At 44.9% G+C, this 57,671-nt stretch carries 62 protein-coding genes and 1 pseudogene (2 of these 63 cut by a window edge); 26 read left to right on the top strand and 37 right to left on the bottom strand.

Annotated features, from left to right (window positions below):
* Positions 1–429 carry the 3' portion of a bifunctional phosphoserine phosphatase/homoserine phosphotransferase ThrH gene (gene thrH / locus DXB70_RS08270; protein WP_022359071.1) on the top strand. It extends 174 nt beyond the left edge of the window, so the window shows 429 of its 603 coding nt (coding positions 175–603); the start codon falls outside the window, past its left edge; the stop codon is at positions 427–429.
* A gap of 105 nt (positions 430–534) precedes the next feature.
* Here the strand turns inward: thrH and DXB70_RS08265 are convergent, their stop codons facing one another.
* From DXB70_RS08265 to DXB70_RS08245, 5 genes are all read right to left on the bottom strand, one after another.
* A complete protein-coding gene (locus DXB70_RS08265; RefSeq protein WP_333489837.1) occupies positions 535–1,560 on the bottom strand; it encodes an NrtA/SsuA/CpmA family ABC transporter substrate-binding protein in 1,026 nt (341 codons plus the stop codon).
* Between the two features lie 13 nt (positions 1,561–1,573).
* Positions 1,574–2,287, bottom strand: a complete 714-nt coding sequence (locus DXB70_RS08260) for an ATP-binding cassette domain-containing protein (RefSeq protein WP_118673120.1) — start codon at positions 2,285–2,287, stop codon at positions 1,574–1,576.
* Positions 2,274–3,062 carry an ABC transporter permease gene (locus DXB70_RS08255; protein WP_118673152.1) on the bottom strand — a complete coding sequence of 263 codons (789 nt, stop codon included), beginning with the start codon at positions 3,060–3,062 and terminating at the stop codon, positions 2,274–2,276. The genes DXB70_RS08260 and DXB70_RS08255 overlap by 14 nt, the downstream gene beginning before the upstream one ends.
* Before the next feature lie 73 nt (positions 3,063–3,135).
* Complete coding sequence (locus DXB70_RS08250; protein ID WP_118673119.1) at positions 3,136–3,780, bottom strand: hypothetical protein; 645 nt, start codon at positions 3,778–3,780, stop codon at positions 3,136–3,138.
* A 445-nt stretch (positions 3,781–4,225) separates the two neighbouring features.
* Positions 4,226–5,623: a sodium-dependent transporter gene (locus DXB70_RS08245; RefSeq protein ID WP_118673118.1), complete on the bottom strand. Its 1,398-nt coding sequence runs from the start codon at positions 5,621–5,623 to the stop codon at positions 4,226–4,228.
* Positions 5,624–5,939: 316 nt separating this feature from the next.
* Here DXB70_RS08245 and DXB70_RS08240 point away from each other — a divergent pair, with 316 nt between their 5' ends.
* Together DXB70_RS08240 and DXB70_RS08235 are read left to right on the top strand one after the other, a co-directional pair.
* Entirely contained in the window at positions 5,940–6,209 is a 270-nt protein-coding gene (locus DXB70_RS08240) for a hypothetical protein (RefSeq protein WP_118673117.1), read from the top strand.
* 29 nt (positions 6,210–6,238) lie between these two features.
* Positions 6,239–7,288: a transglutaminase domain-containing protein gene (locus tag DXB70_RS08235; protein ID WP_118673116.1), complete on the top strand. Its 1,050-nt coding sequence runs from the start codon at positions 6,239–6,241 to the stop codon at positions 7,286–7,288.
* 234 nt (positions 7,289–7,522) lie between these two features.
* Here DXB70_RS08235 and yqeB read toward each other — a convergent pair whose 3' ends face one another.
* From yqeB to DXB70_RS08200, 7 genes are all read right to left on the bottom strand, one after another.
* Entirely contained in the window at positions 7,523–8,338 is an 816-nt protein-coding gene (gene yqeB / locus DXB70_RS08230) for a selenium-dependent molybdenum cofactor biosynthesis protein YqeB (protein WP_118673115.1), read from the bottom strand.
* Between the two features lie 114 nt (positions 8,339–8,452).
* Complete coding sequence (locus DXB70_RS08225; protein WP_118491640.1) at positions 8,453–8,683, bottom strand: DUF3343 domain-containing protein; 231 nt, start codon at positions 8,681–8,683, stop codon at positions 8,453–8,455.
* 16 nt (positions 8,684–8,699) lie between these two features.
* Entirely contained in the window at positions 8,700–9,839 is a 1,140-nt protein-coding gene (locus tag DXB70_RS08220; protein WP_118468193.1) for an aminotransferase class V-fold PLP-dependent enzyme, read from the bottom strand.
* A complete protein-coding gene (yedF, locus tag DXB70_RS08215; RefSeq protein ID WP_022359082.1) occupies positions 9,836–10,453 on the bottom strand; it encodes a sulfurtransferase-like selenium metabolism protein YedF in 618 nt (205 codons plus the stop codon). The genes DXB70_RS08220 and yedF overlap by 4 nt, the downstream gene beginning before the upstream one ends.
* 12 nt (positions 10,454–10,465) lie before the next feature.
* Positions 10,466–11,500 (bottom strand): selenide, water dikinase SelD, encoded by a 1,035-nt coding sequence (selD, locus tag DXB70_RS08210; protein WP_118673114.1) that lies wholly within the window; start codon positions 11,498–11,500, stop codon positions 10,466–10,468.
* Positions 11,501–11,505: 5 nt separating this feature from the next.
* On the bottom strand, positions 11,506–12,342 hold the full coding sequence (gene yqeC / locus DXB70_RS08205) for a selenium cofactor biosynthesis protein YqeC (RefSeq protein ID WP_243099933.1): 837 nt from the start codon (positions 12,340–12,342) through the stop codon (positions 11,506–11,508).
* Positions 12,321–12,671: an arsenate reductase family protein gene (locus DXB70_RS08200; RefSeq protein WP_118673113.1), complete on the bottom strand. Its 351-nt coding sequence runs from the start codon at positions 12,669–12,671 to the stop codon at positions 12,321–12,323. The genes yqeC and DXB70_RS08200 overlap by 22 nt, the downstream gene beginning before the upstream one ends.
* A 417-nt stretch (positions 12,672–13,088) precedes the next feature.
* Between DXB70_RS08200 and DXB70_RS08195 the strand changes: the two genes are divergently transcribed.
* Positions 13,089–14,030 (top strand): ion transporter, encoded by a 942-nt coding sequence (locus DXB70_RS08195; RefSeq protein ID WP_022359086.1) that lies wholly within the window; start codon positions 13,089–13,091, stop codon positions 14,028–14,030.
* A 231-nt stretch (positions 14,031–14,261) separates the two neighbouring features.
* Here DXB70_RS08195 and pheT read toward each other — a convergent pair whose 3' ends face one another.
* From pheT to DXB70_RS08090, 17 genes are all read right to left on the bottom strand, one after another.
* Positions 14,262–16,682, bottom strand: coding sequence for a phenylalanine--tRNA ligase subunit beta (pheT, locus tag DXB70_RS08190; protein ID WP_118673112.1), 2,421 nt, complete (start codon positions 16,680–16,682; stop codon positions 14,262–14,264).
* Between the two features lie 20 nt (positions 16,683–16,702).
* Positions 16,703–17,746 (bottom strand): phenylalanine--tRNA ligase subunit alpha, encoded by a 1,044-nt coding sequence (pheS, locus tag DXB70_RS08185; protein WP_022359088.1) that lies wholly within the window; start codon positions 17,744–17,746, stop codon positions 16,703–16,705.
* 1,154 nt (positions 17,747–18,900) lie between these two features.
* The gene (gene iadA, locus DXB70_RS08170) at positions 18,901–20,049 is read right to left on the bottom strand and encodes a beta-aspartyl-peptidase (protein WP_107000542.1); all 1,149 of its coding nucleotides are present in this window, start codon (positions 20,047–20,049) and stop codon (positions 18,901–18,903) included.
* An 86-nt stretch (positions 20,050–20,135) separates the two neighbouring features.
* Positions 20,136–21,656, bottom strand: a complete 1,521-nt coding sequence (gene yfcC, locus DXB70_RS08165) for a putative basic amino acid antiporter YfcC (protein ID WP_118468203.1) — start codon at positions 21,654–21,656, stop codon at positions 20,136–20,138.
* Positions 21,657–21,822: 166 nt separating this feature from the next.
* Complete coding sequence (locus DXB70_RS14555; RefSeq protein WP_267895299.1) at positions 21,823–21,945, bottom strand: hypothetical protein; 123 nt, start codon at positions 21,943–21,945, stop codon at positions 21,823–21,825.
* 25 nt (positions 21,946–21,970) lie between these two features.
* A complete protein-coding gene (locus DXB70_RS08160) occupies positions 21,971–22,234 on the bottom strand; it encodes an acylphosphatase (RefSeq protein WP_182432158.1) in 264 nt (87 codons plus the stop codon).
* Positions 22,235–22,237: 3 nt separating this feature from the next.
* Positions 22,238–23,212 (bottom strand): Gfo/Idh/MocA family oxidoreductase, encoded by a 975-nt coding sequence (locus tag DXB70_RS08155; RefSeq protein WP_118673110.1) that lies wholly within the window; start codon positions 23,210–23,212, stop codon positions 22,238–22,240.
* A gap of 25 nt (positions 23,213–23,237) precedes the next feature.
* Positions 23,238–24,272: an alcohol dehydrogenase gene (locus DXB70_RS08150; RefSeq protein ID WP_118673109.1), complete on the bottom strand. Its 1,035-nt coding sequence runs from the start codon at positions 24,270–24,272 to the stop codon at positions 23,238–23,240.
* A gap of 21 nt (positions 24,273–24,293) precedes the next feature.
* A complete protein-coding gene (locus DXB70_RS08145) occupies positions 24,294–24,650 on the bottom strand; it encodes a hypothetical protein (protein WP_118673108.1) in 357 nt (118 codons plus the stop codon).
* A gap of 1,319 nt (positions 24,651–25,969) precedes the next feature.
* Positions 25,970–27,016, bottom strand: a complete 1,047-nt coding sequence (locus DXB70_RS08135) for a DNA adenine methylase (RefSeq protein ID WP_118673107.1) — start codon at positions 27,014–27,016, stop codon at positions 25,970–25,972.
* Complete coding sequence (locus DXB70_RS08130; RefSeq protein WP_118673106.1) at positions 27,001–28,662, bottom strand: N-6 DNA methylase; 1,662 nt, start codon at positions 28,660–28,662, stop codon at positions 27,001–27,003. Before DXB70_RS08130 ends, DXB70_RS08135 begins: the two co-directional genes overlap by 16 nt.
* Positions 28,652–29,017 (bottom strand): helix-turn-helix transcriptional regulator, encoded by a 366-nt coding sequence (locus tag DXB70_RS08125; protein WP_118673105.1) that lies wholly within the window; start codon positions 29,015–29,017, stop codon positions 28,652–28,654. Before DXB70_RS08125 ends, DXB70_RS08130 begins: the two co-directional genes overlap by 11 nt.
* 94 nt (positions 29,018–29,111) lie before the next feature.
* On the bottom strand, positions 29,112–30,623 hold the full coding sequence (locus DXB70_RS08115; protein ID WP_118673104.1) for a recombinase family protein: 1,512 nt from the start codon (positions 30,621–30,623) through the stop codon (positions 29,112–29,114).
* Between the two features lie 94 nt (positions 30,624–30,717).
* A complete protein-coding gene (locus DXB70_RS08110; protein WP_002566025.1) occupies positions 30,718–30,909 on the bottom strand; it encodes a hypothetical protein in 192 nt (63 codons plus the stop codon).
* 70 nt (positions 30,910–30,979) lie between these two features.
* Positions 30,980–31,921, bottom strand: a complete 942-nt coding sequence (gene mobV, locus DXB70_RS08105; protein ID WP_118673103.1) for a MobV family relaxase — start codon at positions 31,919–31,921, stop codon at positions 30,980–30,982.
* A gap of 185 nt (positions 31,922–32,106) precedes the next feature.
* Positions 32,107–32,502 carry a replication initiator protein A gene (locus DXB70_RS08095; protein WP_007889413.1) on the bottom strand — a complete coding sequence of 132 codons (396 nt, stop codon included), beginning with the start codon at positions 32,500–32,502 and terminating at the stop codon, positions 32,107–32,109.
* 111 nt (positions 32,503–32,613) lie between these two features.
* On the bottom strand, positions 32,614–33,027 hold the full coding sequence (locus DXB70_RS08090; RefSeq protein WP_118673101.1) for a cysteine-rich VLP domain-containing protein: 414 nt from the start codon (positions 33,025–33,027) through the stop codon (positions 32,614–32,616).
* Between the two features lie 345 nt (positions 33,028–33,372).
* Here DXB70_RS08090 and DXB70_RS08085 point away from each other — a divergent pair, with 345 nt between their 5' ends.
* The 7 genes from DXB70_RS08085 to DXB70_RS08045 all read left to right on the top strand — a co-directional run bounded on the left by DXB70_RS08085 (position 33,373) and on the right by DXB70_RS08045 (position 39,317).
* Positions 33,373–33,621: a hypothetical protein gene (locus DXB70_RS08085; protein ID WP_118673149.1), complete on the top strand. Its 249-nt coding sequence runs from the start codon at positions 33,373–33,375 to the stop codon at positions 33,619–33,621.
* Between the two features lie 36 nt (positions 33,622–33,657).
* Complete coding sequence (locus DXB70_RS08080; RefSeq protein WP_118673100.1) at positions 33,658–34,458, top strand: helix-turn-helix transcriptional regulator; 801 nt, start codon at positions 33,658–33,660, stop codon at positions 34,456–34,458.
* 26 nt (positions 34,459–34,484) lie between these two features.
* Positions 34,485–35,552, top strand: coding sequence for a DUF3592 domain-containing protein (locus DXB70_RS08075; protein WP_118673099.1), 1,068 nt, complete (start codon positions 34,485–34,487; stop codon positions 35,550–35,552).
* A gap of 212 nt (positions 35,553–35,764) precedes the next feature.
* Positions 35,765–36,568 carry a helix-turn-helix transcriptional regulator gene (locus DXB70_RS08065; RefSeq protein ID WP_118673098.1) on the top strand — a complete coding sequence of 268 codons (804 nt, stop codon included), beginning with the start codon at positions 35,765–35,767 and terminating at the stop codon, positions 36,566–36,568.
* Positions 36,569–36,602: 34 nt separating this feature from the next.
* Entirely contained in the window at positions 36,603–37,016 is a 414-nt protein-coding gene (locus DXB70_RS08060) for a hypothetical protein (RefSeq protein ID WP_118673097.1), read from the top strand.
* A gap of 772 nt (positions 37,017–37,788) precedes the next feature.
* A complete protein-coding gene (locus tag DXB70_RS08050) occupies positions 37,789–38,040 on the top strand; it encodes a helix-turn-helix transcriptional regulator (protein ID WP_118673096.1) in 252 nt (83 codons plus the stop codon).
* Positions 38,041–38,042: 2 nt separating this feature from the next.
* Complete coding sequence (locus DXB70_RS08045; protein WP_118673094.1) at positions 38,043–39,317, top strand: DUF3883 domain-containing protein; 1,275 nt, start codon at positions 38,043–38,045, stop codon at positions 39,315–39,317.
* 41 nt (positions 39,318–39,358) lie between these two features.
* On the opposite strand, the gene DXB70_RS14390 is transcribed toward DXB70_RS08045, so the two are convergent.
* From DXB70_RS14390 to DXB70_RS08020, 7 genes and pseudogenes are all read right to left on the bottom strand, one after another.
* Positions 39,359–39,739: a hypothetical protein gene (locus DXB70_RS14390; RefSeq protein ID WP_243099932.1), complete on the bottom strand. Its 381-nt coding sequence runs from the start codon at positions 39,737–39,739 to the stop codon at positions 39,359–39,361.
* A 42-nt stretch (positions 39,740–39,781) separates the two neighbouring features.
* Positions 39,782–40,489, bottom strand: a complete 708-nt coding sequence (locus DXB70_RS14385; RefSeq protein ID WP_243099931.1) for a plasmid recombination protein — start codon at positions 40,487–40,489, stop codon at positions 39,782–39,784.
* A gap of 12 nt (positions 40,490–40,501) precedes the next feature.
* Positions 40,502–40,633 carry a plasmid recombination protein gene (locus DXB70_RS14380; RefSeq protein WP_243099930.1) on the bottom strand — a complete coding sequence of 44 codons (132 nt, stop codon included), beginning with the start codon at positions 40,631–40,633 and terminating at the stop codon, positions 40,502–40,504.
* Between the two features lie 308 nt (positions 40,634–40,941).
* Positions 40,942–41,319, bottom strand: coding sequence for a TnpV protein (locus DXB70_RS08035; protein ID WP_118673092.1), 378 nt, complete (start codon positions 41,317–41,319; stop codon positions 40,942–40,944).
* A gap of 30 nt (positions 41,320–41,349) precedes the next feature.
* The gene (locus DXB70_RS08030) at positions 41,350–41,721 is read right to left on the bottom strand and encodes a hypothetical protein (protein ID WP_118673090.1); all 372 of its coding nucleotides are present in this window, start codon (positions 41,719–41,721) and stop codon (positions 41,350–41,352) included.
* Positions 41,705–42,799 (bottom strand): annotated as a pseudogene (locus tag DXB70_RS08025) (site-specific integrase). Before DXB70_RS08025 ends, DXB70_RS08030 begins: the two are co-directional and overlap by 17 nt.
* Positions 42,800–42,997, bottom strand: a complete 198-nt coding sequence (locus tag DXB70_RS08020) for a hypothetical protein (protein ID WP_022431210.1) — start codon at positions 42,995–42,997, stop codon at positions 42,800–42,802.
* A 219-nt stretch (positions 42,998–43,216) separates the two neighbouring features.
* Between DXB70_RS08020 and DXB70_RS08015 the strand changes: the two genes are divergently transcribed.
* The 5 genes from DXB70_RS08015 to DXB70_RS07995 all read left to right on the top strand — a co-directional run bounded on the left by DXB70_RS08015 (position 43,217) and on the right by DXB70_RS07995 (position 46,960).
* On the top strand, positions 43,217–43,858 hold the full coding sequence (locus DXB70_RS08015; protein ID WP_118673089.1) for a helix-turn-helix transcriptional regulator: 642 nt from the start codon (positions 43,217–43,219) through the stop codon (positions 43,856–43,858).
* A 33-nt stretch (positions 43,859–43,891) separates the two neighbouring features.
* Positions 43,892–44,779, top strand: a complete 888-nt coding sequence (locus tag DXB70_RS08010; protein ID WP_118673087.1) for a hypothetical protein — start codon at positions 43,892–43,894, stop codon at positions 44,777–44,779.
* 15 nt (positions 44,780–44,794) lie between these two features.
* Complete coding sequence (locus DXB70_RS08005) at positions 44,795–45,481, top strand: hypothetical protein (protein ID WP_118673085.1); 687 nt, start codon at positions 44,795–44,797, stop codon at positions 45,479–45,481.
* A 765-nt stretch (positions 45,482–46,246) separates the two neighbouring features.
* A complete protein-coding gene (locus DXB70_RS08000; RefSeq protein WP_002578441.1) occupies positions 46,247–46,561 on the top strand; it encodes a YdcP family protein in 315 nt (104 codons plus the stop codon).
* A gap of 21 nt (positions 46,562–46,582) precedes the next feature.
* Positions 46,583–46,960: a YdcP family protein gene (locus DXB70_RS07995; RefSeq protein WP_117845359.1), complete on the top strand. Its 378-nt coding sequence runs from the start codon at positions 46,583–46,585 to the stop codon at positions 46,958–46,960.
* A gap of 120 nt (positions 46,961–47,080) precedes the next feature.
* On the opposite strand, the gene DXB70_RS07990 is transcribed toward DXB70_RS07995, so the two are convergent.
* Positions 47,081–47,347 (bottom strand): hypothetical protein, encoded by a 267-nt coding sequence (locus DXB70_RS07990; RefSeq protein WP_117845358.1) that lies wholly within the window; start codon positions 47,345–47,347, stop codon positions 47,081–47,083.
* Between the two features lie 141 nt (positions 47,348–47,488).
* On the opposite strand from DXB70_RS07990, the gene DXB70_RS07985 reads away from it, so the two are divergent.
* From DXB70_RS07985 to DXB70_RS07935, 10 genes are all read left to right on the top strand, one after another.
* Complete coding sequence (locus DXB70_RS07985; RefSeq protein ID WP_118673083.1) at positions 47,489–48,886, top strand: FtsK/SpoIIIE domain-containing protein; 1,398 nt, start codon at positions 47,489–47,491, stop codon at positions 48,884–48,886.
* Positions 48,887–49,049: 163 nt separating this feature from the next.
* Complete coding sequence (mobT, locus tag DXB70_RS07975; RefSeq protein ID WP_244353836.1) at positions 49,050–50,261, top strand: MobT family relaxase; 1,212 nt, start codon at positions 49,050–49,052, stop codon at positions 50,259–50,261.
* A gap of 51 nt (positions 50,262–50,312) precedes the next feature.
* Positions 50,313–50,534, top strand: coding sequence for a hypothetical protein (locus DXB70_RS07970; RefSeq protein WP_002570387.1), 222 nt, complete (start codon positions 50,313–50,315; stop codon positions 50,532–50,534).
* A 187-nt stretch (positions 50,535–50,721) separates the two neighbouring features.
* The gene (locus DXB70_RS07965) at positions 50,722–51,228 is read left to right on the top strand and encodes a superinfection exclusion B family protein (RefSeq protein ID WP_011861920.1); all 507 of its coding nucleotides are present in this window, start codon (positions 50,722–50,724) and stop codon (positions 51,226–51,228) included.
* Positions 51,229–51,283: 55 nt separating this feature from the next.
* On the top strand, positions 51,284–51,796 hold the full coding sequence (locus DXB70_RS07960; protein WP_243099929.1) for an antirestriction protein ArdA: 513 nt from the start codon (positions 51,284–51,286) through the stop codon (positions 51,794–51,796).
* A gap of 16 nt (positions 51,797–51,812) precedes the next feature.
* Positions 51,813–52,310, top strand: a complete 498-nt coding sequence (locus tag DXB70_RS07955; RefSeq protein ID WP_109258194.1) for an antirestriction protein ArdA — start codon at positions 51,813–51,815, stop codon at positions 52,308–52,310.
* 92 nt (positions 52,311–52,402) lie between these two features.
* On the top strand, positions 52,403–52,795 hold the full coding sequence (locus tag DXB70_RS07950; RefSeq protein ID WP_005427021.1) for a conjugal transfer protein: 393 nt from the start codon (positions 52,403–52,405) through the stop codon (positions 52,793–52,795).
* Positions 52,779–55,232 carry an ATP-binding protein gene (locus DXB70_RS07945; protein ID WP_118673081.1) on the top strand — a complete coding sequence of 818 codons (2,454 nt, stop codon included), beginning with the start codon at positions 52,779–52,781 and terminating at the stop codon, positions 55,230–55,232. Before DXB70_RS07950 ends, DXB70_RS07945 begins: the two co-directional genes overlap by 17 nt.
* Complete coding sequence (locus DXB70_RS07940) at positions 55,229–57,595, top strand: YtxH domain-containing protein (RefSeq protein WP_118568541.1); 2,367 nt, start codon at positions 55,229–55,231, stop codon at positions 57,593–57,595. Before DXB70_RS07945 ends, DXB70_RS07940 begins: the two co-directional genes overlap by 4 nt.
* Positions 57,592–57,671, top strand: partial view of a bifunctional lysozyme/C40 family peptidase gene (locus DXB70_RS07935; protein WP_118529862.1) — the 5' portion only. Its footprint extends 925 nt past the window's final position; 80 of the gene's 1,005 nt are visible here — the first part of the coding sequence; it begins with the start codon at positions 57,592–57,594; its stop codon lies off the right edge, out of view. Before DXB70_RS07940 ends, DXB70_RS07935 begins: the two co-directional genes overlap by 4 nt.

Raw genomic sequence — 57,671 nt, 5'->3', positions numbered from 1 at the left:
GAAATTCAGGAAACGATCTCTAAAATTGATCCGCTTCCGGGCGCAAGGGAGTTTTTAGACAAATTAAAAGAAATTACTCAGGTAATCATCATCAGCGATACCTTCTCCCAGTTTGCCGGACCTCTGATGAAGAAACTTGGCTATCCGACCATCTTCTGCAACTCTCTGGTTGTCAGCGAAAATGGTGAGATTACCGATTTTAAGATGCGCTGTGAGAAATCCAAATATACAACCGTCAAAGCACTCCAGTCCTGCGGCTTCGAGACGATCGCCAGCGGCGACAGCCACAACGACCTCGCCATGATTGAGGCAAGCAAGGCGGGCTTCCTCTTCCGCACGACGGAGGAGATCAAGGCAGAATATCCGCAGATTCCGGCTTATGAGACGTATGATGAGCTGTTAGAAGCGATTAAAAAGGTATTAGCGTAAACATTCCGTATTTTCATAATTGCATATGCAATCGTAAAAGCAGCCCCCGGAATCCACACTCCGGGAGCTGCTTTTCAATCGTTTATCCTCTCAAATGTTCACTGATTATTTTTCAATAAATAACTGTTTTACATCAAATGCCTCGTCGATCATGCCGGATTCATACATGAAATCAGCGGTCTTCTGGAAGCCTTCTTTGTCATCATCTGTGATCTCGGTAGAGAAATCATAGAGATCGTACATGCTTTTGACTGCATCGGTGTCCAGATCCAGCTCATCGGCTACGATCTGCATCGTCTCATCCGGTTTTTCTTCCATGAAATCAGCAATCTCGGTCTGTGCTTCTTCCAGCTTCTCGATGATCTCCGGGTGCTCGTCATAGAATTTCTGTGTCACTGCCACTGCAATGATCGCCTTAATCAGGCCTTCGCCGTCAGCTACCAGGTGGTAACCCTGCTTCCCTGCATTGTAAGCAGTTGCGCCAGCAACCAGAGCCACGTCTACACTGCCGCCGTCCAGACCTGCTTTTGCATCCGGGATCGACATATTGACATAGTTGACATCGTCGATCGTCATGCCAGCCGTTGCCAGATAGGAAACGAGAAGCTCATGCAGGTTGGTTCCGGTCGGTCCTGCGATTGTCTTTCCTCTCAGGCTTTCCGGCGTCGTCAGGGACTCATCCTTAGAATACATACAGAATGCCTTCGGAGAACGGCTGTACATATTTAATACCTTGATATCCGCTCCATTTGCTGCAGACAGAATCACCGAAGTTCCGCCAACCGCATACAAAACCTGCACATCGCCGGAAGCCAGCGCCTGTGTCTGATCTGCCCCGGAGGTCAGCTCCGCATAATCAACCTCAATCCCCATATCGCCAAATGTTTTTTCAAAAATACCCTGATTTTTCTCGATGATCGTCGGCACATTGAGCGGAGAAGTTACATACGTAAAGGTCAGCTTATCCAGATCAGATTCTTTCGCTGTCTCCTCCTCGGCTGCCGCCTCCTCTGCGCTGGTTTCTGCCTCTGCCTGCGTGCTCTCAGCCGCATCTTTTGTACCGGAGCAGCCTGCCAGGGAAGCTGCGGTAAGGCAGAGTGCCATTCCCATTGCCATCCATCGTTTCATCATAATCGTTCCTCCTCTAAATAAAATGTAAATTATTTATAATATCCCTTTTCAGGGTTATCATCTCCTCCTCCAAAAGATTCCTCTCTTCCTGCGGCGCCTTGACCTCATAGAGCGCCTTGACCATGCCCTTTTCAATGACCGCAATCTGGCTTCCCAGAATCAGTGCCTCATCGATGCTGTGCGTCACAAACAGAATGCTCGCACTGCGCTCCTGCTGGACGCGCAGAAGCTCTTTCTGCATCTGTTCCCTTGTAAAATAGTCTAGTGCGGCAAACGGCTCATCCATCATGATAAAGGTCGGCTCATACGCCAGCGCCCGCGCGATCGCCGCCCGCTGCTGCATTCCGCCGGAGAGCTGTGCCGGATATGCTTTTTCAAATCCAGATAATCCGACCGTGCGGATAACCGCCTCTATTTTCCCCGGATCTGTCTCCTTTTTTGAAAGCCCGAACACCACATTTTCCCAGACGGTCAACCACGGCATGAGGCGCGGTTCCTGAAAGACAAATGCCGTCTTGTGGGCGCTCTCCCAGCAGATCTCTCCGCTGTCCGCCGTCTCCAGTCCTCCGGTCAGCCGCAGAAGCGTCGTTTTCCCGCATCCGCTCTGCCCCAGAATCACGGTGATTCTCCCCGCCGGAAGCAACAGGTTGATCCCGTTTAAAACGGGAATCTCCCGGTTATCCACCCGGTATGTTTTATGAATATCAATCAGTTCAATTCCAGCCATTTTCCCCGGATCCTTTCAGCACAAATCCTATCATCCATCCAAACAGGCGGTCCGTCACATATCCGACTGCCCCGATCACCAGAATCCCCACGATCACCTTGTCGGTCCGCGACATCTGCTGTGCAAATAAAATCATATGTCCAAGCCCGGTGGACGCCGCCACCATCTCCGCACCGATAATGGCGCGCCAGCTATAGCCAAGCCCGATCCGCATTCCGACCAGAATATCTGCCATCGCATAGGGCAGAATGATGCGGAAAAATTTGCGGCGCTTCGAGTAGCCGAACATATCGCCCACTTCCAGAAGTTTCGAATCGCACCCGGTAAATCCCTTCACGATATTTAAGTACATCGGGAAAAAGGACGCCAGCACAATAATCACCGTCTTCGTCGTCTCTCCGATTCCGCACCAGAGAATCAGCAGCGGAATCATGCTGAGCGGCGGGACATTGCGGAAAAACTGCACAATATACTCATAGTAAACGCTGCTGCCCGGAAACAGCGCCCGGAACGTTCCCAGCACAAAGGCAAACAGGAACGCAATCGCAAATCCCTTCATGACACGCAGGAAACTGATTGAAACATCCCGCCACAGTTCCCCGGTTTTCACCATTTTTAAAAAGCTCGTCCACACCCGCGCCGGGGACGGCAGCACATACGCACTGACCATCTCCATGCGGCAGACCAAATACCAGATCAGAAATACCGCTCCGATTCCCAGCGCCGGACCGAAGTATTTCTGCCAATTATCCTTGAATTTCTTCGTTTCTTTCATTCTTCCCATTCTTTTGCCGCAATTCATGCATTTTCCGCTTCTTCAAGCGTTTTCCATGAAGCGCAACTTTCTCTCACTCTGTCTGCACGCCATCCCCGTGATGGCATCCATCCTTACAATACAAAAGTTCCAGCAGATCCGCCTGCTTCCAGCTTCCGCTCTCCACATATGCCCGGATTTTCTTCGGACTGCTGACACTCTCTACCTTCGCCGCCTGTCCATCTTTCCGGCAGATTCCCGCAAAATACCCCGGCGGAATCGGGCTGTCTTCGATCGCCCGGACGCGCACCTCACCGCCCGCCAGACGATTCCATGCGATAAACCGCGTATTCTCAAGTCCCAGCGAATTTCCAAGCACCGCAAGACTCTGGCATGGCGTCGTGATGATCTTCTCCCCATCCGCCAGATCCGGACGCGTGCTTAATTCCCGCGCACAGTGAAGTAAAATCGGCTCGATCGGGGCAACTTTCAGGTTTTCAATTCCAGATTCGTTTTCCGGCTCCTTCTGTATCTCTTCAAGCAGCCGAACCGCCTCCGGACAGCGCGCATCCGCAAGCGTCACGCCCACCCGCAGACTAGCTTCATATCTTTCCCGGACGATCCGTCCCCAATCGCCCCGGCACTCGACCCGCGTCAGACCATGCCGTTCTAAAAAACGCTTCAGCGAATCTTCCTCACACATCCCGGCAGAAACCGGATTTATCCACAAATACTGCATTGTTTCTCCACTCTATCCAATCAGGCTGCCTAGCTTTCACACCTATGCACCTAATTTACTGCGTTTTCACGTTCCCTGCAAGTTAGTTTTTTCTAACTAGCTTATCATAGCAAAAAATCGATATATTGTCCAGTTTTGATTGTAAACTTTTACAATTTTATAAGTTGACACTAGCCGGTAAAAATGATAAAATCAGTTTTAATAGTTCCTATTTTCCTATGCCTTTAATAGGTTTTATTCCGAACAGATTCCTGTTTTTATTGAATCCTATAAAAAAAGCAGGCGGACAGGGCATCAAGGATACAATTCAGGCGATCGAAAATGCCGGATATACCTATGAGATCGAGTCGGATGACCGTGAAGAATAATGGGACGCATTTTTCTATAAAAAAGGTTTTAACCAATTCTCGCACTTTCCGTGAAAATCGGCTAAAACCATTTTTCATTACAGCATATTAATAAACCCGGTCGATACCAGGAAAAGAACCAGCATGACAGCCGGCACAATATACCGGATTAAGAAGCTGTACATACCTGCTCTTGAAAAATGTTCCCCATTTTTCTCGACTTCTTCCACGATCCACTTCGGTCCGACCACCCATCCAATCAGGATGCTGGTTAAGAAGGAAATGATCGGCATAAGGAAGCTGTTGCTGATATAATCCATCACATCAAGCAGCTGTCCGGTGGAACCGTTCGGCAGCTTCAACTCAAAATACAGAACATTGTAGCCCAGACAAATGAGAACCGCCGTGATCAGGGAATAGATTCCGACCATCACACACATCTGTTTTCTCGTCTTTCCAAACACTTCCATGCAGTTGGCAACCAGCGTTTCCATGACAGAAACGCAGGATGTCAGCGCCGCAAAGCCAAGCATCAGGAAAAATGCAAGTCCCACGATATGACCGGCGCCGCCCATCGCCTGAAATACCTTTGGAAGCGAAATAAAGGTCAGACTCGGACCGGACGCCATGCCGTCGCGTCCTAAAAATACAAAGACCGCCGGAATAATCATCATGCCGGACAGAAGCGCCACACCTGTATCAAAAAATTCAATCTGGTTGGTCGCTTTATTCAGATCAATCTCATCTTTAACGTAAGAACCATACGTTACCATAATTCCCATCGACACACTCAGTGAAAAGAACAGCTGGCTCATCGCATCCAGCAGTACCTCTAAAAATCCTTTCACAGTCAGCCCCGTAAAATCTGGGCGCACATACACCAAAAATCCCTGCAGTCCTGTCCGGACGGTTCCATCCGCATCGGTATAGGAAAGTGTCAGTGAAAAAATCGCAATTCCGATGACCAGCAGAATCAGCCCCGGCATGATGAAACAGGAAAACTTCTCGATTCCCTTCTCCACGCCTCTGTATACAACCCAGATCGTCAGTGCCAGAAAAATTCCGGTAAAAATAAGCGGTGCTTCCTTTGCGGTGATAAAAGATGTAAAATATCCACCCTGCGCTACCTCTCTGCCGGATGTCGTCAGATATTCAAAGAAATACTTCGTAATCCAGCCGCCGATGACCGAATAATAGGTCATAATCAGCATCGGAACCAGAAACGTCAGGTATCCGACAAACTTCCACTTCGGATGCAGCGTTCCAAACGCCTGCAGCGCATTCTCCTTCGTTCTTCTGCCGATCGCCACATCCGTCGTCAGAAGTACAAATCCAAATGTCGCCACCAGCACCAGATACACCAGCAGGAACAGTCCGCCTCCGTCTTTCGCACATAAATACGGAAAACGCCAGATATTTCCTACACCGACGGCACTTCCGGCTGCTGCCAGCACAAACCCCAGCGAACCGCTGAAGCTGTTTTTCTTTTTTGCCATTTACTTATAACCCCCGTGATTGTAACTTTTATGTCCGTCTCCCGAGGACATAGACAGCTTCTATTCTACCTGTTTTTATTAGAATTACAAGTATCTGCCGGCAATTTTCTCCTCAAATTTCTCCCCCTCCCGCTTTTCTTCCCAGCCGCCCCATCGTTACTGTTCACGCATCATGCTCAGTAACGGAATTTGCCGTGGCTTCGCACTTAATTTATTTTCCCCCCCCCCTTCATCTCTACTTGCCTGCCTTATCATCTTCTGCTAAAATTAAAAAGATAAAAACAGAAATTTTCCCATGGAATGAGGCATATACACAATGAACAACAATCAAACCTTCCCGCGTCTTTGCCGGGTTTTAGAAATATACGAAGCCGATTTTGGCTGTGAAGAACGCCCGGACGGACAGGAAACGATGGTCTGTGTCCGTCTGCTGGACACAACTGAAAATGCAAACCTCTCAGAGCATCCAGAATACACGATACGCACCGCGGATCAGGCACTCTATGATGCCGGAATCAATGAGGGCGATCGCGTCTGGTTTGACCCGGAATCCGGGCAGATTGAGAAAGCGGCTGAATCACACTAAAATATAAAGAGTTACAAAGGAATATCAAAATGGAACCATTTTACTATAATCACATGAACAAGAACCAGCAAGCCGCCTACCGCGCCATGCAGCAGGGACTTACCAATCTCTCCGACGAATTTCAGATTCCGCGCCTGGAGGGAAAGGATTTAAGCAATGTATTTTTTGAACTGCGGCTCGATCACCCGGAGATTTTCTGGGCTTCCGGCTTTAAATATAAGTATTACCCAGATTCCCCGAACCTGATTCTGATACCGGAATACCTCTTTGACAAGGGCAAGATCCGCGAACATCAGAAAGCGATGAGCGCCCGCGTCGAAAAACTTGCCCGCCCAGCAATGAAGCTGACTGAACTGGAAAAAGAACGCTATATCCACGATTTTATCTGCGAACACGTTCACTATGACAAATTAAAAAAGCCCTACTCCCATGAGATTATCGGACCTCTGGGACAGGGCGTCGGCGTCTGCGAGGGCATCGCCAAATCGGTCAAAATTCTTTGTGATACGCTCGGCATCTGGTGCATGATCGCGCTCTGCGGCAATAACCCTGAAAAGGGCATCAAATACCGCCATACCTGGAACATCGTCAAGATCGGGAAAACGTACTACCATCTGGACGCTACCTTCGACAACAGTCTCGGCAAATGCCTCCAGACCGGCGAGGAAATCCGCTACGATTACTTCAATCTCGACGACAAGGCGATCTTCCGCGACCACGAACCGCTCATCGCCCCGGCGCCTGCCTGCACGGACAGCGATCATTTCTACTACAAAGAAAAGAAACTCTCCTTTACCAAACAAGAGGATGTATACAAACGTTCTCTCCAGGCTGCCAAGAAAGGAAAAACTCTTACCTTCCACTGGCGGGGCGGCTATCTGACCAAAGAAGTCTTACGGGAACTCCTGGATCTTATCGAAAAAGCCGGAAGCGAACGCCAGAAAACAGCCCTAATTAAGCTTAACTGGCCCCAGGCAGTTCTGCGCGTCCGCTACACCGATGAGGCCATCCAGCCGATTGTCACCATGGAGGAAGCAAATGAAGGGGAAGAAACCCCGGAAGGCACAGCGTCTTTATAGTTCGCTGTGCTTTTCCGCGGAGCATTTTTGTGTCATAGGACGAAGTTTCCTATGACATGAAGATTCTAACAATCATAGGGATCATCTTCCAAAACCAGATCCTGATGTTTATCAAATCTGCCTGCCAAAGGAGCTTATCCAGAAAATTTTACGCTGTTTTTTTGCTATACGTCAATGATTAGGATGAAATTTCTTAGAATTTTTCTCAAAGGAACTATTGCTATAGTCTCTCTTTTACTTCCATAACTGGGCACACACCAACTCCAGTACACTTCCCGCGATACATCTCGCCTTGTCCGAGATCAGAAAACAGTTGGAAAGTTCCTCTTTTCTCGGATCGACATCTGCTACCTTGAAATGTTCCGTCACCCGATAACCATCCCGCAAAAGACCTCGCAGAATGCCCGTGATCTGTGTCTGAACCAGAAGTTTCGTTCCGTCCTCCTGCCAAATCTCCGCGATCGTGTCCCCGGCTTCAACGATATCACCGATCACACGCACATTTTTGAAAATACCCGCTGCCTGCGCGTGAATCACCCGCTCTGCACCGTATCCACCGATCACGCCCGGAATCCCCGTATTCGGGATTGCCGCACCCTCGCGGATAATTCGCCCCAGCCGGTGACCGCGCTTTGTCTCCACCACAACATCCACATCCTCACCTGCCGTAAAGCCCGGACCAAGTGCAATCGTGAGCGGTGCCATATCCCAGCGGGTTCCAAGATTTCGCTTTGCCAGAATCGCATCGATCACAACAGCCGGTTTCAACGCTCCAATCGACACGCCTTTCGGATCAATCAAAATCGGCACGCTATTTTCCTGCCAGACCGCTTCTGCCTCCTCATATCGATCAATCCGGACAGCACGAAGCCCCTCGACCTCAGTTGTTTTTGTATAAACCGCCTCACACAGAGCTACCTGTCGCCGGATCGCCGCCGGATTTTCAATCTCCAGCACCAGCACCCGAAGCCCTGCCGCCCAGAGCCGATGAATCGTCCCAGTTGCCAGGTCACCGCCGCCGCGCACAATAATTAAATCATCTCGTTTCATGAGGATGCCTTCTCCTATCTCACTTTTGTTACTATTATTTCCATTACCTGTTTATGCAGCTTCTTCTTCAAATAATTCCTTTGATTGTGTTTTCTGCTTTTAGAGTAATTCTTTTTACTGCCACACACACGACACCTTATCATAAACAGAAGTGTCTATCCGTCCGCTCCACTGCTCCCACTCTTCCGGACGCATCCGCCACGCAAGACCACAGCCGGCAGAAATCTCCCTCGGAAGTGGAATTAAACGTCCCGGAATGCCCGTTTCCATACATCGTTTTTCCCATTCCATCGCCGCCACAGTTGTCTGAAAGGACAGTACGATAAATGGATGTTTTTCTCTCATACTACCAATTTCTCCCCTACGCTTCCTCTGCCAGTGCCCGAACTGCTTCTGCTGCCCTCTCAATCTCCTCTTCCGTATTAAAATGCGAAAAACTGAACCGCACCACTCCCTGACCGACCGTTCCAAGCGCCCGGTGCATGAGCGGCGCACAGTGTGCCCCCGCGCGGACGCAGATGCCGTATTCCTCCCAGAGTGCATCCGCCACACGTGCCGAATCTTCCCCGGCAAGGTTGAGGGAGACGATCGGCGCATGACATTTTGCCGCCGGATCTCCATACACAATGATGCCCGGAATTTCCTTCACCTGTTCGTAAAAACGGCGTGTTAAATCCCGCTCCCGTTTCTGCAATTTCTCGATCCCCTGATCCATCCGGTAACGGATGCCTGCTGCCAGCCCCGCCAGACCATGGACATTGAGCGTCCCGGCTTCGAGTGCCGTTGGCATTTCCTTCGGATGGTGTTCATCATAACTGTGAATGCCGCTGCCGCCAACCAGAAGTGGTTCCACCGAAAGTCCCGGCTTCACATACAGCCCGCCGGTTCCCTGTGGTCCCAGAAGCGCCTTATGCCCGGTAAAACAGAGCACGTCGATTCCGAGCTTCTGCACGGAAAACAATTCTTCCCCTGCAGTCTGCGACGCATCCACAATCAGAAGCAGTCCATTCCGTTTAACAAACGAAGAAATATAGGAAAGATCCGTCACATTTCCTGTCACGTTGGACGCGCCGGTAATTACCACCGCACGCGTCTCTGGGCGCAGACATGCTTCCAACTCTTCATATTTTAGATTTCCACGCGCATCCACACCCACAAAACTAAGCATCGCTCCCTGATCACGCAGACGATAAAGAGGGCGCAGCACCGAATTATGCTCACAGACCGTCGTGATCACGTGATCGCCCGGACGAATCAGCCCGGAAATGGCTATGTTCAGCGCCTCCGTTGCGTTTGCCGTAAAGGCAATCCGCGACGCATCTTCCGCATCAAACAATTCTGCTGCTGCCGCACGTGCCCCGTACACCAGTCTTGAAGCATGTAAGGTTGCCTCATGCGCGCCGCGCCCCGGATTTCCTGCGGTGCGAAGCGCCTCAAGGACTGCCTGTTCCACCTGCAGCGGCTTTTGACGCGAAGTCGCCGCATTGTCCATATAAATCATGGTTTTACCACATTTCCAGCGCCCAGCATTTTTTCAGCGATGACATACATGTTGGTTACACCGCCGACTGCCAGCTTCTCGGTCAGACCATAGAAATTCAGGCAGGTGCCGCAGGTCAGGATCTCCACACCTTCTGCCTCCAGTGTCTTCAGATCCTCCAGCATCGGAGATCCTTCACAGGTCAGACTGGCTCCGCCGTTATAGAAAAGAATGGTTTTCGGCAAGTTGTCCTGCTGGGTCAGGGCAAATGTAAATGCCTTCAAAAGCGTCTTTCCAAGTTCCTCACTGCCCTCGCCCATCTTATCATTGGCAATCACAACCACGGTATCGGTACGGCTGTCCGGAATACAGGCTTCGCATCCGGCTCCTGCCTGTGCTTTTTCCTCTTCTGTCTGTTCACCCACCGTAAAGATAACCTGATATTCCTGATCCGCCAGCTTCTTTGCACTGCTCTGATAGCCCTTCTGCTCTGCCATTTTCGTCAGATTCTGAACTGCAATCTCATTATCCACCAGCACCTCCACCTGTCCGGCACCCGAAAGTTCCTCTATCGCGTGTTTTGCCTTTACGACCGGAATCGGGCATGCGTCTCCTCTTGCATCTACTTTCTTCATTTCTGTTTCCTCCTATCCTCGTACAAAAATTTCAACCTCTCCCGGTTCCGTGATCGTTCCCACGATCCGCGCCGGAAGCCCGGCGTTCTGCAGCTCCTGTTCCAGTTTCTCCGCCTCATCCGGGGCAGCTGCCATCAGAAGTCCGCCGGAGGTCTGCGGGTCAAACAAGACCTCTTCCATTGAAAACGGTACATTTTCAAACTGCACCGCCGCCCCAACATGGTTGCGGTTTCTCTGTCCTGCCGCCGTGTATAAAAACGCATCTGCCGACTCACGTGCGCCCGGAAGCACCGGGATATGATTCACATCAATCTCGCACGACAGCCCGCGCCCCATCATTTCATGCAGATGTCCCAGAAAACCGAACCCAGTCACATCTGTGCACGCGTGAACCGTGTACTTCCGGCTGATTTCCGCCGCTGTTTTATTGAGCGTCGTCATCGACTGTACCGCTCCGTCCACCTGCTCTTTTGTCACTTCTCCGACGCGGTTTGCCGAACAAATCAGCCCAACACCCAATGCCTTTGTCAAAATCAGGCTGTCGCCCGGCTGTCCGGCATCATTGGCGTACAGCTTTTTCGGATTTACCAGTCCCGTCACGGACAAACCGTATTTCACGCCCGTGTCCGCAATCGAGTGACCGCCCGCGAGAATGCCGCCTGCTTCTGCCACCTTCTCCGCGCCGCCCTGTAAAATCTGTCCCAGAACATTCAAATCCATTGATTCCGGAAAACACACCAGATTCAGCGCCGTCTTGACCTCACCGCCCATCGCGTACACGTCGCTCAGCGCATTTGCCGCTGCAACCTGTCCAAAAATATACGGATCGTCCACCATCGGCGGGAAGAAATCAACCGTCTGCACCAGCGCCAGATCCTCCGTGACCTGATACACTGCCGCATCGTCCCGGCTGTCATATCCGACTAAAAGATTCGGATCCTTCTCGCCGCGCGGTAGTTTTTCCAAAATGCGGCTTAAAACACCAGCTCCCAGCTTTGCCGTACAGCCTCCGCCCGTACAAAATACGATATCTTTTTTCTCACCCATCTCTCTCACTCCTGATTTCGTTCTGTTCCTGAAAAGGAAGTTAAAATTCCCTGAATTCCGTAGCTATGTTTCAGGATATCCAGTACCTTTCTGCCATCCTCCCGGCGCTCTGACGTGTCCGCCTGGTTCAGAACCACAAAAAACGAACGCCCCGATATATCTTTTCTGGCACCGTTTTCGCTACCAAGAAGCCACGCCAGAAGTTCTGGGGTCAAAGGCGTATCTTTCGAAATGGGCACTTCTTTGAGCAGTCTTTTTCCTTCTTTGGGATAAGCTGCGTCCCCATACTCGCACACATCCCTGTTCCACGCCTCAATCGCCAGCTCCGCCCGGAAGCACACCTCCCCCAGCGGACGATACAGGGCACTCAGCCCCGCAACCGCCAGCACGATATCGCTCTGCGGCAGTATCACCGGCTCATACGCCGCCGGAAATTTACACGGAAGACATTTCGCGCCATCCGCCTCCAGAAATGTGATATCTGCATCCGAAATCCATTCGCTTCGAATCGATTCTGGCAGAATTGTCAATTTTTCGTGTGGGGCTGGGGTTCCGGCTACGACATAGGTTCCCTGCTGCCAGAGACGATCGCGCTCTTTTCTGGCATTCTCCCACGCGGTATTTTCTTCCTCATTTACCGCAATCCACGGCACATTTACCGGCTTCCGAATATGCGTCGTCGTCGCCGTCAGCACCCGCCATCCCTTCGCCGTGCAGTACGCCGACAGCGCATACAGAAGCGTCGTCTTTCCGCCTCCGCCAATCAGCGAGACCACGTGTCCTTTTTCACGTAAGAAAGGAAACTTCTGCTCCCAGTCCATCACCGCAGCTTCTCTTCCCATTCCTTCTCCCGAAATCCCGTTAAAACAGTATCTCCATCCACAATGAGAGGGCGTTTTACCAACATCCCATTGGTGGCAAGCAGCTTCAACTGTTCGTCCTCGCTCATCTGCGGCAGCTTATCCTTTAACTGCATTTCCTTATATAGCATCCCGCTCGTATTGAAAAATTTCTTGATCGGCAGCCCGCTTCTCGCCTGCCACTTCTTCAATTCCTCATACGTCGGATTTTCCTCCACGATATGGCGCTCTGTATATGAAATTTCCTGTGCATCCAGCCATTTTTTCGCTTTCTGGCAGGTACTGCATTTTGGATAATAAATAAACAGCATCGTATTCCTCCTTTGTGAGCATGCTTGCTATTATACGGCACCTTCTATTTTAAATGCGGCCGTTTTAAACAAAGCATTTTACCTTTTTAAATTACCTACAGAAATTATACCCAGACACCAGAAAGATTGCAAGGGATGCCTGAAAATGATACAATAATAGTATCTGCAACTATATTCAAGTCGAACGTCCGTGAGACTTGGCGCGTGATCCTGGTCAGCGAAGCTGACATATTCCTATCAGAATCACTGCGCAATCTCGCGGAGCGTTTATCTCAGTCGGAGACAAGGCTTCCACTGAGACAAATTTGCTATTACTCACCACCTGAAGAGGTAGGAATCTTCTCGACTGAGATACCCCCCTCTTTTATACCAACAGGGAAACACATTCACCCAAAAATTATTATAAAAATATCCACTATGAAAGAAAAAATATTTAACATCATCCAGATCGGCGACAAGAGCAACCGTATCAGCCGTGCATTCGATATTTTCATCACCTTCACGATCATCTGCAATATCATTGTCACGTTTCTGGAAACATTCGATCAATTAACATCCTTCGGTGGTCTGTTTACCATGCTAGAACATGCCAGTGTCCTGATTTTCTGTATTGAATACGCGCTGCGCATCTGGACTGCCGACTATCTCTATCCAGAAAAAACGCCGGGACGCGCCCGGTTCTGCTTTCTCATTTCCTTTGATGGAGTGGTGGATCTGCTGACGATCATTCCGGTCTTTTTTCTGTCGGGCTTCATCATTTTCCGTATGCTGCGCGTGGCGCGGATTTTCCATCTGTTCCGGCTCAATGCGAAATACGACTCGTTCAACATCATTACCACCGTACTCTATGAAAAACGGAACCAGATCATTTCCTCTGTGTTCATCGTCATGGTGCTGATGCTGGCGAGCAGCATGTGCATGTATAGTGTCGAGCACAACGCTCAGCCGGACATTTTCCGCAATGCATTCAGCGGCATCTGGTGGAGTATGTCCACGCTGCTGACCGTCGGTTACGGCGATATTTACCCGGTCACAACGCTTGGGCGCGTGATGGCGATCTGCATCGCCTACCTCGGAGTCGGTGCCGTCGCGATCCCAACCGGTATCATCAGCGCCGGTTTCGTCGAACAGTACCAGCGCAAGAGCAGCCTGTCCAGCATGAAGGACGCGGATATTCAGGAAATTGCCGAGGTTTTCGTCGATAAACGGTATGCCGGAAAAACCATTGAAGAGATGGAAGAAGAGCAGAATATCAAGATATTTCTGGTGCTGCGCGATGATCTGTCGGTGCTTCCGCAGAAAAATATGGTTTTGAAATTAAATGATATTGTGATTATACGAATAGAAAATGAAGCGTAATCAAACTTATCATCAAACATTTTTTTATGAACGTGAAAAAGAATGTGCCTTGGCACATTCTCGCGCCGAGCGCGGTCGCTTGCGACATGTTTCTGCTTCGCGCGAGTGCGCATCATTGGCACGTTAGTGCCTTTTTGTGTAATAGGAAATTCCAAGGAATTTCCTATTACACAAAAAGACTGCCGTCCAAAGTTTCTCTCTCTGGACAGCAGCCTTTTCTTTCCTTCAAAATCAGCTTCTCAGCTCAATTCCATACGTCTTATTCAGCTGTTTCAGCACTTTCTTGACATATCCGTCAACGGTATCTGCCTTGAACGCCTCTTCCTTCGGAGTGAAGAGAACGGTAAATGCCATCGATTTCTTATCGGCTGCGATCTGTCTGCCCTCGTATACGTCGAACAGGCTAACATCCTTGACGTAAGCACAAGCCTCGCGGATACAGCCCTCAACCTGTCCGCAGGTGATGTCTTTGTCCATAACCAGCGCCAGATCACGTTTTTCCTCCGGGAATTTTGGAAGCGGCTCAAATACTTTGGCTTTTCCATACCATTTCTCCAGCGCTTTCATGCTGATCTCCAACACATACGCATCTTCGCGCATTGCCTCTTCCTTCATGATCTCATATTTTACCTTACCGAGGTAACCAATCTCTTCGCCCTCGCAGAAGATCGCTGCGGTCTGATACGGATGCAGGAACGGTTTCTCTGCTTTTTCATAGTTAAAAGTAATATTTAAAACATTGGCAACTGCCTCTGCCATTCCCTTTAAGGTAAAGAAGGACTCTTCCTTACCAAATGCACCGATGCACAGCGTCTCTCGCTCTTCCGGATATTCCGTCAGAGGCAGGGACTTCGGAATAAATGCATTTCCAATCTCGAAGATACGTCCCTCGAAGATGCCTCTCTTCTGGTTGCGTCCCATCGCATGAATCATCTGCGGTGCCAGTGTTGTTCTCATCAGGGACAGATCCTCGTTGATCGGATTCATGATGCGGATCGCCCTGCGCTCTGGCGCGTCCTCTGCAAATCCCATTTCATCCAGATCCGACGGGGAGAAGAAGGAATAGTGGATTCCCTCAAATGCGCCAACACTGCACAGCGTTCTCTTTACTTTCAGAATTGTTCTCTGACGCAGGTTGCTTCCACCGATCGTCACCTTAGCACTCGGCATGAAGGTCGATGTGATGTGATCGTAGCCGTACATACGGATCACTTCCTCGGCAACATCCGGATAATCTTCCATATCCTCGCGGTATGCCGGGAAATGCATGGTCAGTTCGTCGCCGTTGATCTCCGGCTGGAAGTTTAAGCCAGTCAGGATGCGTAAAATATCCTCGTTCGGAACGGTAATACCCAGAACAGCGTTTACCTTCTTAACACTTGTCTTGAAGGTAGTCGGCTCTAAGGAGTTTCCGGTATTTACATTTTTATGGGTCTTGGAAATCTTACCAGCTCCCAGCTCCTCAATCAGGTGCAGGGCACGTTTCATCGCCATCTCGGTTGTGTACTCATCGACGCCCTTAGAATATCGTTGGCTCGCGTCGGATCCCTGTCCTAATGCACGGGAGCTTCTGCGGATGTTGTCACGGGCAAATTTAGCTGCCTCGAACATCACTTCCGTCGTGGTATCACGGATCTCAGAATTTAAACCACCCATGATTCCGGCAAGTGCTACCGGCTTTTTGCCGTCGCAGATAACCAGATTGTTCGGATTTAAGGTAAATTCTTTCTCATCCAGCGTCACGATCTTCTCGCCCTCGGCCGCGCGTCTTACGTTGATCGCATTGCCCTCCAGATAATCGCAGTCAAACGCATGAAGCGGCTGACCTAACTCACGCATGATATAGTTTGTAATATCAACAATATTGGAAATGGAATTATTCCCTACCAAAGCCAGACGTCGTCTCATCCATGCCGGGGACTGACCCAGTTTTACGTCATATACATAGTGTGCAATGTAACGCGGGCAAAGATCCTGTGCCTCTACCGTTACGTTGAAGCCTTCTTTCTCAACTTCTGTCTCAGTGTAATCCAGTGCCGGTGTCTTGAGCGGCTCGCCCAGTGCGGCGGCAACCTCTCTTGCCAGACCGAAAATACTCTGGCAGTCCGGACGGTTTGCCGTGATAGAAACATCGAAGATCCAGTCATTTAAGCCAGTCAGCTCTTTGACATCCGAACCAATCTCCGCATCCTCCGGCAGAACCAGCAATCCGTTGTAACCAGCACCCGGATACAGATCCTCATTTAAGCCAAGCTCGGTACCGGAACACAGCATACCCTGGGACTCATAACCTCTCAATTTACCCTTTTTAATGGTAGCCACGCCCTCGATCGTCACATGATCTTTTGCAGTTGCATATACTTTCGCGCCAATCATGGCAACTGGGAATTTTCCGCCAGCTTTTACATTGTCAGCGCCACAGCAGATCTGTAAGAGTTCCGGACCACCTACATTGACCTGGCACACATGAAGATGTGTTTCCGGAATCGGCTCACAGGAGTCAACATAACCAACGACGATGCCGCTGATATCCTTGCCAACCTGCCATTTTTCTTCTACCTCAAATCCACAGTCAAAAAGCTTCTTCTCCAGCTCATCTGCGGAAATATTAATATCTACATAATCTTTTAACCAGCTTAACGGTACAAGCATTTCTAATCCTCCTGTCCTGATCAGTCATCGATCTGATCCAGCACACGCAGATCAGACTCAAAAAGCATCTTGATGTTGTTGATGCCGTATTTCAGCATTGCGATACGCTCCAGACCCAATCCGAATGCGAATCCACTGTATTTATTGGAATCAATGCCGCAGTTTTCCAGTACCTTCTTATTTACCACACCAGCGCCGAGAACCTCGATCCAGCCTGTTTCCTTGCACAGACGGCAGCCCTTGCCGCCGCACTGGAAGCAGCTTACATCGACCTCAACAGACGGCTCCGTGAACGGGAAATAGGACGGACGAAGTCTCGTTTTTGTCTGCTCACCGAAAATTCTCTGAACAAACATATCCAGCATACCCTTTAAATCACACAGGGTGATGCCCTCATCAACAACCAGACCTTCCATCTGGCTGAACATCGGAGAATGGGTCGCATCATCGTCAGAACGGAATACTTTACCCGGGGAAACAACCTTGATCGGCGGTTTTTTCGCTTCCATGACATGAACTTGTCCAGCCGATGTCTGGGTACGGAGCAAGAATTCCGGAGACAGATAGAATGTATCCTGCATATCGCGCGCCGGATGATCCTGCGGTGTATTTAAAGCTGTAAAGTTATAATAATCGGTCTCGATCTCGGTTCCCTCATATACCTCAAATCCCATAGAGGTGAAGATATCCGTCAGCTGATTGCGGACCGTCGTAACTGGATGCAGATTACCGTAACGGATTTTAACCGGCGGCATCGTGATATCAATCTTCTCCGATTCATAGCGCTGCTGCTGCTCTTTCTCTTTTAATTTCTGATCCAGCTCGTCAAAGAAATTGTTTGCCCACTCCTTGGCGCCGTTGATAGTCTTACCAAATTCCGCTTTCTGGTCATTGGCAACATTGCGCATTTCTTTCATCAGCAGACCAATTCTGCCCTGCTTATTATCCAGAAAGGTCTTCTTAAACTCATAGACACTCTTGGAAGTCGTCAGAGCATCCGCACCCTGGCGGATTTCCTCTTTGATCGCAGTGATCACTTCATTCAGCTCTTTTAAATCCTGCATGATTTCTCTCCTTCTATTACTTTTGTTGCTTTTTATCTTGATATTGCTTTAACTTGTGGACACGAATTTGGGCATAAAGGATGTTCTCTGGCACATTCGGGTGTCTCGCGCGGTCGCTTGCGACATGACATAAAAAAATCCCTTCGCACAAAACGTGCAAAGGGACGATCATATCTATACCGCGGTACCACCCAGCTTCCTGTCGGCAGGTCATTTTTTCGTCTGCCACAGACACTTTCCGGTATGTAACGTACACCAGACGGCAATGCCTACTCTAAATTTCAGCAATGCAGCTCCCGTGGGAAATTCGGATATCTGTCTGAACGGAAAAAGGCTCACAGCCGCTGACCTCTTCTCTCTGACCGGAAACAGTATCTTATAAAACACGATCATAGCTTTTGGTTTGTTTGGTTTGATTGATTTCATGTATGCAATCTGTTTATTATTTTAGGCATGTTGGTGGGAAATGTCAAGGGATTTCTTTCCTTGATATTTTCATTGATATTTTCATCTTGGTATTTTCAAATTATAAGAAATTTTACTTACTGCAAGCATTTTGCAAGCACAAAGCCCAGAAACCTCTAAAAAAGCAGATGTTTCAGTTTGAAAACTTCCGTGTAAGGAAGCTCACTGCAATCAATGCCCTAAATTTTTATATTACCCTGTGCATGGCATTTCTGGCACATATGTCCATGAAATCAGAAACGCATGCCCTGAAGGTTGCAATCATACAGAAAGCAGACCCTATAAAAGAAAAAATCCATTTCAGCTATTATCGGCTGGCTAAAGGTATCTCAGGCATACTGTCGTATGTAAAAGAAGGGATCAGGCTATGGTTTCGGACAAAACGTCCGATATACCGTCAACTTTGCCTTAAGCTGGTCGCTTAAATAGATAAAAGAATAACTCTCCCAAGTAGTGAAAGGAATCATCCATTTATTATTTATCTCCTTCTTCTATCATATAGAATAATTATAATTCAAACATTTAGAATTGTTATTATATTTGTGGTGTATGTCAACAACTTTTTTTCTTTTTAATTCTACCAGCAGACAGCATCTCTTTTTATGCAAGGTTATCATTTTATCAACTGTATAAGCACGCAAAAAGCACCAGCCAACTAAGTGACTGATGCTTCTCACATCTGATATCCTTTATTTTTTATAAACTGTATTCCCTTTTGCAATCACTTCAACAAGCTGAAGTTCCTGGTCGAGAATACAAAGATCCGCATCATAGCCTTCTTCAACCTTACCTTTTCCCTTAAGACAAAGAATATCTGCTGGATTCGATGTAATTGTAGAAATTGCTATTTCTAAAGGAATTTCTGTTTTAAATACACATTCCTTTACTTCCTTCAGAAGGCAGCTGGACTGTCCAACGCCCATTCCAAGGAATTTGCCATCACTACTGTACATCGGAAGGCTTCCCTGCCCGTCAGAAGAAATTGTTATGCGGTCAGGATTTACTCCTGCATCTAACATCCGTTTGATACCATTACATACACGTACCTCATCACAGATAGTTTCCCAATAGTCAATATCTTCATTTCCAGTAAAGTCTACTGCTCCGCCTTTCAGTGCATATTCAATCGACTTGCCAAAAAGCATCTCATTTCGATTGATATGTGTTGGCAGTATTTGAGTTGCCGGTATCTCTGTCTCATCGACTACTCGTTCAATCAGATCTAAGCATCTCGGACTATCGCCCAGATGAACATTTACAATGCCAGCTTTCCCGGAAAGAACACCACCAAGCCTTGTATCCGCAATGACACGTGCAAATTCCTCGAAAGTCGGCTGTGAAGAACGATGATCAGAGATCGCGATTTCTCCCGTTCCAATGATTTCCTGAATCATCATAATATCTTTCACAATACTGTCAGTCAACGTGCGGACCGGAATCTGATAACTTCCGGTATAACAGTATGCAGACATTCCCTGCTCATTCAATCCTTTTGTCTTTGCAACCAGTGCACACATATCACGACCGATTCCATCTGTTCCAAGGCAGCCAACAACGGTTGTCACTCCAAACTTCGTAAGTCCTTCCATGGTTGCTTCCGGAGTACGATTGGCGAATCCGCCTTCGCCACCGCCTCCGAGTACATGAACATGACTATCAATGAATCCCGGAGTTAAAAGTAGCCCCTCTCCATTGATCCTTTCTGCCTCAGAAAGAAATCCGTCTGCGGATATAGAACCCGCATCTTTAATCTTAACAATCTTATCATTTATTATAAGTACATCTTTTTTCCCCAGATGCTGTGGAGCATAAACATCAATATTCTGAATTAATTTCATCACAAATCACTCCCACTGAGACAAATTTTCTATTACTCGCCACCAAAAGAGGTGGGAGTCTTCTCGACTGAGATAAAATACATATTTTAGAATCCAATTCCAACTGCAACAAGAACTGTAATGATTGCACCAATCATTAAGACACCAAGGAATTTCCACATGAATTTAATCCAGTTAGACCACTCAATCTTTGCAATTGCAAGAGATCCAATCAAGCATCCGGATGTAGGAACAATCAGGTTTGTAAATGCATCACCAAGCTGGAATGCAACTACAGCTGTCTGACGCGAAACACCTAACAGGTCTGACAGCGGAGCCATGATCGGCATTGTGATGGCAGCCTGTCCTGTTCCGGATACAACGAAGAAGTTAAATACGGACTGGAACAGATACATAAGTACGGCTGCAACTGCTCCGGAAACTCCAGACAATGCATTTGAAATATTATACATAATTGTATTAATAACTGTAGGTGTTGTCGGATCAGAACCACCAAGAACCTGCATGATTCCCTGTGCCATAGCAACGACAAGGGCAGCACCGATCAGGTCTTTTGCTCCATCTTTGAAAGATGTTGCAATATCATTCAGTTTCATATCATTCAGTTTAAAGATAACTCCAAACACACCGGAAACAATTCCCATAATAAAGAACTGTGTTGCAATCTCCGGCATGTAGTATCCCTGAGTCATAACTCCCCAAACTACCCATACTACTGTAACAGCCAGTGTCAGAAGGACTAAAATGTGTCCAAGACCAAATGAATGTCCTTCGTCAATTCCTGTTGTTTCATTCTGCTCACGGAAATATGAATCCGTCTTATATGCGATTGAGATTGTCGGATTCTTTTTAATCTTTGATGCATAGAACATAGTCATTCCACAGCCGAGTGCTGTAAATACGACCCACATTACCATACGGAATCCTGCACCGGAGAATACGTCAATACCTGCAATACCCTGTGCAATGCCTACAGAGAACGGATTCATCCAAGATGAACCGAAACCAATCTGTGTGGCAACATAAGTAACAAGAACTGCGATAACTGAATCATATCCAACTGCTACAAACAACGGACAAAGAATCATAGTAAACGGAAGCGCTTCTTCTCCCATTCCGAAAACTGCTCCACCAAGAGAAAACAGTACGAAAAGTATCGGAATCAGTAGTTTTTCTGCTCCCTTGGCCTTACGGATCAATCCGATCAATCCAGATTCAATCGCACCTGTACGGATCATGATACCAAATGCACCACCTACTACCATAAGGAATGCGATAATCTCGATTGCAGAACTATTTACGATTCCGTTATACATATAGTTGAAGAATCCTGTTCCACCATCTCCGCTAAAGAGTGCTACTCCTTCTGTTACTACATTTCCTGCATCATCTGTCAGATACTGGAAACTTCCGTCCTTGATTACTGTACGGGTTTTCTCAACACCATTGATCATATATGAAATATCCTGTGTTTCGTAAAATCCCTTTGGTACAAGAAATGTCAGAAGTGCTGCGATAACGACTACTAAAAAGATGATAATGTAGGTATCTGGCACTTGGAATCCCTTGTTAAAGGACTTTAGCCCTTTTTCTTCTTTTTTGCTCATTTTTGAGTCTTCCTCCCATTTTTTGATATACCATATTAGTCTACCATAGAATGCTAAAAAGCCAACTAAAAATTTACATGTTTTTTGTCATTTTCCTGTATTTTTATACACCAAAAATGGAATTGGCTCTGGTAATGCAAATCATGACCACTGGCTTAGCCAGTGATTAGACTGCGCCTTCCGGAACCTGCGGAAAGGCCAGATCCTCAATCGTGCCATACTGAAGAGCCGCATTTCTCTCATCCTCTGCCCAAAGTTTGCTTGGATGATTGGAAAAATTGATAAACATAGTAACATCCCCCTCATTTTTATCTCTATCTTATCTTAAATCCTCTTTCTTCTTCACAGGGAATCTCTGTGATCTCCATATCCGTCACGTTGATCCATCTCTGCTGCTGAATCCGAGCTAACATTTCCCGAATGGAAGCTTCGCTTCCCTGCACTTCCATCTCCACTCTTCCGTCCCACAGGTTCTCCACCCAGCCGGCCAGGCCAAGGGACTGGGCGATATAAAAGGAGCGGTAGCGGAAGCCGACGCCCTGGACATCACCTGAAAAAAAGATGTGTTTTCGTACCATAATTTACATCTCCTCCGGATACTGAAATCCCCATTCTTTTCTGAATTCCGTCATCATATCCATCACATCTTTTGTATAATCCAAATGCATGCATTCTGCATCCCCACGGATGGCTTTCTCCATATCCGCCAGCTCATAGGCCAGCGCATCTGCATGCTCACCGGTCTGAATCACTTCCGTTTCTCCGGAATCTGTATAGGTGATTCTCGCTTCCCAGGCTCTCGGATATTCCATGATTTCTATATATCCCTTTTCACAGGATACCATGCCTCTTTTCGGCTGCTTGGAATGCAGCGACAACATGACAGATGCCATCTGGCCTTCCTGATTCATCAGCAGCAATCCTGCCTGTTCATCCACTCCTGTAGGTGCCGGTTTTACCTGAGATAAAAGCTGATCCGGCTTGGAATCCATAAACCACCGAATAAAGGAAAGCGCGTACACCCCGATATCCAGCATGGCACCTCCTGCCAGGTTTTTATTAAAAAAGCGGTTGTTCATATCATATTCTTTGAAGCTTCCAAAATTCATAGTAATCAGATTCACCTTTCCAAGTTTCCCTGACTCAAGAATCTCTTTAAGCTTTTTATAAATCGGCATATGATAAATCGTCATGGCCTCACCTATGACAACACCCTTTTTATCCGCCAGAGCAATTGCCTCATCCAGTTCCCGGCTGTTTAAGGTGATAGATTTTTCGACCAGAATGTGCTTTCCATTCTCAATTGCCCTGCGCATAAAATTAATATGGGTATTATGGGGAGTTGTGATATAGATTACATCAATATCCGGGTCTGTAAACATGTCATTATAATTATCATATACCTTTTTTATCCCATATTTTTCTGCAAATGCAACCGCTTTCTCATGGGTTCTGTTTCCCACCGCATCGATGTTTCGCCCGTTTTTCTTTAAGGCCACGGCCATTTCATTTGCAATCACTCCGGTTCCAAGAACTGCCCATCTGATGTTCTGCATGTATCTCTTACCTTTCTTTATCCAACTAGCACTCCACCGCTACCTTAATCACTCCATCTTTCTTGTTCTCAAAAAGCTCGTATGCGTCTTCGATCCGGCTAAGCGGATAGGTATGAGTAATAAGCGGTTCCGTATCGATCTTGCCCTCTGCAATGAGGCGAAGCGTCTCCTCACAGTCGCATCCATCTACACCGCCGGTTTTAAAGGTAAGATTCTTGCCATACATATCCGGAAGCGGCAGCGTCTGGGCTTCGTCATAGAGCGCTACCACTGTGACGATTGCATTAGGCCTTGCACATTCCCAGGCTAACCGGAAAGTAGAGGGGGCTCCTGCCACCTCAAGGACTACATCGGCTCCGCCATGATCACTGTTTTTCTGAACATATTCCAGACATTCCTCCGGTAAAACGGTGTATACATCCGGATAGTGCTCCTTTATAAAGCGGACGCGGTTTTCATCTTTCTCGCAGACAATAATTCGTTTCGGTTTCTTTAACATTACGCATAGAAGGGTACAAATACCCGTCGGACCGGCACCGATGATCAAAACCGTATCTTCCTCCGTGATCTCAGAGATTCTCGCCGCCCAATAGCCGGTCGCCAGCACATCTCCCACAAACAGTGCCTGCCGGTCCGTCACTCCATCCGGAATCTTATTTAATCCCTGATCTGCAAATGGAACCCGCACATATTCGGCCTGCCCGCCGTCGATACGGCATCCCAGGGCCCAGCCGCCATTCTCGTCCGTACAGTTATTTACATATCCATTTTTACAGAAAAAGCATTCACCACAGAAGGTCTCTACGTTTACAGTGACTCTGTCCCCCGGCTTCACATGGGTCACCGCTGACCCAACTTCTTCCACAATTCCTACCATCTCATGACCGACTGTAATTCCAGGGACCGCCCGCGGCACACTTCCGTGTTTGATATGCAGATCACTGGAACAGATGCTGGCCAGTGTTACCTTTACAATCGCATCCCGTTCGTGCATAAGCACCGGTTTTGGTTTTTCCACTAATTCAAACTTTCCCTTAGAAATATATGTATATGCCTGCATTGCTTAACCCCCTTCTTTCTATTATTCATACTGAATCCTATTATAGGCGAAACCTGGGGTTATTAGCAAGATTTGCCGTAAAAAACATGCTTCTGCTTCATTGAAACATTCCGCGTACATGATGGCTAGTTCCAACTGCTGGCAGGCTCCGGTATCATATGTCATTTTTTCAGAAAAACGTCCAAAGCGAGTTGCCTGCGCAAGGTTCCATTTTTCAAGGATCACCTGCATCTGCTGGTTTGTCCGTTTCAACTCATCCGTAAGAACAGCCAGCTGGCTACGTAATTCTTTTTCCTGCTCCATGCTTTCAAGCAAGAGCTGCAGGATATCTTTTTTATTCAGTTTTGCCAGCTGTTCTTTTGATAACGCAAGTGCCATACGGACGATCAGTTTCCTTCGCTTTTATGGATCCAGTATAACAGAAGAAGCGAAAAAACACAAAAATCAGACCGATATCTTTTCGGTATTTTGACGGTGGAAAACTCCTGCTCCAAAAGCAGTTCTTTCTGTAGAGAATACCTTCCAGGCTGCCTGAAAACAGGTGGATCCGGCTTACTTTTCATGTGGCAGAGAAGACTGTCCACAATTCATGTTAAGCGGATAAAAAACAGAACTTTTTATCCCCATACAGGCTTTCGAATCAAACAGAAAACTTCTCTGTTTTGTACAAAAGTCACACTGGATGTTTTGGATCGATCTTATGGACAGATGGATCTATGGAGTATCCGCTCATGAGCAGATGATACTGCTCCGAAGTGATGTTCCGGGCTTCCGCTTCCGATCGGGGCCATTGAAAAGTTCCCACCTCCAGCCGCTTATAAATAAGCAGGAAGCCGTCTTCCTCCCAGGCCAGCCCTTTGATCTTCCGGTTACTGGAACCACAGAAGAATTTGAGCGTTAACATTTCATTTGGATCAGCTGTTACAGACCTCTGCACAGGGAACTGCTTTGGCTGCGTTACTTCAACAAAGCCGCTTTCTACAAGCAGGGCCTCTTTCACTTTGCGGAGCCAGTAATAATAAGAGTCTCATGAAAGCTGATGCTGTGCACAATAATCTTTGACAGACAGACCAGATTCGTTGCGCTCCTGAATAATAGCAGCCCAGTTTTTTACACGGATCTGTGCTGTGGCAAGTTTGGTGTTCATAATTAACCTCCTAGTGTGAAAAATGGGAAAAGTGTATTGTACAACTTTTCCAACATTATCTCAAACTTGGAGGTGTAGTTCTAGAGATGTGTGGTTTACCATTTACGGTCGAAATGTTCCAAGACAAACTCAAACCAGATAAATAAGCACGACAAAAGCCCTTAGCTATGAGTTTTATACCCACAGCTAAGGGCTTTTTAGATAAATATGGATTTATTTGTTGCACAACCACCTGTCATCATTCTCTAACCCTAAAACCACTGGATTACAAGAATAATGGTTCTCATGCAACCGTTATCAAATTGTTATCAAAAGACTTTTAAAAGTGCTGCAAACCCGCATAAACGCTGGATTTACTAAACATTTTTGTTTATTCAAACTCTTCTTTGCCAAGTTGTTATGAGGTGTTTTTCGTTGGTTTTGATGGTAGAAAGCAGGGAGTTTTGTCTGATTTCTACCTGTTGCGTGGATCTTCGAGAGATTATATTGTCATTTTGTTGTCACTCATAAGTTATGCGCCTATAATCCCTCAAGACATGGAGATTGGCTCTTAACTCCTTTTTCTAAGTTCTATCATATACTCACTCAATTTTAATGGCAATTGACTTTGGTTACTTCTAAATCTATTATAATCTATATACTCAACATTTACATCACCATACTTCTCCATCAATTTCACCAAAGTTTCCAATGGAAATAATCCATCTTCGCTATAGCTAACTATAAAATTATTGCAATTCATTTCACTAATAACCTTTTCAAAAGATTGCAATCCCTTTGTTTTTGTACAAAATTTCGAATGCTGATCCCACCAATCTCTCAAACCACTTTTCCCTTGTGCCTCTGGATAATCTCCCCGTGCGATAGTCTCAAGAATATGATAATTTGCCGCATATTGGCGTTTAATATATGGTGGGTCTATATAACACAAATCAGCAGTAATTTCTTGTGCAATGTCTTCTGCAAAGCCTTGTATTACCCTATTATTCTGAATATTCCCTTCGCTAAATCGAACTGGCAATAAAACAAGCGGTTCCAACGCATTTTTCTTCAATTCTGCCAAATAATAACCATATGTACCAGATATGTTAGCAACAGTATTAACAGCCATAATCAATGAATGCTTTAAAACAGCTTCCTCTTGCTCTGACAAGCAATTTGATGCAATCCATTTATTGATTGTTTCTCTAATTGCATCAATTTTGCACGCATTTTCACTTGAAAAATATTTTCGACTGGCTGTTCCATTCGCAGGAGTCCCACCTGGTGAAAACTCTCTAAAAAAATAACCTTCAACAGGTTCTAAATTATTCAAATAGTCTAATACTGCCTGATATTTGCTGACATGATGCGATGGTATATCCACTTCTTCAAATCTAGGTTCTCTGTCCATCATTATCTGAGTAATCAAATGCCATTTTGTATATGTCATCATATCAGATGCAATTACAGAATAACCTCTTTTTCTGTATTCAGCAGACACCAACCCTGTACCAGCCATTAGATCTACTACTACCCCTGTCTTCCCTATCATTCTTTCTGTACTATCCATAATGAATGGTAGCAATTTCGTCTTATTTCCTATATATCTGTACATTTTTCAAATTCTTCCTTGCTAAATTTCATATTATTTATGGCTGATAAATCAGGTAATTTATTAATCTCATCCATAACCATCATAATTTCTTCATCTACCAAACCATAAAGTTCAAATATCTTTTTTTCAAGTTTCAAATCCACATCCCTATCATAGCTAATTAGTAGTCTTTGTGCAAGTTGACATATTTGACTTGATAATCTAGACTTGATATATTTTTTTAATGGCAATGAAAATATAATTTTTTTAGTCAAATATGGATGTGATTTCCACTCATTTTCTCCATATTTTTTCAAATAGTAATAATAAATTATCCTAGAATTCAAGAGTGCTAAGTAATATTCCATAGGTTCATCCACTTCTCTATCTATATATTGGCAAGAATATACGGTTTGACTAATATATGTACTTTCATTATCAAGAAAAGCATTAATTCCCAAACCTGTTTTCCGAATAAGTATTTTGGGCGGCGTATACAACATTTTACCTTTATAATTTATCCCTTGAATACCTAATTTTAAATATCTATGCCCACTCATCATATATCTATGCAAATTTTCTCCCACATAAATTTTCCTCATACCCTCTTTTTTTCTTTCCGATATTACTTTAACAATCTTACTATCTGCAAAATCAATTATTTTGCTACAATTAGTACAAACCTTTTTTTTAGTATTCTCTTGAGATTTTGTATATCCTTGCGCAAAATTACACTCTTTACATATCACTGCATTACCTGATTTTGAAATTTCGACCCCTCTTCCAAAGCTAAATTTTGTATTCCAATTTATCTTATCCTGTTCAAGTTTTGTAATAAGATTTTCTTCCACCTCATACAAATCAATATCAAAGAGACACTCTTCCGTTTCAGAAAATCTACTCTGTTTCACTTCATGAACACTTGTTAGATAACAATCCATTAGATTAATTTCATTATTTAAAAATTTTTTTCTTTCTTTAGTACCAAGTCTAAAACATTTTGTTCGAGTATCATCTGTTGGTAATTCATTTCCTACTATTATAACAGTCGTAGCACGATTTACGTTTGGAAATATTTTTTCCCCTAACCTTGCAATAACAAAAATATGAGTTTTTTCACACAACAATTTTCTTAGTCTTATTGCATCATCAGAAAAAATAGAATCTGGCAAAATAAAAGCAGCTTTTCCACTCATCTTTAATATTTTAAGGCTTTGCTCTATAAAAAGGAAATAGTTATCATATTGTCCATCAGCCAATATAAATCCTTCTCTTGATAAAACTTCTTTTTTATATAATCGTTCACTACTCCATGGCGGATTAGCAATAACACAATCAACTTGTCCAATCTTCTTCAGCCAAAAATCGAGTGTACTATTTTCCCCTGACTGAATCAAAAAATCTCCATAAAAATAATTAATATCTTCTCCATTGTTAATTATATTTACATTGATAATATCTTCATCTATGTCAATCCCTATGTATCTGTTCGTGCCCGTACTTTTTTCTTTCATTGCCAAAAGCAGTGCACTTTCTCCACATGCGGGATCTAAGATAGTCATTTTATCGTCTCGTTCTATTCCATATTCTCCGTATAATAACTCAGCTGTAAATTCAGCCAGTTTGTCAGGAGTATACACAACTCCATATTTTTTCTTATCTACCATTTAAACTAGCCTCCTCAGCAATTTTTTTTATTTTTTTTAAGTATTCAAACTCTACAGAACTATTTTTTAAAGCTCTAACCACTTCAATAATTTCTTTATGTTCCAAAACATATTCTGTTACATCTGCCGGAATACTATTACGCTCTTTAGCTGCTAGATCGAAAAAAAGTTCTCTTTCACCTTCACGAAACTCTAATTTATCAGCCAATGCTAACAAAACCGTTTCCTTTGGTGCCATTCTTGCCCCTTTTTCTATATCTAGTAAATACACATAGGAAATCCCAACTTCTTTTACAAGTTGAGAAGCATTTTGTCTACTACGTATTATATGTAATAATTCACCAAAACTTTTCATATAAAACTCCCAGATATAAATATTTAGCTTATAGCTAAGTACAGTTTACAAGGGACTACACAGGGTAGGTATCTGACGGGAGGGGTACCACCCGTCAGATTTTCCATGTGATATTCAAGCTGTCGCTTGTGGCAGCTATGGTGGTAATCATCAAATCCACCACCCGCCGCTTGTCGTCAAAGGATACATTCTCCCAAGTGTCGAGGTAGCCGGAAATCTGGCTGACCTGTTCCGGGCTAATGGCTTCCACCGTCAGTTCCGCTATCCTCGCCAGAAGTTCCTGCTTGCGCCCGTCCAGTTCCGCTATCTTCACATTCACATAGGAGAGCAGGACATTGTTTGCACCCGTCAGACTGTCCACCAGCTTTTCAATCTCGCTGTCCACATGGGCAAGCTCCACTTGCAGTGCTGCAATTTTTGGGTTTGCCTTTGCCGCTTTCTTTCTGCCTGTCAGCGTCTTGTAGCTTGCCAGTTTCTTTACCATCTGCTGATAAACAACCGCTTCTAGTTCCGAAGTAATGATTTTCCCGCACCCTACACAGCTTTTATTATCCAGCCGTTTTGTGCAGCGGAGATACTGTTTGCCGGAGGGATTGTAGATACTCATAAGGGCATACCCGCAGTTCCCGCACTTGATTTTTCCCGCCAGCCATGTATGGGTGGCTTTCCGGGCAGACTGGATTTTCATGTTGTTCATCAGCTTCTTGCGGCAGGTCAGCCAGATGTCGGAGGGGACAATGCCCTCATGGGGAGCCAGCACCAGCATTTGGTCTTTCAAGTCGTTCTTCTTGCTGGGCTTCACATCCCGCCCTTGATACAGATAGCAGCCGTTCATACCCGTAAAATCGGCAGCGTCATTGACAATGACTGTCCCTTGACTTTTGAAAAACTCGTACACATCAAGGTCTGCCTGCACATAGACAGGATTGCGTAACATCTGCGCCAGCGTGGGGCGTATCAGCTCTTTACCGTTGAATAAAATCCCCTGTTCGGCAAAGTACCGGGTAATGTCCCCGTAGGAGGTTGTGGGCAGGGCGTACATCTCAAACATCAGCCGGATATTTGCCGCTTCGTCTGGATTTACCACCAGCTTTTTTGTATTGATACCGTCCATCTTAATCGGCTCTGTATGGAAGCCGTAAGGGGCTTTCCCGCCCATCTTGAAGCCTCGCTGGCTGCGGGAATAGTAAGCGTCCGTTACCCGCTTCTGTATGGTTTCCCTTTCAAGCTGAGCGAACACGATACAGATATTCAACATCGCCCGCCCCATCGGGGTGGAGGTATCAAACTTTTCCGTAGAGGACACAAACTCTACATTGTACTGCTGGAACAGCTCCATCATGTTTGCGAAGTCAAGAATGGAACGGCTGATACGGTCGAGTTTGTAAACCACGACTTTTGCAATCAAGCCCCGCTTGATGTCCCGCACCAGTTCTTGAAACTTCGGACGGTCTGTGTTCTTGCCGCTGTACCCTTTGTCTGTGTATTCCTTGCAGTTACCGCCTTTCAACTCGTATTTGCAAAATTCAATCTGGCTTTCAATGGAAATGCTGTCCTTTTTGTCCACCGATTGCCTTGCATAGATTGCGTCTATTCTGTTGTTCATATTGTCGCTCCTTTTCTTAAAAAAGAAACGGAGCTGCTGACAGCTTTATTATACCGCCAGCAGCCCCGCAAATCAACGATGGCTTCGGAAAACCTTATGCCCCGGCTTCCTCACTCTGCCGTTTGTCGGCATACTTGCGGAACACCTCATAAAGCTGCTGTTCCAGCTCCCGGCGTTTTGCCGCTTCCTGCTCCGGCGTGAACACCGGGGAGAGATTTTCCAGCGTGATTTCCTTTCCCTGAAAAGTCACGACTTCGGTTTCTTTCTTGTATCTGATATGCTCCATAGTACCTCCATATTTAATTTTCAAAGTGCAGTGCCGCCATGCTGCGGCGTGAAATGTTTTCTGTCATCAATCACCGTTCCCTTGTGTGCCGCTGCTGCCGTTTCAGCTCTGCCAGCACCTCCGGCGGGATACGGTCTACCAGCCGCTGAATGTCTTTCAGCTCGCTTTCCAGCTTTGCCCGTTCCATCGTATCTTTCATCTTGCCTTTTTCACTGGCTTTGGCTCTGGCTTCCAACTGTTCATTTTCTGCTAAAAGGTCGTTTATTGTGACCTTATATTTTTTGAGCTGACCGGAGAAATTCTCCATCTGCGGAAACCATTTTTTCAGCAGGGAGAGGGCTTCCTCTTTTTTCTTTCCGGCATTGAACGGGGTAATACCGTCCAGCGTGGCTTCAATGGCTCTTGCCTGTTTGGAGAGATTGACCGCCTGCTTGAACAGACGGGTGGGGATATGCTTCCTGCCTGTCTTGCTGGCACTTTCCCCACGCTCCAAGTCGGGATATTTCTCCACCATATAAGCGTGAAAATCGTCCTGCCATTTTGTGAGGTTGGCTCTGTTCCCGATAATCTCCTTTGCACACAGGCGGTTGTCCTCTGTCAGAGGGACAAAGACCAAATGCAGGTGGGGCGTTTTCTCGTCCATGTGTACCACCGCCGACACGATATTTTCTTTCCCTACCCGCCCGATTAAGAAATCAGCCGCCCTCTGGAAAAATTCCTGTATCTCCTTTGGGGACTTCTTCTTGAAAAACTCCGGGCTGGCGGTAATCAGCGTATCCACAAACCGGGTACTATCCTTACGGGTGCGGCAACCAGCTTGTTCAATACGGCTTTTAATGAAGTGGTAGTACCTGCCCTCCGGCTTAACAATGTGGAAGTTGTACTTGCTCCGGCTGGTGTCAATGTCGGGATTGCTGGCGTACTGTTCCTTTTGCCGTTCGTGATGGGCTTCCAGTGGTCTTGCCGGATTGCCCTTGTGCTTTTCAAATCGCAAAATTGCGTGTTGTGCCATGAAACTCCTTTCCCCGTTCCGTTCCTTTCCGGGACTTTTCCACAGGAAAATCCCGCAGAAAATATCTCGGATAGGATAGGAATGGATAAGATATAAATAAAATCGTTTTAATCTCTGTATTTCTATATACCGTCCGGTTTTCGTACTTCAAGAGGATTGATTATCGTACTTGTGGAGTGCGGTTTTCAGTCCTCCGGCGTTCCATAACCGGATTTCTTGAAGTCGGTGTTTGGAACCGCTTCGTAGGATTTTGGGTAAATGCGGTTGGGTTTTCCACAGCCCTGCTTCTGGATTTCCACCAGTCCGGCATATTGCAGTTCCCGCAGGGTGTTGACCGCCTTCTGCCGTCCGCAGTGGAGCAGCTCCACTACTTCGTTGATGGGATAGTAGAGGTAAATCCGCCCATATTCATCTGCCCAGCCGTTTTTCCGGGACAGGTCTGTCCGGCGCAGGATAAAGGCATACAGTACCTTTGCTTCGTTGGACAGGGGTGTGAATGTGGGGGCTTCAAAAAGGAAATTCGGAAGCCGGGTAAAGCTGACCGCCTTTTCCGGCTGATGGATATAAATGGTGTTTGTCATATCGTGTTTTGTGGACGGTTAGAAGCCCGTTTTCGGAGGCAGACGGTAGTTTCTATTGCCTGCCCCTGTTGTATGCTTGCAAAGCCTTGTAAATCAAGGACTTTTCAGCCCCTAACTGTCCACACAAGACCTCCTTTTCCGTTCACTTTCTGTTTTCTGCCGCCTGTGAACTCTGGCGGCACAGTCGGGACAGTATTTCGCCCGGTTGGACTTTGGGACGAACACTCTGCCGCAGACCGCACAGCGTTTTAGCTCCTTATCCCGGAAAATCTCCGCTTTCAGCGTCCCGATTTGCGGCAAGACCGACCAGCGGAACCACTTACAGCAGACCGAGAAAGAAATGGTTTGGGGGCAAGTGTGGGTGTCCCCATCGTCAAGGAGCATACAGTTCCCGTCCTCATAACAGCAGCACTCCCGACGGATCAGAGCGTTCGCCTGTTTCCTCTGTGCCGGTGTCATGCGGTAAAGGGAACCGTCCGGCTTGCGCTCTATTGGCGGCAGTCGTTTATATGGGTTCTCTCTCATGTGTTCCCTCCATTTTTCCTTTGCCGTTCTCCCTGAAAAGGCTTCCTGCCCCATTCCTGCGGCGTGTTTCGGCGTTGGCACGCTCCCCGGACTTCGGGACATTTTGTCCCGAAGTGGCTCGTTGCGGTGCTTCCCCTGCCGGGGTATTCCTTTTCGGACGGTCATTCTGTTTTCAAGGTGCAGCTCATCGATGAACTACCCTAAGTCTACACCTAAAAGACCGCCCGCCCCGTATATCCATAAGGTCGGAAATCAGCCCGGAAAACTCTCTATTTCCACGCTCTCGGAATTGTGGTAAAATGGAAGAAACAAAACAGTAAATCGAAATTGTACTACGGTGACAACATGAAAAAATTGGAAATATCTTTTACAGATACAAGCGAAAAAGTTGTGATTGACGAAACTTCATTGATTATAGCTCTTAGTAACAAAACCACACCCGATGGCTTAACCGAGAGTTTTATATTAGATTTTGATGAGGACTTGCCAGATAAATTATTGAAACATCCTTTGATGTTTTACATCTATGATGATTTGCCTATCTTAAAATTATATAGGAGCGTATATATTTCCTCTTATCAATGGATAACTTAGAGCAATGTAACTACCAAGCAGACAAGGAGGGAGAGCATGGAACTGTCCATACAAGAACGATTGAAAGACCTGCGTGTGGAGCGTGGGCTGACGCTGGAGCAACTTGAAGAACAAGTAAATCTCTCCAAGTCTGCGCTGGGCAGCTATGAAGCAAAAGACTTCAAGGACATTAGCCACTATGCCATTATCAAGCTGGCGAAGTTTTACGGCGTGACCGCCGATTACCTGCTGGGGCTGTCCCAAACAAGAAATCACCCAAACGCTGATCTTGCAGACCTGCGTTTGAGTGATGATATGATTGTGCTCTTGAAAAGTGGGCTGGTGGATAATTCCCTCTTGTGTGAACTGGCAGTACACCCGGATTTCCCCCGGCTGATGGCTGACCTCGAAATCTATGTAAACGGTATCGCAGGAAAACAGGTACAGAGTGCAAACACCATTGTGGACGCTGTAAGCGCGACCATTATGAAGCAGCACAATCCCGGCTTGACCGACCCGCAGTTAAGACAGCTTATCGCCGCCCATATTGATGACGACAGCTTTTGCCGCTATGTGATACAGCAGGACATAAACAAGATAGCTCTTGACCTGCGGGAAGCACATAAGGACGATTTTTTCAGCGTCCCGGAGGATAACCCACTGGAAGATTTCTTGCAGACCGTTGACGAAGCTGCCAACCCAGACAGCGACCCAGAGCAAGCGGCTTTGGCGTTTATCTGTAAGCGGCTCAAATTGAATTTAAAGAAGCTGTCCGAAGAAGAAAAGAAGTGGCTGAAAAAGATTGCGCAGAAGTCAGACTTGCTGAAAAATCCAAACCCACAGCGGGGAAAAAAGTAAAATAAGTACGGAAAAGAGGTGCTTAGATGTATTATAGAAATACTTCAGATAAATCAGTTCAAATGCTTATGGAAGTATTGGAAATGGAAGCTGTGAAAAAACAAAATTGGACAATGAAGCATATTATTTCTACATGTGAAGAAATTGATTTTATCGTAGATGAGCCAGAACACGCAGATTATTCTGACAGCACTTATTTAGTATTGGCGGAGTTATTTTCTGATTTTAAGAAATTTGGGCATTTTATAAATGTGCCAGAAAGATTGAAAAGTGTAAAATCTTTCATGTTAGACGAAACATCAAAGCAAAAAATACTATCTGCCCTTAATGATTTAAAACGGGGGACAATAGGTAATGGAAAGACTAGGGTTTTGATAACAGCGTGGGAAAAAGATGGTACCCTTTCAACTTGGCAACAGCATATTAACAACTTGATTATTGATATTGCGAGTACTCCTATTGAAGAGGAATTGTTCAATTCCAATGAAGTTTCTCCAGTACCGAATAAAAAGCCACGAAACTTGCAGAAAAAGAGGAAGGAGTGTAAAAAAATGACAGTCCTGTTTTGGATTCTCTCACTGTTGTTTACAGGATTTTCTTTTTATATCATATTGTATGGAGCTGGTGTAACCTACAACTCGATGCATCTTCGTATTAGTGGAATAAAAACCACCGCAGAAGTTGTTGACATAGTTGGTGAAATGCGCCCACGAAAAACAGATAGCATTAAAGAAAGAACAGAGTATACTTATTTTGAAATAGTATCCTTCACAGCAGAAAATGGGGATAAAATACAGTCACAGTTATATGGTAAAGGAGAATCAGAAGAACGATATTCTATTGGCGAACAGATTGAAATATATTATAATCCTCAAAATCCGAATCAAATTGTAGACGCTGGCTCGAATTCAGAGACAGTAAAAGGAATTGTTGCTGTAATATTTGGGTTATTCATATTTTTAGTTATTACCTCATTAAGTAAAGGGCTGTTTTCCTCTTTGGGTACAATAGGTGGTGTTATTTCCATAACTACTAAACTACTTCTTTTTCTCTTTATTTTTGGACTGTTGATTTATAAAAAGTACAAATTATAGCTCTTAGTAACAAAACCACACCCGATGGCTTAACCGAGAGTTTCATATTAAATTTTGATGAGGACTTGCCAGATAAATTATTGAAACATCCTTTGATGTTTTACATCTATGATGATTTGCCTATCTTAAAATTATATAGGAGCGTATATATTTCCTCTTATCAATGGATAACTTAGAGCAATGTAACTACCAAGCAGACAAGGAGGGAGAGCATGGAACTGTCCATACAAGAACGATTGAAAGACCTGCGTGTGGAGCGTGGGCTGACACTGGAACAGCTTGCGGAGCAGACCAAGATTTCCAAGTCTGCATTGGGCAGCTATGAAGCGGACGACTTCAAGGACATCAGCCACTATGTCCTTATCAAGCTGGCGAAGTTTTACGGCGTGACCGCTGACTATCTGCTGGGATTGACCGAAACAAAAAATCACCCAAACGCCGATCTTACAGACCTGCGTTTGAGTGACGAGATGATTGACCTGCTGAAAAGCGGGCGAATTGATACCGCCCTGCTTTGTGAACTGGCGGCGCACCCGGATTTTGTGAAGCTGCTGGCCGATATACAGATTTATGTGGAGGGTATCGCCGCCACACAGATACAGAACTTGAACGCATGGGTAGATGTGGCAAGGACTGAAATTATGGAGAAATACCAGCCGGGGGAGCATGACAAGACCGCTGGTGTCCTGCAAGCCGCCCATGTGCGGGAGGGCGACTATTTCAGCAGCCGGGTACATCACGACATAGACGCTATTATGGAGGACATACGGGAAGCCCACAGGGGCAGGAGCGACAGCGCCCCGGAGAATACCATTGTGGACGAACTCAAGCGGGATTTGGAGGAAGTGGCGAACTTCAAGGGCAGCCGGGCGGAACAACTGCTGATGGTGTTCTGCAAGCAAACGAAGCTGCGTTATACCAAGCTGACAGAGGAAGAAAAACAATGGCTGACCCGGATTGTCCAAAAATCCGAACTGGCGAAAAGCTATGTGCCGCAGAGGGGAAAAAGAAAATAGAGAGTGATAAATTGTATTTTGCGGAGGTGGTTCTATGAAGAAAATTCTTACACTATTCATAACAAGCTTGTTTATAATCGTAATATATTCAGGTTGTTCAGTAAAGGAGGAACAAACTACTGTGTCTGAAGATAAAACTACAAATTCTATGTCTGGTGAAAGCACTATATCAGTTCCCGCTTCCGACAATGATTTATATAATGAAAACTGTCTGACAGGAATTATGGTGGGCCGAAGTAGTACACATAAGTGTATATGGGTCACTTTAGAGGAAGATATTGAGGGAATAGAAAAAGGTCAGGATGTTATTATTGAATTAACTGATAAATTGGAAAAACAGGTCATGGATTATGAACTTGGTGCCAGACTTTCTGTTTATTATGATAACATTTCTATTACTGATGAACCTCAAATAACTGCCCCTCATAAGATTGTACTGTCAGAGTAAAATAAGAATTGATATGCTTTCGCTTCAGCTATTTGTAATTATTTTAGCTATATGGGGAATCGCATAGCGTCCAGTTTGTCGGGGAGATAGCAAAGGCAGGCGAGCCAGTCAACGGTCAAGATGAACGGCACATAAATGTGCCGCCGTTGACAGTCCTGCCTGTCTTTGCTAAAGGGTAATCAAGGCGGGAAAGCCCTAAAATGGCTTCCCGCCCATTTCAATTTTAAGAGAAAAATCCCTCTGCCTTTTCGTGAGTGTGTCCACAAGTTCGGGACATTTTGTCCCGAAGTCCGGCGTAGGACGAGGGACGGAGGCTTTCATATACGCCCTGTCTGCTGACGAAACCAGCCCTGCGCTTGCGGCTCCACGCCACGCAATCACAGCCCTGTTTTCCTGCCGCTTCAAATGCCCTTGCCCTCCCCGGCGGCAACCGCATTTTCGCAGCAACGCCGACAGAGCGTATAACACACTACACTTTGCAAGCAAAGTCGTGTGCCAAGGGGCAAGCCCCTTTGGAAACCCCAGACAACAAAATAGGCTGAATATCTCGCACTTTCCCGGTGCTTGATACTCAGCCTTTATTTGTTGTCAGCAGCCCCCGTTTCATGGTCTGCGTGTAGTTCCTTGTAAACTGACCTTATGTGTTTATATTAACACGTCTTCTTCATTTCTACAACATAAAACTTTTTTCATTGGCGAACCAATTTCGGTTCGCCATACGTTCTGTTTCGAGTTAAAATGTCATATATAGAACAAAAGAACGGAGGACCTAATGATTCAAAAACTAAAATCAAATAATTTATTAGGAAAACGCATACGTACGCTAAGACTAAATAGCGATTTTCATGTTGCAGAGTTAGCAAGAGAAATGCAACTAAGAGGCTGCGATATTACGCGAGAAACTCTTGTCAAAATCGAAAGTGGCAAGAGACACATAACAATTAAGGAATTGATTACACTCAAAGAATCTTTAAATATAACCTATGAACAAATTTTTGACAACCTACTTAATGAGGAGGAATAATTATGGAATATGTATCTGCAATTTTATATCACAAAATTCAAGATTCAGACTTTACAAATATGTATGGAATAAAAAAACCTTCTGGTGGTGGTGGACAAACATACATCCAAGCTGCCGGATATGATTTTACTGAGCTAGATAAAATGTTTTCCGATTCTGATAGCATAACAGATACACTTGAATTCTGGGATTCTGAAAAGAAATATCCTCGCAAAAGATATAACTTTAACGCCATTGCTATCGGCTCGAATCAATCAGCAGAAATTGAACTAGCACCTAGAACAGGCCGTAAAGACTATAGAATTTCACGTCAAGGATTGAACCATCGGCATCCAGCTTGGAGCACTCATAATGGTTTTCCTGAACCACAGCATAAATCACCGGTTCCTTCAACTGGATCTATTTACGAATATACAAAAAACTACCCTGGAATAATAGACAATCTTTACATTTACATCTTGAAAACCATATCCACAGAAAATAAGGTAAAATACTATGCCTCATTTATCAATGCTAATTCTATGCCTAACGATTGGCCTTCTGGACTCGGATTAGAAAGAATATTCAAAAAACAGTCCAAACAAGGTATTATCTTTTTTGATGGCATTTACATGAGATTTAGCAATAATCCTGCTTGTCCTTTTTCAGCTGGTTGTGTTGCAGACTCCGAAATCAAAAATGTAACACTTCCATCAGACATTGCAACAAATACCGAAGATGCAGTTGAATATGCTCACAATGAAATTTCAATTGAAGTAGATTATTCTTCATTGAATTTTGTTAAAGTTCCGGTTCCTTCAATAGCACGTAAAACAAAAACAAGTTCAACCTATATACGAAAAGATTCAAACCACAGCAGAAGGGAGAAAAACAAAAAATTGATTGGAGATATTGGCGAAGAAATAGCTCTAACTTTCGAAAAGAACAGATTGACACAATTAGGCAGACAAGATTTAGCAGAAAAAGTTGAACATGTAGCAAAAACCAAAGGTGATGGTCTTGGTTACGACATTCTTTCGTATGACATTATTAATGATGCTATAATCGAAAAATATATCGAAGTAAAGGCTACAACTGGTAACAGCACAAAACCCTTTGATATTTCATCAAACGAAGTCGATGTTTCGGAATTATATCCTGATCAATATTATATATATCGAATATTTAATATTCATAATCAAATGCATTCCGCATCATTTTATGAGATGAAGGGCTCTGTTCGTTCAAACTTCCATCTCGAAGCAACTTCGTATAAAGCATATCCCAAATCTCTGTAATAATAACCTCAAGAATGGATAAGGTGGGGCTCCTCTCCACCTTATCTTTTTCTCCCCACATCCTTAACCTTCTCTCCAATCCACTCCATAAACTTCTCCAGCAGGTTAATCCCGCCAATCACGAACTGTTTCATAAACTCATATGCCTTCTCCAGCTTATCCTTGAGGCTACGATTTTCCTCCCGCAATATCTGATTCTGATACCTCAGCTCTATCACCTGCTCCTTCAGATAATCATCTCCATCGACCGCACCAACCAGTTCCTTCTTAAGCCTTTCCGCATCTTCCAGTTCAAATTCAGCCCGTTCAGTCTGTAATTTTGCAGTATCCGATATCATCATCCACTTGTCAGCCTCTTTTTGAGCTTCCTCAATTTCCTTCTGTTTATCCGTGAGCTTATCTGCATTCTCATAATATTCCAACCGTAATTCCGAATTCTTTAGGCGTAAATCCGTTGTTTCCGACTATAATTTCTGATTTTCGGCTATGGTATCGTCAAGCTTCGTTTGAGCCTCAGACTGTTCTTTTCTGAAACTGTCTCGCTTACTTTCAATTTCTTTTTCCAGAGACTCAATCCGTTCCTCTTTTAATTCCAGAACAACCTGTGCGCCCTCTATCTCCTCCTCAAGTGCAGCCACTTCTTTTGCCCGCTCCTTCTTCTTATAATCCAGTACGGATAAATGCTTATTGTGTGTATCTTTCTTTTTCCAGTCAATTCCGTACCGGCTCATAATAAGAGCAATATCCTCTTTCTCTGCCTCCGCCCACTGCCTCCATTCGGTATTGCCTTTTCCTTCACTTACAAATCCTCTGGTAGCAAGTGCCGCCTTAAGACTTGTCTTTGTCTCCAATCCTCTCTTGCAACCGGATACCCAAGGGATAAAATTCAGATGCAAATGTGGTGTTTCCTCATCCAGATGAATATAAGCACCAATCACATAAAGCTGTGGATTGCGAAGTTGAAACTTTTTCACATAATCCTTTAGCACCCATGTTGCAACCTCTGCAGAAGAACTACCTACTCCGGTATCATCCCTATTGCCTATCTGAACGATAACCTCATAAAATAATTTTTCCTGCTTGCTTCGGGAAATCTTACCATAATAACTTTTAATCTGCCTGTCCTTGCGTTTCTGTTTTGCATTGTATTCCTTAAGTGCCTTGTCAAACAATTTATGATAAGCCTACTTAATATCCTCGTGGATAAGAGTGATGTTATTCTTGGTACGGCTGGCATCTACATTGTGAGCTATAAATCTTCTAGTGTTGTGCCCGATGGAACCTTCTCCATTCATGAAACTGATTGTTCTTTCCATTGTCAAAATCCTCCTCTTTTGGTATGTATATAGGCACCACCTTCTTATCCGTAATGAGTGCCGGATACGGCACGAAACAGCAGATTTCCTTGGGAAGGTTTTGTTACTTTTGTCAAAAGTAACGCAAAAGCACTTTTGACAGCTTCGCCATCAAAAATGCAGACCCGCAAGCGGGTTTTGCGCTCCTCGCCGGAGTGGCTATACGGCTCTCCCCGCCGGATAAAGCTCCCATTCGGGAGCTTATAAGTCGCGGATACGCGACATATTATTTACCAGCCACAGCTCCGATACAGAACTCCACTTATCCCCTAATGAAAACAATTCACCACATCATGCAGAACTACTTCCTCTGCTATCATTCTCGCCTGAGTTCGTAGCTGATACATTTCCACAAAAGAATTCACATGCTTTGGTTTATGTTTACGCAAACACTCATTTTCAATATCCTCCAGCAATTCATAAGCCACTTCATTTACCTCGGCTGCTTTATCATGTAATTCGCCAAATCGTACCAGACTTCTGTATCGTTGCGGATATTCCTTCTGTATGTAATCCATCCACATACGACCATATTTACCAACATCTTTACTGTTCTCCTCTCCACCTAATGTAATCAACGGATAAAAAATGCCGTCTTTTTCTATGTATTTCACACCTAATTTTTCAAATAATGTTTCTTCGCTCATAGCAGTCACTTCCTTTATACAAAATATCTGTTATTCCTCATTTGGTACTGTTAGTTTCTTCATATCTGCCAATGTTCCCGGTTGTTCCTTGAAACCTTCCAATATTTCCAGCATGGAGCGGATGGGAGTAAGTAACTCCCCATCCATATCCGATGCCTTTTCAATTCTTTCAATCTCACGCTCTATCTGTTGCAGATTCTTCCGAAATTGCACCAGCATCAACGGATTGCCCATTGCAACCACCTTCTGATGAAGAACACTCTGGATAATATAATCCTGCTTGGTGCGAAATCCGCTGAGTTTCACCCGGTTATTTAGTTCTTCATTCTCCTCCGGTGACATGCGAAATGCGATTGTCACATTACGCCATCTGTTTTTATCATCTCTATTCTTTTCTGACATTGACCAACGCCTCCCTTTCTGTTTCCAGTTGTGCTGCCATATCCGTCTGCACCGTTGGAAATAAATGTGCATAATGATAAGTGATATCTACCGCCTCATGTCCGACTCTTTCCCCTATTGCCAATGCTGAAAATCCAAAATTGATTAACAGGGAAATATGCGAATGTCGTAATCCATGGATTCGGATTCTTTTCACTCCTGCAAGCTTTGCTCCCCTATCCATTTCGTGATGCAGATAGCTTTTTGAAATGGTAAAAATTCTGTCATCCATCTTGATTCCGTATATGCTTTTTATAAAATCCTCCATCTCTATAGTAAGGAAATCCGGCATGACAATGGTTCTGTTACTCTTTGGTGTTTTCGGATCTGTAATTACATCTTTACCTTCCAGCCTCTGATATGACTTGTTTACCCGAAGCGTTTTCTTTTCAAAATTGAAATCTGCCGGTGTCAGAGCAAGCAGTTCACCTTCACGAAGGCCTGTCCAATAAAGCATTTCAAATGCATAATAGGAAATAGGCTTATCTGCCACGCACTCTAAAAATGCCTGAAATTCATCCTGCGTCCAAAACTCCATTTCCTTATTTTCTTCTTTACCCATGGTTCCGGCTTTTCATGCCACATTATCTTTCAGACCATACATATTTACTGCATGATTCAATATGGCACTGAGCTGATTATGAATGGTTTTCAGATAGGTAGGGGAGAATAACTCCCCATTATCCTTTTTCAGCTTCATAATCTCATTTTGCCACTGGATGACGTCCGAGGTTCGAATATCATCCAGTTTTCGTTTCCCGAAATAAGGCAGAATCTTTGTCTCAATAATGTGCTTCTTTGTCAGAAAAGTATTGCGTTTTATCCTTGGCTCTAAATCTGTCAGATAAATATCCACAAAACTTTTGAAGCTCATACTGATACTCTGATCCTCTTTCAGTTTGAAATTGCGTTCCCATTCAAGGGCTTCGCTCTTCTTGGCAAATCCCCTCTTGGTTTTCTGCTTCCTAGCTCCGTTCAAATCCTTATAATAGGTTCTCACCTCCCACATTCCGGTCTTATGATTCTTGATAACTGCCATCTATCCCACCTCCTTATCCGTAGATAGCCCGTAGATTCGTTTCATAAAATACTGTGTACTGACACGTCCTTTTATTGTCACGAATCCATCAGCCTCAAGTTCTGCATTCAACCTTCGTATCAGTTTATAGGAATACGATAGTGAAACTCCCAACATTTCCATGACATCCTGCGCTGTCAAAAATCTCTTGTTCTCCATAAGCTAATTCCTCCTCTCTTTCGTTTTTATTATTCAGTTCATTTCTGAACTGTTGTGATGTGTATTATATTAGCAGTTCACTTTTGTACTGTCAATACTTTTCGCAAAAAACATTTCACTTTTGCACTGTTGATGATATAATGTATGCAGATGCATGTTTTGTACCTCGTATCGTCGTGCATGCTACAACCCTCATTAACCTTATAAGGAGCAGTAAAAATGGGCGAGAAATTCACCAGCCGAGTAGGCTATTTGATTCGAAATTTCAGAATTGCATCAGACATGACGCAAAAGGAATTAGCAGAGAAATGCGGATTAAATGAATCTACTATTAGAAACTATGAACTCGGAAACAGATATCCGGATGAAGCGACTTTATTAAGTATTGCAAACAATCTAGGTGTCAGTTTTTATGCATTATCTGATCCTGATGTTGCCAATATATTCAGTGCACTTCATGTACTATTTGACATTGAATGGGCATACGGACTACGACCTACTATGAAAGATGGAGAAATATGCTTCAAATTTGAAGAGCTGCTTCCAAGTGCTGGTCCCCGTCCACAGGAAGACCTTAATAACTTCCGAAAGATGGTTGAGTATTGGGCACGTTTACGAGACAAGCTAGAGGATGAAGAAATATCAGAAACGGAATATTATCTCAAAGAGGTAAAGTACCCAATGAACCCAACAGACCCCAATAAAGAGTATACTGTTTCGTTGAATCTTGATGATGACGACCAGCTACTTGTTCAAAATATGGATGAATATGACGATGTAGAAGAAACTGCTGAATTGTTAAAAGACTTGTTTCCGGATTTCTCTTATGCGAAGAGGAAAAGGAGACCGAAGAAAGAGTAGTTCAACCATAATCATAGGAAAGGATTTATTATTATGAGAAGATTTATATATTTAGATACTGATACACTTAATTCATATATTGCACAAATATATGATGGCTTAGTGCAAACACAAGAAACAGAGACTCAATCTAGTCAAGCAACTGATAAGCAATCTGAATATACATCTGACTTAGGAGCAGATGCAAATTTAAAAGTATTTGGAAAAGGCATTGAAGGCAAAATGGATTTTACATATCGCCATTTAAAAGAGACCTCTAACACTGAACTTATTAGCGATGTACAGACTAAGCTTTTACATGACAACGCATTCGATCAACTCATGAATTATTTAAACAAAAACGAACATTTATCAAATCACAATATTGGTGACTTCATAGAAATCAATGACGAATTTTATATTATGGATTTAGACTATTATAAAAAGATTTTTAACGACAAAAAATTTTTGGATTTTATGAAGAAAAACGACCGCGACAAAATACAAGCCTTGCTTAAAATACAACAAGATATTGAATTAGAGCAGGAAGGCGCTAATTCTAATGAAATCAAGAAAATTTATACTAATCTTGCCAAAAGCAAATGTGCAGAATCTGATAAAGGCTATGATGATACAAAGGACATAATTGAAATGCTTTGCACACTTGTTCCATATCGAAGAACCTTATGTATTGCAGACAATATGGTTGTACTAAATGACAAATATATGCGCGATAGCATTGATATGACATCTTTTAAATTCGGCGGTAAAATCAAAGTTCTTGGATATATCACTAACAAAATAACAACAGATACTAATGACAGTACAAATATTTCTCCATTAGCTCAAGTTGGCATCGGGTTGAACCAAATCATGCTTTCATTCTTTGGTCAACAATCATCCTTAAATATTGTACATCCTATTGCAATATACTACGAATAAAAAGGAGATATTCATATGAGATTTTGTGACTTATTTATCAGCTATAAAATCGGATTAAAAAGTATTAAAAGCACTATTCCTTTTACAAAACTTCCCCTTTACCGAAAGATTTTTGTAATCATCCTTTTTGCAAGTGCTATTATTAGTGGTATCTTATTAATTTTTAAGCAAACTTGGGCTTCATATATCCCGATGGCATTAGGTATTATATCACTTATAATTTTCTTTATAATTGATTCCATGAAAAGGAATCTTAAAGTAATGCTTCAGCAACACTATGCCCCTTATTCCGAAAAACGAATGAATATGACCATTAATGTATTAAAAGACTACGGAATAGAAATTCAAAATTTTGACTCACTTGATATGTTAATTGAGGAAGCAAAACAGGCACAAATCCAATGTGACTACATAGCCCCATTAAAGAAACCATTTAAGACATTAGGTGCAATAATTATTCCTATTGTTGCATTTGTATCACAAAAGATTGGAAATGCTGCTTCACAAGACGAAATGATTACCATGGCATTACAAGTTATAGTTCTTGTGTTATTAACTTTTTCACTAATTTTCTCATTAACACCAATTATTAAAGATATTCTTTATAGAGATTATAATAAATACGATGATTTTATTTATGATTTGAGACAAATAAAACTTTTCTATGCAAAAAAAAATGCTACATATTCAAATCCGATATGAGCACATACTAATTTCCAAAATTATTGTCATTTAATTGTCACGCAACCAAAAACGAGCCAAGAAACGCCGTAAATTAGGCATTTCTTGGCTCGTGTACATTATTCAAACTCCAGACAGACAGTATGCTATATAAGTGAAAATCATTGATTTTAAGGCATTTTCAGGAACTATCAACCACTAAAATTTATATGAAAAAAAATAAAAAATGCAATAAAAATGCAATCGAAGTACATTCAGATTTTATAAGATAGACCAGCAAACCTCAATATCATCCCAAAATAGACGTTCAAGAATGAGCGTCTATTTTTTGTTTCAAAATTAAATGGGGCTGAAAACAGCCCCGATGGGAATTGGAGATTTGACCCTCCCGGATTCTTCATGTCATGCCAGCCGTAATTTTTCCCACTGCCCCTGCACACTTTAGCAAAAATTCCCAGAAATTCCGTTGCCCACCATAATGCTTTTTACAGTCGTTATTATTGTCATAACCGTACCTCCTGATATTATAAATCTCCACTGAAATCTACTTTTAAGTTGTTGGGAGTACATGACAGAGCTGCATGAGAAAATACAAGCTAACAATCCTAACCATGACCACTTAATTTTTAACACTTAGATAATATCACAACCCTGTAATTTCTTCAATAGCCCCAGAAAGGATGTGATACTACGAAGAACTCACCACCGCTGGAGCGTTCCCCTCCGCTTCCAGACCAGAACCCAAAACCAACAAACACAACATTCAGAAAGGACAGATACATCTATATGGAATTAAAATTCGTTATCCCCAACATGGAAAAAACATTTGGCAACTTGGAGTTTGCCGGAGAAGACAAAACAGAACAGAGAAGAATCAACGGACGCATGGCGGTACTCTCTCGCAGCTTCAATCTTTATTCAGACGTACAGAGGGCAGATGATATTGTGGTTATCCTCCCTGCTGAAGCAGGAGAGAAACATTTTGACTTTGAGGAACGTGTGAAGCTCGTCAATCCTCGTATCACCGCAGAGGGCTATAAAATCGGCACAAGGGGCTTTACCAACTACATTTTACACGCTGACGATATGGTAAAAGCGTAAGGAAAAGGAGGACATCAGACTATGAGATTAGCAAACGGAATCGTGATTGACAAGGAAGCAACATTCGGGGCATTGAAGTTTTCTGCCCTCCGCCGTGAGGTTCACCTCCAGAATGAAGACGGCTCGGTATCAGAAGAAATCAAAGAACGTACCTATGACTTAAAATCCAGAGGGCAGGGGCGTATGATTCAGGTTTCCATCCCTGCCAGCGTGCCGTTAAAGGAGTTCGATTACAACGCAGAGGTAGAAATTATCAATCCTGTGGCGGATACCGTAGCAACGGCTACCTTTCAGGGAGCAGAGGTGGACTGGTACATCAAGGCGGAGGATATTGTCCTGAAAAAAGGGGCTGCCATGAATCCGCAGCAGCCGAAAAAAGATGAAGTAGTTAGAAAATAGGAATAGACATGGTTACTGAATATAAATAACATAGGTCAAGATTTTTTGCATAGCATCCAAAACCTTTAGTAGCCGAATTACTCATACAGCGAGTAGTTCGGCTACACCTTTCATAAGTTATTATAAAAAGTTTTCAATCAATAAAAATATAACTAAATCAATAAGCAAACTATCTTGTATAGTGGAACAGAACGGTAAAATCTTATTATAGTTAGTAAGAATAAAAGATATTAGTTGCTTACCGATTTTGGGTATTGCTGACATGTTCGATGAATCAAAAGTTGATTTAGACGTTGATGACGTTGTTAGAGATAACAATAACTCTGTTTTTGTATCTGTTTTCTCTCGATGAAAAGAAAAAGTAGTAGAATGTTTAATTTTTTTCATAACAATCCTCCTTAGCTGTTTGAGGTTAGCAACATGAATCTACTTTCATGCCGGTATCATCTAGTTATATTTATTGTATAACACTTATTCATTCTTTTTGTCAAGATTAAAAATTTAATTTATGAAAAGGAGGATTTCAGTATGAAACCATTTTTCCCCCGTGGAAAACGTATCCGTCCCACGGATAAAGACCTTGTGTTCCATACTTCCCTTGCCGCCCTGTTCCCTGTCTTCCTGCTGGTTGTCCTGCTGTTTCATATCCGGCAAATTGCCGGAACCAACTGGCAGGAAGTGTCCCTCTCCCAGATAACACAGGATGTAAATCTCCCTTATCTGCTATTCAGCATGGGCGTGGCAGGAATGGTGTGCCTTACAGCCGTTCTTCTGTTCTGGCGATACCGCAGGGATGAAGTAAAGCAGCTCATCCACCGTCAAAAGCTGGCAAGGATGGTATTGGAAAACAAGTGGTATGAATCAGAGCAGAGAAAAGAAGACGCTTTTTTCAAGGACTTGTCTTCCAGCCGTTCCAAAGAAACCATCACTTACTTTCCCAAAATCTACTACCGGATGAAACAGGGCTTGCTCCATATCCGTGTGGAAATCACCTTGGGGAAATATCAGGAACAGCTCTTAAACTTGGAGAAAAAGCTGGAAAGCGGCTTGTACTGTGAGCTGACGGATAAGGAATTAAAGGATTCCTATGTGGAGTACACCCTGCTCTATGATACCATTGCCAACCGTATCTCCATTGAGGATGTACAGGCAAAGGACGGCAGGCTCCGGCTTATGAAAAATGTCTGGTGGGAGTATGATAAGCTCCCCCATATGCTCATTGCCGGAGGAACCGGCGGCGGAAAGACCTACTTCATCCTGACCCTCATTGAAGCCCTGCTCCGCACCAACGCTGTCCTGTTCGTGTTAGACCCAAAGAACGCTGACCTTGCGGATTTACAGGCGGTTATGCCGGATGTGTACTACAAAAAGGAAGATATGCTCGCCTGCATTGACCGTTTCTATGAAGAAATGATGAAACGCAGCGAAGACATGAAGCTCATGGAGAATTACCGGACAGGGGAAAACTACGCTTACTTGGGACTTTCGGCACATTTCCTTATCTTTGATGAATATGTGGCATTTATGGAAATGCTCGGCACAAAGGAAAACGCCGCCGTCCTCAACAAATTAAAACAAATCGTTATGCTTGGGCGGCAGGCTGGCTTCTTCCTGATTCTCGCCTGCCAGCGTCCGGACGCAAAGTATCTGGGGGACGGAATCCGTGACCAGTTCAATTTCCGTGTGGCTCTGGGGCGGATGTCGGAAATGGGCTATGGGATGATGTTCGGGGAAACCACAAAGGACTTCTTCCTAAAGCAGATAAAGGGGCGTGGCTATATGGATGTGGGAACTAGCGTTATCTCGGAGTTTTACACGCCCCTTGTACAAAAAGGACACGATTTCCTCAAAGAAATAAAAAAACTGACAGACAGCAGGCAGGGAGTGCAGGCGGCGTGCGAAGCGAAAGCCGCAGAAGCGGACTGACCTGCTGTGGCTGGTGTGCCGCAAGGCACGCCAGCATAAACCCCTCGTATCTAACAGAGGGGTACAAATCGACAGGCAACAACCAAACAACAGGGCAGAATCCCATGGTACACAAGGGATTTTCCCATATCCGGCGTGTGTCAACAAGGCTCTGAAAGTTGACATACGCTTTTTTAGACAGGAGGGATTTTCACTGAATGAAGAAACATGGGTACGGGACATCAAAGAAAAACGGGAAAGTTACGGTATCTCACAACAGAAACTTGCCCTAGCTGCCGGAATCACCCGTCCGTACCTGAGCGACATTGAAACAGGCAAGGCTCACCCGTCCGAAGTATTACAGGAAGCCATCACGGAAGCTCTGGAACGATTCAACCCAGACGCTCCCCTTGAAATGCTCTTTGACTATGTGCGGATTCGCTTTCCCACTACGGATGTGAAGCATATCGTGGAAGACGTGCTGCGGCTAAAGCTCCCCTACTTTATCCATGAAGACTACGGTTTCTACTCTTACACAGAGCATTACTATCTGGGGGATATTTTCGTTCTGGTATCACCGGAACTGGAAAAAGGGGTGCTGCTGGAACTGAAAGGGCGTGGCTGCCGCCAGTTTGAAAGCTATCTGCTGGCACAGGAACGGAGCTGGTATGAGTTTTTCATGGATGTTCTCATGGAGGACGGCGTGATGAAGCGGCTTGACCTCGCCATCAATGACAAAACGGGAATCCTGAACATTCCCCATCTGACAGAGAAGTGCCGGAATGAGGAATGTATCTCGGTCTTCCGCAGCTTCAAAAGCTACCGCAGCGGCGAACTGGTACGGCGTGAGGAAAAAGAATGTATGGGGAACACCCTGTATATCGGCTCCCTCCAAAGTGAGGTGTACTTCTGCATTTACGAAAAGGACTATGAGCAGTACAAAAAGCATGATATTCCCATTGCGGACGCAGAGGTAAAGAACCGCTTTGAAATCCGGCTGAAAAATGAGCGTGCCTTTTACGCCATCCGTGACCTGTTAGAACATGACAATCCAGAACGGACAGCCTTTCAAATCATCAACCGCTATGTCCGGTTCGTGGACAAGGACGATACGAAACCCCGTTCTGACTGGCGTATCAGTGAGGAATGGGCGTGGTTCATTGGGGAACACAGGGGAAGCCTGAAACTGACAACCAAACCGGAACCCTATTCCTTTGAACGCACCCTGCACTGGCTCTCCCATCAGGTAGCACCCACATTAAAGCTGGCTCTCCGTCTGGATAAGATGAACCACACCCAGATTGTCCATGACATCATCACCCATGCAAAGCTGACGGAGAAGCACGAAAAAATCCTGAAGCAGCAAGCCGCCGCTGCAAAGGAGGTGGTGCTTTAACGGCGGCAATTTTGGAACCTAAGAACTCTTACAGGAAAGAAAGGAGCTTTTATGAATTTCGGACAGAATCTTTACAACTGGTTTTTATCCAACGCCCAGTCCCTTGTGCTGCTGGCAATCGTGGTAATTGGACTGTACCTCGGATTTAAGAGGGAATTTTCCAAACTTATCGGTTTTCTGGTAGTTTCCCTTGTAGCGGTTGGGCTGGTCTTCAATGCGGACGGTGTAAAGGACATCTTACTGGAACTGTTCAATAAGATTATCGGTGCATAGAAAAACCCATTTTACACTTCCGTTATGGAGCAAGCTCTGATTGCTTCATGGCGGAAGTCCACTAGGGGCTTGGGGAGCGTAACTCCCCAAAAGAAAGAAGATGTAATATGATAGTGTATGATAATTGAGATAAACTAAGAATGGTGGTATAATTTCTTTATATAGTAATTGAAAGCGGAGGAAATGTATGAAGGATTTTATTGATTTTTTGAAATTACCACCGAACATTTTAGGAGCTTTATCTATTGCCAGTGGTACATTATTATTATTGCCTCAAAAGTTAGCCCAAAAGTTTTATATTATAAATTTTCGAGAAAAATATGGTTTTACAATAGGCATTGTTTTTGTGATTTCCACAGCCTTACTAATAGTTTTATTACTATCTAAAATTTTTCATTTCTTTTATGACAAGTATGCTTCAAAGAGATTAGGAACTGCTCAGATTAAATATTTGAAAAATATGACACCAGAACAGGTGACAATCATTCGGGAGTTTTTACGTGAACCAACTCACACCCTGCCATTACCCATGAACAATGGATTAGTAATAGAACTTCAACATTTACAAATATTAACCCCTGCCGGACAAACTCATTTAGTAAGTATGTTAGACCCACAAATCAATTATTTTTTACAACCTTGGGTAATTAAAAAAATCAATAGTGATGAAGAATTAAAGCGAATATTTTATTAGAAAAATGGCAACTGACAAACAAAGTTAGTTGCCATTTTTTGTTCTAAGAAAGGACGTGATACTAATTGAGAAAATGAGAATCTACATCCTGAACACCACACGGTTTTACCATGAGGATTTTGAGGAGTACCCTGGGGCATGGTTTTCCTGTCCCGTGGATTTTGAGGAAGTCAAGGAACGTCTTGGCGTTCAGAGTGAGGAAGAAATCGAAATTGAAGACTATGAGCTGCCGTTTCCGTTGGAGGGCAACACAAGGCTCTGGGAAATCAACGCCCTTTGCCGGATGGTACAGGAAATGCAGGGAACGCCCCTCTATTATGAAATGGATGTGGTACAAAAGCGGTGGTTTTCCAGCTTTACGGAATTTATCGACCACAAAGACCAGATACGCTGCTATCCGGTTCAGGACGGGGAATCCCTCGCCCGTTATCTGGTGCAGGAGGTACAGATATTTGGAGAAGTACATCCAGACCTGTTGAACCATATCGACTACGCTTCCATTGGTCGGGAGCTGGAAACCAGCGAAAACTATCTGTTTACGGACAATGGTATCTTTTATTACCGCTAAAAGGAGGTGGAGGAACTTGGAAGAAATGCGGATTTACATTGCCAACTTAGGAAAATACAATGAGGGCGAACTGGTAGGGGCATGGTTCACGCCGCCTGTGGATTTTGAGGAAGTCAAGGAACGTATCAGTTTGAATGATGAATATGAGGAATACGCCATCCATGACTATGAACTGCCCTTTGAGATTGACGAATATACCCCCATTGAGGAAGTCAACCGCCTGTGTGAAATGGTGGAGGACTTACCGGAGTACATTCAGGAGGAACTATCAGAGCTGCAATCCTACTTTGGCAGTATCGAAGAACTCTGTGAGCATGAAGACGATATTATCTGCCATTCCGGCTGTGACGATATGGCGGATGTGGCTCGCTACTATCTGGAAGAAAGCGGACAGCTTGGAGAACTTCCGGCACACTTACAAAACTATATCGACTATGCAGCCTATGGGCGTGACATGGAATTGGAGGGAACCTTTGTTGTCACGAACCACGGCGTATATGAAATCTTACGGTAGACCCGTCTGTATCTCTTTCAGGAAATACAGGCGGATTTTTTATTCAGGGGCGGCTCTTTTGCTGTCCCCATCTTTTAGAAAGGACGGACAACATGAAGAAAATACGAAGCTATACCAGTATCTGGTCGGTGGAAAAGGTACTCTATTCCATCAATGATTTTAAGCTGCCATTCCCCATCACGTTCACACAGATGGCGTGGTTCGTGGTATCGGTGTTTGCAGTTATGCTCTTGGGGAACCTCCCTCCCCTTTCATTCATTGACGGGGCATTTTTAAAATATTTCGGCGTACCTTTTGCCCTCACTTGGTTCATGTGCCAGAAGACCTTTGACGGGAAGAAGCCTTACGGCTTCCTGAAATCCGTACTGGCATATCTGGTACGCCCGAAACTGACCTATGCAGGAAAGCCCGTGAAGCTGGAAAAGGAATATCCAGCACAGCCCATCACGGCAGTAAGGAGTGATATTTATGGCATATCCGATTAAATACATCGAAAATAACCTTGTGTTCAACCATGACGGGGAGTGCTTCGCTTACTATGAGCTGCTTCCCTACAACTATTCCTTTTTAAGCCCTGAACAGAAATATCAGGTACACGATTCGTTCCGGCAGCTTATCGCCCAGAACAGGGACGGGAAGATTCACGCCCTGCAAATCAGCACCGAATCCAGCATACGGGCAGCACAGGAACGCTCCAAACAGGAAGTAACAGGCAAGTTAAAAGATATTGCCTGTGCAAAGATTGACGCACAGACCGAAGCCCTGATTTCCATGATAGGGGAAAATCAGGTGGACTACCGCTTTTTTATCGGCTTCAAGCTGCTTGTCAATGAGCAGGAAGTCACCATGAAGCAGTTTCGCAGGGAAGCAAAGACCGCCGTTTCCGATTTTCTCCATGAAGTCAACCACAAACTCATGGGAGATTTTGTTTCCATGAGCAATGAAGAAATCTGGCGGTTTCAGAAGATGGAAAAGCTGCTGGAAAGTAAAATCTCACGCCGCTTCAAAGTCCGGCGGCTTAACAAGGACGATTTTGGCTATCTGATTGAGCATTTATACGGGCAGACCGGAACCGCCTACGAAGATTATGAGTATTATCTTCCGAAGAAACGGTTTCAGCAGGAAACGCTGGTGAAATACTATGACCTCATCAAACCCACCCGTTGTCTGATAGAGGAAAACCAGCGGTATCTGAAAATCGAACAGGAAGACGGGACAGTTTATGCCGCCTACTTTACTATCAACAGCATTGTAGGGGAACTGGACTTCCCATCCTCGGAAATCTTTTACTATCAGCAGCAGCAATTCACTTTTCCCATTGATACCTCTATGAATGTGGAGATTGTGACAAACCGGAAAGCCCTCTCCACGGTGCGGAACAAGAAAAAAGAGCTGAAAGATTTGGACAACCACGCATGGCAGAATGACAGTGAAACCAGTACAAACGTGGTGGACGCTTTAGACAGCGTAAATGAGCTGGAATCCACCTTAGACCAGAGCAAGGAATCTATGTATAAGCTGTCCTATGTGGTGCGTGTGACGGCTCCCGACTTGGAAGAACTGAAACGCCGCTGCAATGAGGTGAAAGATTTTTATGACGATTTGAACGTGAAGCTGGTTCGCCCCTTTGGAGATATGCTGGGGCTGCATGGGGAATTTCTCCCTGCCAGCAAGCGGTATCTGAACGATTACATCCAGTATGTAACCAGCGACTTCCTCGCTGGTCTTGGCTTCGGGGCAACCCAGATGTTGGGGGAACCGGAGGGCATTTATATCGGGTACAGCCTTGATACGGGAAGAAACGTGTACTTAAAGCCTGCCCTTGCCAGTCAAGGAGTAAAAGGCTCCGTCACCAACGCCCTTGCTGCCGCTTTTGTCGGCTCCCTCGGCGGTGGAAAATCATTCAGCAACAACATGATTGTCTATTATTCCGTATTATTTGGGGCACAGGCTCTCATTGTTGACCCGAAAGCAGAACGGGGACGGTGGAAAGAAACCCTGCCGGAAATCGCCCATGAAATCAATATCGTAAACCTGACTTCGGAGGAACAGAACAGGGGCTTACTTGACCCGTATGTGATTATGGAGAACCCAAAGGATTCCGAATCACTGGCAATCGACATCCTGACTTTTTTAACAGGCATTTCCAGCCGTGACGGAGAGAAGTTCCCTGTTCTTCGGAAAGCCATCCGTGCGGTAACAAACAGTGAGGAACGGGGGCTTTTCAAGGTGATTGAAGAACTTCGGGCGGAGGGAACCACCATCAGCACCAGCATAGCCGACCATATCGAATCCTTTACGGACTATGACTTTGCACACCTGCTCTTTTCGGATGGGGATGTCACACAGTCCATCAGCCTTGAAAAGCAACTCAACATCATTCAAGTGGCGAATTTGGTGCTGCCGGATAAGGAAACCTCGTTTGAAGAATACACCACAATGGAGCTACTTTCCGTGGCAATGCTCATTGTAATCAGCACCTTTGCCCTCGACTTCATCCATACCGACCGCAGCGTGTTTAAGATTGTGGATTTGGATGAAGCATGGAGCTTCTTACAGGTGGCACAGGGCAAGACACTCTCCATGAAGCTGGTTCGTGCCGGACGTGCCATGAACGCAGGCGTTTACTTTGTCACCCAGAACACGGACGATTTGCTGGATGAAAAGCTGAAAAACAATCTGGGCTTGAAATTTGCGTTCCGTTCCACAGACATCAACGAAATCAAGAAGACCCTTGCCTTTTTCGGGGTGGATTCCGAAGATGAAAACAACCAGAAGCGGCTCCGTGACTTGGAAAACGGACAGTGCCTTATCAGTGATTTATACGGGCGTGTGGGAGTCATACAGTTCCATCCTATCTTTGAAGACCTGTTCCATGCCTTTGATACCAGACCGCCCGTAAGAAAAGAGGTGGAGGAATGAAGATAAGAAAGCCCATCCAACAGGGGACAGCTCTTGTCCCTTGCCGGACAAAGGGAGAAAACTCTTTTAAAAAAATCGGGAGTATAGCAGGAAAAGTGCTTCTGGCACTCCTTTTCATCCTCCTGCTGTTTGCAGTCTTCGGCACAGCCGCCCACGCTGCCGGACTGGTGGATGATACGGTGGACGCTGCCAACGAATACAGCAAATATCCTCTGGACAACTACCAGCTTGATTTTTATGTGGACAGCGGATGGGACTGGCTCCCGTGGAACTGGCTGGACGGTATCGGAAAACAGGTGATGTACGGGCTATATGCCATCACAAATTTTATCTGGACAATCAGCCTGTACCTTTCCAACGCCACGGGGTATCTGATTCAGGAAGCCTACTCGCTGGACTTCATTTCCTCTACGGCGGATTCCATTGGAAAAAATATGCAGACCTTGGCAGGCGTTACCACAGGCGGCTTGTCCTCGGAGGGATTTTATATCGGGTTCCTGCTGATTCTCATTCTGGTGGTGGGGATTTACGTTGCCTACACAGGGCTTATCAAACGGGAAACCACAAAAGCCATCCATGCCGTTGTCAATTTCGTGATGGTGTTCGTGCTGTCCGCTGCCTTTATCGCCTATGCCCCTGATTATATCGGGAAAATCAATGAATTTTCCGCAGACATCAGCAATGCCAGCCTGACCCTTGGTACAAAGATTGTGCTGCCGAACTCGGAAAGTCAAGGAAAAGACAGCGTGGATTTGATACGGGACAGCCTGTTTTCCATACAGGTAAAGCAGCCGTGGCTCCTGCTGCAATACGGCAACTCAGATGTGGAAAGCATTGGGGCTGACCGTGTGGAAAGCCTGCTCTCAACCAGCCCAAACGAAAACAATGGGCAGGACAGGGAAGAAATCGTAGTGGAGGAAATCGAAGACAGGGAAAACACCAACCTTACCATCACAAAGACCATCAACCGCTTGGGAACCGTCTTCTTCCTGTTCATGTTCAATATGGGTATCTCCATTTTTGTATTCCTGCTCACAGGGATAATGATTTTCTCACAGGTGCTTTTTATCATCTACGCCATGTTCCTGCCTGTGAGCTTTCTCCTTAGCATGGTTCCCTCTTTTGAGGGGATGTCAAAACGTGCCATTACAAAACTGTTCAACACCATCCTTACCAGAGCCGGAATCACCCTGATTATCACGGTAGCGTTCAGTATTTCCACCATGCTCTACAACCTGTCTGGGGAATATCCGTTCTTCCTGACGGCGTTCTTGCAGATAGTGACCTTTGCCGGAATTTATTTCAAGCTGGGGGATTTGATGGGGATGTTCTCCTTACAGAGTGGGGATTCCCAAAGCATGGGGAGCCGTATCATGCGAAGACCCCGTATGCTCATGCACGCCCATATGCACCGTTTACAGCATAAGTTAGGACGTTCTGTGGCGGCTCTTGGGGCTGGTACGGCTGCCTACCATGCAGGAAAACAGGCTGGCTCAGACCAGAGAACTGCTTCCAGCTCCGGCTCTTCCAAACGGACGCAGGCAGACCACAGCAGACCAGACGGACAGGCAGCACCGGAAAAGGAATCCGCATGGAAACGGGCTGGCTCTGCGGTAGGTGCGGTGGCAGATACCAAAGATAAGATAGCCGATACTGCCGGACAGCTTCGGGAGCAGGCAAAGGATTTGCCTGTCAATGCAAAGTACGCCCTTTACCACGGGAAAACACAGGTATCAGAGGGAGTACGGGATTTTACTTCCAGCGTGACCCAGACCCGAACTGCCAGAGCCGAACAGCGAAACGCACAGGCAGAAAGCCGCAGACAGACCATTGCAGAACGCAGGGCGGAACTGGAACAGGCAAAACAGCCGCAAAAGACAGCTTCCGAAGCACCCAAAGGGGCGGCTCCTGTCCATGAACGCCCTGTTACTGCAAAGCAGCCAGAAGATTTCCGACATCATGCAGGAAAACCAGCCATGCAGCCAGCTTCCCCATCCATCAGGGAACGGGGACAGGTTTCTTATGGGGGAACTGTGGCGGAACGGGCTTCGGTTCCGGTGGTAAAAGCAGCTTCCATCCACCATGAGCAAACACCGCCAGTAAGGACGGAACGCCAGATACTCCCTCCGGTTTCCCCAGACAAACCAGAGGAAAGACAAAAGACAAGTCCCACCATCACCCCTGCTGCTCCCCATCCGGCAAGACCTGTCCAGAATGATACGGCTCCTGTGATACCGGAAAGAAAACGGGCTGCCCCTGTGGTAAAAGAATCGAACTTTACCATCCGGCGTACCACCGCCAGAAAGGAGTGGACAAAAACGGTAAAAGCGGCTGCCAAACAAAAGCAAGGGGAGAAACCATGAAGTTAAGACACCTTTTCTTTGCCTGTTCCGGCGTGTTCGTGATGATGTTCTCCCTGCTCCTTTTGGTGGTAATTGT

The sequence above is a fragment of the Clostridium sp. OM05-5BH genome (assembly GCF_003481505.1).
GTDB classification, from domain to species: domain Bacteria; phylum Bacillota; class Clostridia; order Lachnospirales; family Lachnospiraceae; genus Otoolea; species Otoolea fessa.
This window is presented reverse-complemented; position numbering and strand designations above follow the sequence as displayed.

Bases quoted from the DNA above. Each gene is read 5' to 3' on its own strand.
- DXB70_RS07950 (WP_005427021.1), top strand. From the start codon at position 52,403: ATGAAGAAAATACGAAGCTATACCAGTATCTGGTCGGTGGAAAAGGTA.
- iadA (WP_107000542.1), bottom strand. From the start codon at position 20,049: ATGAAATTAATTCAGAATATTGATGTTTATGCTCCACAGCATCTGGGG.
- DXB70_RS07995 (WP_117845359.1), top strand. From the start codon at position 46,583: ATGAGATTAGCAAACGGAATCGTGATTGACAAGGAAGCAACATTCGGG.
- DXB70_RS07945 (WP_118673081.1), top strand. From the start codon at position 52,779: ATGGCATATCCGATTAAATACATCGAAAATAACCTTGTGTTCAACCAT.
- yfcC (WP_118468203.1), bottom strand. From the start codon at position 21,656: ATGAGCAAAAAAGAAGAAAAAGGGCTAAAGTCCTTTAACAAGGGATTC.
- DXB70_RS08245 (WP_118673118.1), bottom strand. From the start codon at position 5,623: ATGGCAAAAAAGAAAAACAGCTTCAGCGGTTCGCTGGGGTTTGTGCTG.
- DXB70_RS08260 (WP_118673120.1), bottom strand. From the start codon at position 2,287: ATGGCTGGAATTGAACTGATTGATATTCATAAAACATACCGGGTGGAT.
- DXB70_RS08050 (WP_118673096.1), top strand. From the start codon at position 37,789: ATGATTCAAAAACTAAAATCAAATAATTTATTAGGAAAACGCATACGT.
- DXB70_RS08130 (WP_118673106.1), bottom strand. From the start codon at position 28,662: ATGGTAGATAAGAAAAAATATGGAGTTGTGTATACTCCTGACAAACTG.
- DXB70_RS08010 (WP_118673087.1), top strand. From the start codon at position 43,892: ATGAGAAGATTTATATATTTAGATACTGATACACTTAATTCATATATT.
- DXB70_RS07970 (WP_002570387.1), top strand. From the start codon at position 50,313: ATGAATTTCGGACAGAATCTTTACAACTGGTTTTTATCCAACGCCCAG.
- DXB70_RS08035 (WP_118673092.1), bottom strand. From the start codon at position 41,319: ATGAGCGAAGAAACATTATTTGAAAAATTAGGTGTGAAATACATAGAA.
- DXB70_RS14380 (WP_243099930.1), bottom strand. From the start codon at position 40,633: ATGGAAAGAACAATCAGTTTCATGAATGGAGAAGGTTCCATCGGGCAC.
- DXB70_RS08060 (WP_118673097.1), top strand. From the start codon at position 36,603: ATGAAGAAAATTCTTACACTATTCATAACAAGCTTGTTTATAATCGTA.
- DXB70_RS08095 (WP_007889413.1), bottom strand. From the start codon at position 32,502: ATGACAAACACCATTTATATCCATCAGCCGGAAAAGGCGGTCAGCTTT.
- DXB70_RS08145 (WP_118673108.1), bottom strand. From the start codon at position 24,650: ATGGCACTTGCGTTATCAAAAGAACAGCTGGCAAAACTGAATAAAAAA.
- DXB70_RS07965 (WP_011861920.1), top strand. From the start codon at position 50,722: ATGAAGGATTTTATTGATTTTTTGAAATTACCACCGAACATTTTAGGA.
- DXB70_RS08160 (WP_182432158.1), bottom strand. From the start codon at position 22,234: ATGGTACGAAAACACATCTTTTTTTCAGGTGATGTCCAGGGCGTCGGC.
- DXB70_RS07940 (WP_118568541.1), top strand. From the start codon at position 55,229: ATGAAGATAAGAAAGCCCATCCAACAGGGGACAGCTCTTGTCCCTTGC.
- DXB70_RS08085 (WP_118673149.1), top strand. From the start codon at position 33,373: ATGAAAAAATTGGAAATATCTTTTACAGATACAAGCGAAAAAGTTGTG.
- mobV (WP_118673103.1), bottom strand. From the start codon at position 31,921: ATGGCACAACACGCAATTTTGCGATTTGAAAAGCACAAGGGCAATCCG.
- DXB70_RS08265 (WP_333489837.1), bottom strand. From the start codon at position 1,560: ATGATGAAACGATGGATGGCAATGGGAATGGCACTCTGCCTTACCGCA.
- DXB70_RS07985 (WP_118673083.1), top strand. From the start codon at position 47,489: ATGAAACCATTTTTCCCCCGTGGAAAACGTATCCGTCCCACGGATAAA.
- DXB70_RS08015 (WP_118673089.1), top strand. From the start codon at position 43,217: ATGGGCGAGAAATTCACCAGCCGAGTAGGCTATTTGATTCGAAATTTC.
- DXB70_RS08110 (WP_002566025.1), bottom strand. From the start codon at position 30,909: ATGGAGCATATCAGATACAAGAAAGAAACCGAAGTCGTGACTTTTCAG.
- DXB70_RS08255 (WP_118673152.1), bottom strand. From the start codon at position 3,062: ATGAAAGAAACGAAGAAATTCAAGGATAATTGGCAGAAATACTTCGGT.
- DXB70_RS08000 (WP_002578441.1), top strand. From the start codon at position 46,247: ATGGAATTAAAATTCGTTATCCCCAACATGGAAAAAACATTTGGCAAC.
- DXB70_RS08240 (WP_118673117.1), top strand. From the start codon at position 5,940: ATGAACAACAATCAAACCTTCCCGCGTCTTTGCCGGGTTTTAGAAATA.
- DXB70_RS08125 (WP_118673105.1), bottom strand. From the start codon at position 29,017: ATGAAAAGTTTTGGTGAATTATTACATATAATACGTAGTAGACAAAAT.
- DXB70_RS08030 (WP_118673090.1), bottom strand. From the start codon at position 41,721: ATGTCAGAAAAGAATAGAGATGATAAAAACAGATGGCGTAATGTGACA.
- DXB70_RS14555 (WP_267895299.1), bottom strand. From the start codon at position 21,945: ATGTTTATCAATTTTTCCAATCATCCAAGCAAACTTTGGGCAGAGGAT.
- yedF (WP_022359082.1), bottom strand. From the start codon at position 10,453: ATGAAGAAAGTAGATGCAAGAGGAGACGCATGCCCGATTCCGGTCGTA.
- DXB70_RS08195 (WP_022359086.1), top strand. From the start codon at position 13,089: ATGAAAGAAAAAATATTTAACATCATCCAGATCGGCGACAAGAGCAAC.
- yqeC (WP_243099933.1), bottom strand. From the start codon at position 12,342: ATGGGAAGAGAAGCTGCGGTGATGGACTGGGAGCAGAAGTTTCCTTTC.
- pheT (WP_118673112.1), bottom strand. From the start codon at position 16,682: ATGCTTGTACCGTTAAGCTGGTTAAAAGATTATGTAGATATTAATATT.
- DXB70_RS08090 (WP_118673101.1), bottom strand. From the start codon at position 33,027: ATGAGAGAGAACCCATATAAACGACTGCCGCCAATAGAGCGCAAGCCG.
- DXB70_RS08155 (WP_118673110.1), bottom strand. From the start codon at position 23,212: ATGCAGAACATCAGATGGGCAGTTCTTGGAACCGGAGTGATTGCAAAT.
- DXB70_RS08045 (WP_118673094.1), top strand. From the start codon at position 38,043: ATGGAATATGTATCTGCAATTTTATATCACAAAATTCAAGATTCAGAC.
- DXB70_RS08080 (WP_118673100.1), top strand. From the start codon at position 33,658: ATGGAACTGTCCATACAAGAACGATTGAAAGACCTGCGTGTGGAGCGT.
- pheS (WP_022359088.1), bottom strand. From the start codon at position 17,746: ATGCAGGATTTAAAAGAGCTGAATGAAGTGATCACTGCGATCAAAGAG.
- DXB70_RS07990 (WP_117845358.1), bottom strand. From the start codon at position 47,347: ATGAAAAAAATTAAACATTCTACTACTTTTTCTTTTCATCGAGAGAAA.
- DXB70_RS08250 (WP_118673119.1), bottom strand. From the start codon at position 3,780: ATGCAGTATTTGTGGATAAATCCGGTTTCTGCCGGGATGTGTGAGGAA.
- DXB70_RS08115 (WP_118673104.1), bottom strand. From the start codon at position 30,623: ATGAACAACAGAATAGACGCAATCTATGCAAGGCAATCGGTGGACAAA.
- DXB70_RS08005 (WP_118673085.1), top strand. From the start codon at position 44,795: ATGAGATTTTGTGACTTATTTATCAGCTATAAAATCGGATTAAAAAGT.
- DXB70_RS08135 (WP_118673107.1), bottom strand. From the start codon at position 27,016: ATGTACAGATATATAGGAAATAAGACGAAATTGCTACCATTCATTATG.
- DXB70_RS08150 (WP_118673109.1), bottom strand. From the start codon at position 24,272: ATGCAGGCATATACATATATTTCTAAGGGAAAGTTTGAATTAGTGGAA.
- DXB70_RS08065 (WP_118673098.1), top strand. From the start codon at position 35,765: ATGGAACTGTCCATACAAGAACGATTGAAAGACCTGCGTGTGGAGCGT.
- DXB70_RS08235 (WP_118673116.1), top strand. From the start codon at position 6,239: ATGGAACCATTTTACTATAATCACATGAACAAGAACCAGCAAGCCGCC.
- DXB70_RS08225 (WP_118491640.1), bottom strand. From the start codon at position 8,683: ATGAGAGAAAAACATCCATTTATCGTACTGTCCTTTCAGACAACTGTG.
- yqeB (WP_118673115.1), bottom strand. From the start codon at position 8,338: ATGAAACGAGATGATTTAATTATTGTGCGCGGCGGCGGTGACCTGGCA.
- DXB70_RS08200 (WP_118673113.1), bottom strand. From the start codon at position 12,671: ATGCTGTTTATTTATTATCCAAAATGCAGTACCTGCCAGAAAGCGAAA.
- selD (WP_118673114.1), bottom strand. From the start codon at position 11,500: ATGGGTGAGAAAAAAGATATCGTATTTTGTACGGGCGGAGGCTGTACG.
- DXB70_RS08220 (WP_118468193.1), bottom strand. From the start codon at position 9,839: ATGATTTATATGGACAATGCGGCGACTTCGCGTCAAAAGCCGCTGCAG.
- DXB70_RS08075 (WP_118673099.1), top strand. From the start codon at position 34,485: ATGTATTATAGAAATACTTCAGATAAATCAGTTCAAATGCTTATGGAA.
- DXB70_RS08020 (WP_022431210.1), bottom strand. From the start codon at position 42,997: ATGGAGAACAAGAGATTTTTGACAGCGCAGGATGTCATGGAAATGTTG.